This window comes from Cellulosimicrobium composti, from assembly GCF_010287905.1.
Lineage (GTDB): Bacteria > Actinomycetota > Actinomycetes > Actinomycetales > Cellulomonadaceae > Cellulosimicrobium > Cellulosimicrobium composti.
In genome coordinates, this window is record NZ_JAAFAN010000037.1 from 1 (window position 1) to 43,047 (window position 43,047).

Genomic DNA, 43,047 nt, shown 5'->3' on the forward strand with positions numbered 1-43,047 from the left:
CTACGCTAAGCAGCAGGGCCACGAAGCCCTGATCGGAACCAAATGACCAGAGCCTCCATCAGACCCAGGGCGATTCATGTCGGCTCTCCGGTTCAGGTCACGAATGGGTCGAGCGTCCACGCGGTAGCGGAGCCCCCGCGCATGCGCGGCTCGCCGGAGCGCCAGTTCTGGCGCGGTGTCTCGTCGCCGATTCGCTTGCATGCGGCGACGCGCGGCCAGCGACGATGCGGTCGAGCCTGCCTTCTCGACGGCACTGGTCTCCTCCGCAGGATTACGAGTTGTCGTAGGCCACCTGGATTCTGACCGTGCCCTGCGCGGTGTGAAGCAAGGCGTCACCGCGCCCCGCAAGGGACTCGGCCCCGGTCTCGTCGAGGACGATCCGGCTGTCTGTCGCCGTCTTGACCCGCAGCGCGAGCTGCGCCGGGAAGTTGGACCTGATCGTCGTGGAGATGACATCCGCACTCGGGCGCTGGGTTGCCGCGATCACGTGGATGCCTGCCGCACGGGCCTTCTGGGTCAGCCGGCGGAGCAGGTCCTCGATCGCACGCTTGTCGTCGGGATCGCTGGTCAGATCGGCGTACTCATCGAGGACGATGACGATCCACGGCTTCCTCTCTCCGGCGTCAACGCGCGAGTTGTACTCGACCAGCTTGCGTGCCCGGACTGCCTTCATCGCACGGTAGCGGTCCTCCATCTCTTGAACAGCGGCCTCGAGGATCTCGATGGCGTCGTCCGCGTCCATTCCGATCGAGCCGTCGACGTGCGGGTCGTCCTCGAAGTCAACGAGCTCAGTGCCCTTCGGGTCTACGAGCCGGAGCCTCACGGAGCTGGCGTCGTAGCGGAGCAGACCCTTCAGGATGGTGTCGAGGGCGACGGACTTGCCGGAACCAGTCGTGCCGGCAACAAGCAGGTGAGGCGAGTCGGGTGAGGAGAAGTGGATCTCGACGGGCGTCCCGGCGATGTCGGCGCCGACTGGCGCGATGAGGTCGCTCCCGTTGACGGGGCACATTTGCCACAGTGCCTTAGCGGGCACGCCATACTTCTCGCCCTCGACCTTCGGGATCTCGAAGACGACGGCACCGCGATCGCTGCGTGTGCGGATGCTGTACCCGGCGGGCAGTCCCAGCGCCAGGAAGATCTCCTCGCGACGGTTGACCACCTTGTCCACGGTGACACCTGGTCGCGGGACGAACCGCAGTACGTAGAAACCTGGTCCCTCCTGCCAGGCGTCCCCGGCCTCCGGCGGTCCAACTTGGACGTTGTGGAGCGAAAAGACGCTGAGAACCTCGTTGTACCGGTGCCGGAGCTCATCGCTGCCGAGCCCTTCTTGGGACGACGACAGTTCCCCTGACTCATCTTCGACGCGAGGCGCACTGTTACCACCCTCGTCGGGTCGCTCGCCAGGGACGTTGACCTCACGAGCGGAGGGCAGGGTGCCCTCCGTGTCGAGCTGGGCGTCGATGGTGCTAGTCAACGCACGTGACTGGGGGACTTCGGTCTCGATGACGTCCGTGTCCGGTATGAGAGCGGGGTCGGTCTGAGCGCGGAGCAGCGCGATAACCCTCTGAAGCTCGGGGCGATTCAGACGTACAAGCGTGTGGCTGCCAAGAGCACGTGGACCGGGTGCCGGGTCTTCCTGACCTGCCGCGATTGCCACGGCCACACCCTTGACCGAGTTGAGCACCACGTTTCCGGAGCGAAGCTCCTCGATGACGCGTTCGACCAGGTCCGGGCGCACCGGACCGACATGCTTTCTGGACGGCAGTTCCGACCCGGGAAGCGCCTCCTGGCTGGTCTGCTCGATGGCCGACGCAAGCTCCTGGAGCCAGAACTTGTGATCGTCGGTCGCGTCCTCACCCGACGCGAACGCAACCCGACACAGGTCCGTGGTGCGGTTCAGTTGCTCCTCCGCAGATCCATGGTCGTATGCCTGTCGAAACTTCGACTCGGCAACAAGAATGTCGAGCTTCACGCTTCCGTCCTCGACGAGCGTGAGCGCAAACCGGCCAAGGTCTGCCCTCGTCTTCGCTCCACGACCGAACCAACGCTGCTGCTCGTCGAAACTGAGCCAGACTACGAGGCAGCTCTGATCATGTGGGACCGGTACATGCTGTGCGATGACATAGCGGGTCGCGACCAGGCCGACGATCTCGTTGATTGTCGTACCGATGCCAAGTGAGCGGAGTACCGCACCTGGGACGACATTCCGGCCAACGGAGTAGAACCTGGAGGCGGTCGCTTCGGCCTCGTCAGGCTCCACCACGCCGATGTCGATGAGCCTCCGCCGGAGGCGTCTCACGACCAGCTGGCGGCCCGTCTGGGAACTCACGATCAGCGTATAGGCCTCGTTCTTACCTACCCCCGGCTTCACCAGAATGACGTCTGGTCGGTCCCGCAAGTGGTCGATCTGGTCTCGCCCGATGAACGCGTCGAGCGTCACGACCCAGTGAGCGACTCGGTGAAGCGCCACGAAGAGGTCCTGATGCTGATCGAACTGGATCTGCATCTCGAAGTAGTCGGTGTTGCCTTCCGCCTCACGCGCGACCGCCGAGCGACGGTCGTAGCGGACGCACAGGGTCGACCACGTCTCGAGGACTTCGTCCGGCGAACTGGGCAGCAACTCACGAACGACGTTCTCGCTCGACTCGGCCAGGTTGTGCGCGGCAGGGTGGGTCCAGGGGTCGTAGCGTCCAGCCAGCGTTGCCGACGGGTCACGGGTGCTTGCGTTGAGGCTTGTTTGTGTGCCGAAGAGCGCTGGCGCGAGGGCGATGTCGATCGAGTCTTCAAGCCCTGAGAAGTCGACGTCCCTGTCGGAGTTCCACGGCTTGAGGACGAGTTGAACATCTGGGAGGAAGCGTTCTTCTGCCACATCGGAGTCGGCGAACTCGAAGTCGAACGCCTGGATGATCCCGTGGTGCGTCTCGCGCGGAGCAAGGACGACCAGGTCCAACCGGAGTTTGGGGTTCTTGGCGCGCATGCGCTTCGCGACCCTCACGGGCAGAACGGGGTCGCCGTTGCGATCCAAGAGCAGCACGGCGAGCCCGTCCATCTTGTGCGGGTAAGTCACCAGGTAGTCGGTAATGACGCGAACCATCTCTTCGATGGCCGTCTCATCGACTGCCGCGAGCCAGTCACGCGACTCATTGCCGCCCTGCCTGACGGGTGCGTACTCTTCATGCCCAGCGGACTCCCGCATCGGGATGGCCACGGTCTGGTTCGGCCCGACGATCATCGCCGGCGTCCCGTGGGGTGACACGCGCTCAAGGGTGTCGAAGAACAAGTCACTGTTCTCCGAGTTGAGTTTGAGGCATTCGTTCAGGGCTTTCGCGATCCACGCAGTCACCTCGGCGTAATGCCTGGCGAGCCAGCGCAGGCGGAGCGGGTGGCTCGCGAGCATCATCAGGCGGCCGTCCGAGAGCCGGATGACGTCGCTGAGAACGACATCGGCGAGATCGGGATCGGGAGCATTCGCGGGCACCAGGCTCGCTCGTGCGCGGTTGACGATTTGCTCCCACTCATCGAGGTACGCGCGGATCAGTTCAGCGTCGACACCCTCAGTGAACCGCTCGAAGTGCTTCCTTCTCAGGGTGAAAAGTTCTGCACCGAACTGTCCGTTTGGCTGCTCGGCGCCCCGTCTTTGCCAGTCCCGTGGGTCGCTGAAACGCTCCAGGAACCCATCGAAGCTGCCTTCGTGTACCTCTCCGGGCGAGGTCTCAAAGCCGCAGAGGAGGGCCGCGACTGCGATCTGGCCCGGCGTGGCGAACGGATCCCATCGGAAGCGTCGCTGAGCTCCTCCTTGCATCTCGACGACGACGCGGATGGGAGCCCACGCGTCCGAGGCGTCAAACGGCTCGTCATCATCAGGCAACTCTGGCGCATCGCAGGCGAGGAGGCTGGCTTCCACCTCAAGCCCGAGTCGGAGTCCCGCGGAGGCCTGGACTTGCTTGAGGGACCTCCCGTACAGGAAGGCAAACAGCCATCGGGTCCATGCCCCGTTCTCAAGCGTGCCCTCGACACGGACGTTGACCGTCCCTTCCTCTTCGTCATCGAAGTAGGTGAGTTCCCGTAGAAGCGCGCGGAGGGGGTCGAGAACGACCTGCGAGTCGGGGAACGCGATCTTCTCCACCCGTCGACGAAGAACCTTAGGCAACAGGTCGGCGAGGGTCTCGGCATCCGTGGGCGGCTCTGCGAACAAGAAGCGTTCGGCGGCCTCCTGATCACTGTGGTCCAACCCGTCTTCGACCAGGAGCGCGTCGAACTCCTCCAGTCGAGCAGGGGCGACTCGCTCAACAATGTCGCGGATCTGGCGCCCGAGGCCGACCTTGGTCGTACGCTTCTCGAAAATCTCGAGCCAGAGCGGAAGGTCCAGCGCTCGGCGAGCGTCCTCGGACCTCTCGCCTACCTCCATCACGAGGTTTCGCATGTGTGTCTTCGCGCTGTCGCTCGAGAGCGCGACGCGTTCGAGCGACACCGCGGTCAGCTCCGCTGCATCGATGCGTGCAAGCAGGTCTTCCTCAGCAAGTAGTGCACCGTTCGGCTGCTTGAGCCCCGCGACGCGCACGTTCTTCTTGATGCGCGCCTCCACCGCGCTTTCGGATGCGAAGAGGCCGCTGTCGGGGAACAGGCCGAGGCTGGGCAAGGCGCTCGACGCGGCCTCTTGAATCACCTCGTCGGTGTGGACGGTGGAGGCTGCCACCTTCCCTGCGGACTCCACGAGATATCGAGCCAGTCGTCGGAGCGAACGGCTCTCCTCCTCCGAGTCCGACACCGCGCGCCAGATGTGCCGTTGGTACGCCACGAGAGCGGGAGGAACTCTGCCCTCGCCCCCCGCGGCGAGCCACGCCTCAAGGGCGAGCAGGCCGAATCGGGCCTCCTCATCCTGCCCGGTGAGAAGCACGGCGCCGTCGAGGCGGTTGACCGCCGAGAGTCCTTGAGCGTCCGGTGGCTGCCCCCAGTCGAAGAGCAGGACCGACGCTCCCGACCCGGGGACGTTCCGCCAAGCTGTGAGTTGCTCGCCTTCGGCCAGCAGGAAGTCGGGGGGCACTCCATCGATAGCAGTGGTCGTACCAACCTTCACGATCACGTCTGTTGCTGACCCATCAGTGAGTCTCTGTGCGACCTCGCGCAGCGCGGACTCCACGATCGGCTTCTCAAAGGCTGCCACCCGCAGCGCTGCGCGAGTTCCGTCCGAGCCTCGAGTCACGGAGTCCAATGCCACGCGGGCGACCACGCGCCCGAGGGTCGAGTCTGCTCTGTCAGTCACCGGGGTTCTCCTCGCACAATGCTCGTGGCGTCCGAGTACTGGGTGAGCAGCCCCGTTGCCGCCAGACGCGAGCGGAAGGCGTCCAGGTTCCGGGCAAGGATCGACGCGTCGACGTCCACGGTCAGGTCGTGCTCTCCAGCCGTTCGGTCATCGACGATGACGCGGTAGTCGTCGAAGAGTCGGGAGCAGAAGGCGTACAGCTCCTCCTCCTGCCCCGGTGCGAGAGATGCGCAGACCATTGCCTCCAGCATCGGGGGCTTCATCGTGAAATGCCGCCGCCCGGTCGTCGCGTTGAGCGCGCCGACAGCTGCTAGTGACTCGGAGAAGAACGCCACGGGGGATCCCGTCCCCCCTTTGCTCTGGGTCATGTGCCGGACGTACCGTCGTGCCAACTCGTCGTTGCCGCTCGCCACCGCGTTGCTGTGAAGAGTGGTTGCGCGGGCGATGATCGCGTTCACGATGTTCTTCCGGAACCCATCGAGACCGTCCTGCGACAGTCGCCGCAACGGCGAGGCTTCCTTCAGCATGTCGACGAAGACCGTCTCAGATGACATGGCCAGGGACGTACGCGCGAGATGGAGTTGATGGCGGGCGAGACAGTAGGGAGTCCAGTGCATCAGGCTCTCGATCCGCTTCGCCCTCGGGACCTGGGTGCGCGAAACGATGGAGTTCACGCCACGCCTCAGGTATTCGGGCCACGGGCTCAGGTCACCGAAGGCGTTGATCTCCGCCTCTGCCTTGTCCGGGAAGGCCTCATCCTCGGTGTCCTCGTCGTGGGCCCGCAGCGCGCGCGCGATCTCACCCAGGGACGTCTCGCCGTCGCGGACTAGCTGAAGCAGACCTTCACGCGTGCCGGCACGTCGTGCTCCGTCCGGGTCAGTGCGGAGTACGCGGTACGCCCACCCACCACCGCCACGCAGGACGTAGCGCTCGATGTGCGGCACCTTCGTCCCACGCGGCAGCCCTGCCTTCCGCCTCTCGACGGCGTCGTAATGGATGAGTTCGCCGACGAAGGGGTACAGATGCGAGTTGTACCAGCTCGGAGACTTCCGGCGCCCGGGGACCTGCACCAGCAGAGATGAGGTGAGTGCCTGAAGAGTCGCGAGCGTCTCTTCGTCGTCGTCGACGGCGGCATGAAGGGTGTCGGGGTCAATCGCAGCGCCAGCGGCGACTCGGCGCGCGAAGTCATGAGATGACCGCCGGTATGAGACGACATCGACCCCTGGATCTAGGAGCTCCCACCGAGCCTCTTCGTAGACACCTCGAGCGATCGCGAGGAGCTCAAGCGACACGTAGAACCCACGTCCCTGCTGCTCGATGTTCACCCCGAACAGGTCGAGGACGACCTCGGCTTTCGACCTGTCCGCCATCAGGCTCGAACCGATCTGATCTGGTCACCAACGTCGATCGTGAGCTTTCGCGGCACACCGCCGACCAACACCTGAATGACCTCCCGTTCGCTCGCTGCTTCCGCAAGCGCTGCCAGAGTGCTGGTTAGCCCACGGATTTCCGCCTCGTGCTGAGTGCCGCTCCGCAGGCCCGCCGCCCACCGGTTGAGCAGCTCGAACCGCAGGAGATCGACTTCCACGGCGATCGGCGCGCGGCCCAGGGGGGCCGGAATCCGCACGAAGATCGCCCGGTTGAGCCACTCGACCGCCTCGTGCAGCACCGGACCTGACGCTCCCGGATCGGTTTCGCTGCGCCAGTGGCTCACCTGGTCGACGATCTGGACGTTCCGGTTGGTGACGGTCCGCGACACGACGGCGGCGCGAGTGCGGTGGGAGAAGAACGCGGGATCGAGCACAAGGAAGTCGGGGTTGTTGCCCGTTCGATGGATGCCCTGAACGGCCTCGAGCCCTTTCAGGACGACATCGCGAACGGCAGTCTTGCTGGACTCGGAGGCGCTTCCCGTGATCTTGACGAACTCGTCACCAGCACTGAGCCCAAGTCGGGCGAACCGATCCGACGCATCGCCGCTGAAGAAGTCCGCCCTCCGCAGGAAGGTGTACAGGTCACGCAGCGCGCTCGCCTCCCGCTGCGCATCTTGAGCCGTCCGCACAGGCCGCCCGCTGGAGCCCGGCATCGGAGGGCGGAATGCGACCTTGGCTCCCTCAGGTTCGAGCATGTCGTCGACCTGGCGACGTGAGACCTTCCCCGGATCCAGGCGTCGGAGTGCCGCGATCGCGGGTACCTGTTGACGTTGCTGCGGGGAGAGTCGGTCTCCGAAGAGTGCCTGGTGATACTGGTAGGGGTACTGCCAGGAGTCGTCCGTGCGCGCGTTGCGGTATCGACGGTGGACGTCCTGGCATGTGAGCCCGCCGGTGATCGCGAAGGCGAGTACCGATAGCGCCTGACGCGCCGTGACAATCGCGCCGGTTCGCTCTGCGGCGCTGAACACGTCACGGACCGCGCGACGCCGCAGCGGGCCGCTGGCGCCATCGGCAAGCGCGTCGTGGTTCGCGAAGATTGGGCAGACATCTCGCGCGTCGCAGCGCTTGCAGATCTGCCACGAGCGCTTGTCGGCCGACCAGCTCCGCATTGCCCAGTCGACGAGGCCGTCGTTCCGGGCGTCGGACGCCACCGACTGGTAGTTCAGGTTGATGACGACGACCGATCCATCGCTGTTCGCGACTGTCCCGAGCGCGATGCCCGAACCAAGGGTGTCGACCACCACCTGTGCGCGGCCAGTTCTGTCGTCGGAGACGCAGTTCCGGAGCTGGCCCTCGTTCGCACAGATGATCGCGACGCCGTTGTCCGGCGGATTCAGAAGATCGATGAGTCGCTGAGCCCCGACGCTCGCGGAGAAGTCGCTGAGATCCTTGAGCATGTAGATGGGGCGTCCAGCGGCCGTCGTACCGACCGGCTCGAGACCGTGCTTGCCGGCTCGCTCGATCTGCCGCGCGGCATCTTCCTTGCTCGCGCCGAGATCCTCAAGGAGGCTGGCACAGAGACTGGTCTTGCCGTGCCCTGCGTCGCCGGTCAGGACGATAGTGCGCGTTCCAGGTAGCTCCACCACGGACAGCAGGTAGTCACGAGTCACGACGCGAAAGGTCGGCTGGCTGTGGTCAGTCTGTCGCTCGAACACGAGGTCGGCGCTGTCCGCGTCGAAGGGCTGGTACCGGTGCAAGCGCCCAACGTGGCCGTTCACCTCAAGCGCCATGAGCGAGTCTTCCTTCGCGTCGAACGTCGTCGTCGCGATCGTATAGCCGCACGTGGGCCTCACCGTCGACGCTGTGCCGATCCTGGCGATTTGTCACCCGCTGCGGCGCAAGTGTCCGGTTGTCGGCGGCGGCGGGAACGATCGGCTACGCGTCGGATGAGGTCTCTTCGCCCGGTGCTGCCTTAGCACAGGTCGTGGCGCATCTCGAGTAGGCTAGCCGTTCGAACGGACCAAGCACGGAGCCTGCGGAAGGGCATGGATGGCCAGCAAGCACCCCCTTCGCAGTCGACGTCGACCTGCGTTCGAGCAGGGCGACCAAGACTTGGTCGTCGTAGACCTCTTCGCGGGGTGCGGAGGTCTGACACTTGGGGCGGCTCAGGCGGCGCAGGACCGTGGTCTTGCCCTCAAGGTGCCTCTGGCCGTGGACTTCGAGCCGGCCCCAGTGACGGTCTTCAAGGAGAACTTCCCGAAGGCGAACGTTCAGGTCGCATCGGTTGAGAGCTACTTCGACGGCGCCCTTGCTGCCCCGCTCACGATCGCGGAAACGAAGACGCGCGAGCAGGTCGGGGACGTCGACCTGCTCATCGGAGGCCCGCCATGTCAGGGACACTCGAACCTCAACAACCACACACGCAGGGACGACCCGAAGAACCGGCTGTATCTGCGAATGGCACGGGCGGCAGAAGTCCTGCGGCCTCGGGTGTTGGTGGTCGAGAACGTACCCGCGGTCGTGCACGACAGCCAGCAGGTGGTCGAGCGAACGCGAACCCATTTGGAGGCGTTGGGCTACCACGTCGCCGCTATTCGGGTCGAACTGGTACGACTCGGAATCCCGCAGACACGCCGGCGCCACATCCTGCTTGCGGTGCGGTCCGATGCCATGGCCGCCGGCCTGTCGGTCGCCGATCTCCTGGAGTTCACACCCCAGCCGGCGCGCGACCTCCGATGGGCTATTGGTGACCTGGAGAATGTGCGCTCGGAGCGATGGTTCGACACGTCATCGAAGATGAGCCCAGAGAACCAGGCGCGGATCCAGTGGCTCATCGACCATAACGAAGTGAACCTGCCGAACGACCGGCGCCCCAACTGCCACCGCGGTGACCACTCGTACGTGTCGATGTACGGCCGCCTTACCTGGACTCAGCCCGCGCAGACCATCACGAGTGGCTTCGGAAGTATGGGGCAGGGCCGTTACGGGCATCCCTCGCAGCCGCGAACGTTGACGCCCCACGAGGCGGCCCGCATCCAAGGGTTCCCCGACTACTTCCAGTTCGACGCGACCATTACGCGAACACAACTCTCCGTGATCATCGGTAACGCCGTGCCTCCGGCACTCTCGCGTGTGCTGACAACGCGCCTGCTGGAGGCCGGGATCCTCGGCCACGGCGCGGACGTCGAAGCCAGGGCCTCCGCGTAGTCGCGGCAGTTCAACGAGCCGTCGGCGCCGTGCCGGTCGACAAGTGGTGCGGCTAACGCACGTGCCACGACGTTCTCCGGGTCACGGACGCGGGGCGGCCTGTGTCTTTTCACGACGCCGTGCGTACGCGCGCTCTTCACGGGGAACGGCGGCGTGACGAGCGGGTGCGCCGAGTGCCCGATAACGACGGGGGCACATCGGTAGGCCGGCGGTCGGAAGTGGGACCGTGTGCTTCTGGGACAAGCGCGCTCTCGCGCTCAGCGCTGGGGGGCGCTTCTGTGTCAGCCCGGACCTAGTGTTCGTCCTTCATCGTGCACCCAGAGCGTCCAATAGGTCGCGCAGCACGATCGTTAGCTCGTTGTAAGCGTGGATGTGGAAGGCGTCGGCCATGTCGTCGGGTCGGACGTCGTCGAACGCGGCGAGCAGCCGGCGAGCCTCCTCGATCGCGTCCGGCAGCGTCACCGACGCGTCTGGCTCCGCGACGACCATATGAGCACCGGTGGGCCGGCCGAGGCGTGTGATCGGGACTTGTCCGCCGTGGACCCTCAGCTCGTGGACGGCTTCCTGAGCAACGTGGCCGAGGTTGGCGATCTCGACGTAGCTGGTCATGGCTTCTCCGTGCGTGTGCGCTTGGTGAGGTGGCGGCGTTCACGGGCGAGAAGACCTCCACGGGTGCTGACTTGCCAGCCGGGTTCGACACGCTCGTGGGCGAGTGCGTCGATGAGGCAGTCGGCTGTGACCGGGCATGCGGCGCAGACCCGGCGCTGGTGGGCGATGGTGGCGGCCGTGACGGCGTCGCGGTCGTAGAAGCGTTCGTCGCCGACGCACGCGGCGTCGTCCTTCCAGCCCGGCAGCGGAGCGCGCCGCCGGCCGAGGAGCTCCTCGGCGCTTGTGCGCACGGCTGACGCGTCCGTGTACCGGGAGCCGCCCACCGCTATCGGAGCTTGGCCGTTCACGCGGCACCTCCCCCGGACCGAGACCGCATTAGGGCGAGGAGAGCCGCGGCCGCAGGTGGGCGCAGCGACGCCGCGAACTGCCGGTATGCGACGCGCACCAGACGGGGTGGCGGTGTTGCCCACGCCGGGCTCGAGGACGACAGCCCTCCGGCGTGCACGCACCACAGGTAGGTGACCGCATACGGATGGGAGGTCGCGCGGGTGCCGGGGCGCTGCTCGTCGGCCCACCTCTCGAACCAGGCGTCGCTTCCTGTCAGGGCTCGAACTTGCTGCTCCCGCTCCCGGTAGCTGCCTGTCAGGCTCGCGCGGATCATGTCGACTGCCGTGGCCAGGTGTCGCGGGTCGGGGCGGCTGCGGGCGCTGACGCTGCGAGCGGTTCTGGTGCCGAGGTCGCCGTCGAGACCGAGAAGCTCGGCAGCGTCGGCCCAGGTCGCCGCACCGGTCTGGCGGGCCAGGCACATGGAGAGGAACAGTCGGTTCGTCTCGCCCTTGTCGGTGGTGAACAGGTGCGTGGCGTGGCGGCGGTAGAGCGGTTCGGGGACGACCTGCGGGATCCGAGCCGGGTCGCCCGACGTGTTCGTCCTGCGTAGGTGGGTGCTGATGCGCTGGTGCGGGGCGAGCGCGGCCATGGTCAGGCGGGTCAGGGCCGGGGTCATGGTGGTGCGGTCGGCGAGCCATGCCAGCCGTGACTCGGTGCCGGTGGGTGCGGTCTCGATCCATGGGGCCAGGAGGTCCGCAGCCTCGTGCACGGTCGGCGCGGTGAGGATGTGGTCGGCGGTGGTCAGCACACCGGATCGCACCAGTGGGTCGGTCGGTGGTGACAGGTGCCAGCGCGCCCGCCCGGTCTCCCGGGCTTCCTTCCGGATCGGGTCCACCCAGGAGGCGAGACGGTTGTCGTGGGACTGAGTTGCCAGGTGCAGGAGCAGGACGGCCAGGTGGCGGACGTCGGCCAGGTACTCCTTGGCGGGCGAGAGCTCGCCCAGCGTGAGGACCGCCGTCCCGGTGCAGGCGAGGTCGTGCCGCTCCTGGCGTGTGACGTCGTCGGCATCGGCCGTCGTCGTGCCGAGTGTTGCGACGTCGACGTCGCACACCGCGCGTTCACCGATGGGGTTGAGGCATCGGGTCCCGGCCCCGTGCCGCAGCGGCTCATGGGGATGATCGGCGAACCGTCGTCCACAGCCTGGGCAGGGCTCGAGCAGGTAGCAGGAGTGCTCGATACAGACGGTCACGGTGGGCAGCCGCCACGCGGTGCGCCAGAGACCGGTCGCGGCGAGGCAGGCGGGGCATGCTGCCGTGCCGCGTAGCCGGAACCAGCCGCGGCCGGCGACAGTCCGCCAGGATGACCAACGTCGCGGGTCGAGCCCGTCCAGGTCGACGGCTGTGCCGTCGAACCGTGAAAGCGTCCCCGCGGTGACCTTGGCCTGAGGGGCGCCGGTCAGGTTGGTGATCGTTGTGACGGTTCGTGGGTCGGGTTTCACGGCGAGGAAGCGCGTGGTGCCGCCGTCTCGCCGGAGTGCGGACTCGAGCTGGGTGGTAAGCAGGCCGTTGTCTTCCGCGACGTGTTCGAGCCAGTCCGTGACGCACTGGTCCGCGGCCGGCTGCGACCGCACCGGGAGCCCGCTCATGCGCCGACCTCCCAGGAGGCGGCGTCGACGTCGCCGGCGCCGTCTCTGCGGTCGGCGACGAGCGGATCGGGCCGGGTGACCGCCTTGAGGTACTCCCCCACAGCCTGGTGAAGCATGAGCCGCCGTTCGGGGTCGAGCCGCCGATCAAGTTCGAGTGCGGGTTCCAGGAGGAAGCCCTCTGCTGGTGGGCTGTGTGTCATCGCGACCCACAGCCACGTCTCGACGGCCTCCAGCGGAACCGAGGCTTCCGGGTTCCACGACTGGAAGAGGCTTCGCAGGCGGCGAGCCAGACGCGGCGCTTCTGCGAGGTGACGACGCCGCTCGGCGTAGTCGACGAGACCGTCCTCGACGAGCACCCCGACGAGCTGCCGGATCTCGTTCGCGGCCTGGGCGGCGACGCCGCGCCCGTACGCGAGGCGGCGTGTCGTCCAGCCCGACCCGGTCACGCCGAGTGCGATGCGGGACCGGCGCTCGGTGTCCTCGTTGTGCACCGGCCCGGCCAGGAGCATGTGCGTGGTGACGGCAACCTCGACGCGCTGCGCCCGGTCCACCTCGGAAGGGGCAAACATCTCGCCTCGCCGCAGGTCCCAAGCCGGAACGTGGTCGGCGCGCAGCCCCGTCCGTTCCTGCACGTCCTCGAGCTCGTGCGCCAGGTCCCGGTACCGGCGCCACGCATCGACGTCCCACACGGGGATGCCGCTGCTCGGGCCATCGGCGTCGATGTCGGGCAGCAGGCCGTTCCAGTCGAACCGCTGCGCATACCTGGCCAGCGCCGGGTCGCCACTCAGGCGCTCCCACCCCTCCTGCACCAGCCGGCGCCGCGGCTGACGGTCCTCCAGCGCGCGCGAGCACTCCAGGACCAACACAGCGGCGTGTGCGGGCTGACCAGGAGGCTCCTGGGTCCAGTCGCGGTATCGGTCCGTCAGCGCTTCACGCACCTCGGCCTCCCACCCCAGCAACAGAGGCCACTCGTCATCGGCCGTAAACGCGACCAGCGTGATGAGCGTGTACAGCCGCCGGAGCTTCTGTGCGTGCCACGGGCGCGTGCGCGACATGGCCAAGGTCTCGGCGATGCGGCGCTGGGTAGCCACCGCCCGCCGGTCGGGTGGGAACGCGTCGGCCCATGGGTCGTCGGGCCGTTCGAGGAGCGACGGGCAGGTGACGCAGAGAGGATGCAGCGCGAGCTGCCAGTCCCGCAGGTAGATGCCCGTTCTCGGGGTGCACCGTGGGCAGGTCCACCGCACGCTCGGCAGCCGCCAGCTCCTGGGCTGTGGTTTCCCCGGTCGCCCCACTACGGCTCGCGGGTAGACCTCAATCGTCATCGCCTTCGCGGCCGCGCGGCTCAGACCGCTCGCGGCGGCGAGGCGGTCGATCACTTCCGGCTTCACGGAGCGGCGGACGACGGTGTTGGGGGTGAGGCCGAGGGTGGCGGGATGCAGGCCGTTCATCAACGCGATGCGCTCCGCTAGCGAGTAGAGGTCCTCTCCACGTGCCGGTTCGGGGCGAACGGGCAGGAGGCGGCCGGTCATGCCAGGGCTCCAGCGGTGGTGTCTGCCGGGGCGGGCATGCGTAGCCCCTGGAAGTGGGTCTCGGCCAGGGTGGCCCGCGCCGACAGGCGGGGCGCGTCGAGGTGCGCTGCGGAGATCGTCCACGAGCCGTCGACCGCTGCCCGGTTCGCTGCCCGCTTGAGGAGCTTCGCTGTGTCACTGATGAAGCCTTGGGTGCGGCGCCAGATCCGGGGCGCGTGCTTTCCCGCAAGGAGGCCTGGTGCAGCGGCGGGCAGGTAGGGCAGAAGCAGGCGCTCGGCGCCGTGCAGGAACGCCTGCCAGTCCGCGACCTGCGCGGGGGTGTCCACAGCGAACGTGTTGAGTTCGACGACCTGCAGCCGACCGGCGAGCTGGGGGTCGGTGAACACCAGACTCCTGCGGTCCTCGTCCTTGTCTCTCGCGCCGACGAAGACGAGGGACCCACCCTGCTGCCCGAGGACTGTGTTGATGTGCTTGAGGTGGTCAAGCACCTGACGTGCGTCGCGCTGGTCGACCTTCAGCAGGTGGATGTCGTCAACGATCAAGAGGCGCACCTGATGGTTCGCGACGACGTGCGAGAACCGGACCGTCAGATCCGGGATGTGCCCGACCGTCGGGTACCCGAAGTAGTCGAGGATCTGCATGGTCAGGGCGCGCTGCTTGCTCCCTGATCCGAGGTCGATCCACGCGACCGGCGCATGGAGTGCCTCGACACCCGGCCTCGGGTTCCAGGTGGGCTGGACTGGGTCATGGATCGCGGGGCCGAGCAGTTGGCGGTAGTAGGTGTTTGCCCAGGCGCGCACGAGGGTCGACTTCCGGCCGTGAACGGGGCCGTGATCGCTACTACTTCCTTCGCGCCGGGCGGGCCGTACTTGTTCTCCTCGATCACGTCCGTGATCGTCGCGATCGCCTCCGCGCCGGCAGCCCACGGGAACACCAGCCCCTTGATCCACTGGTCGCGATCGGCGATGTACCGGGTCAGGGCCCGGTCCGACATGGCCCTCAGGTCCCGGACGGTGTGCACTGGTGGTGGTGTCGGCGGTACCGCTCGTGCGTCGCGGTGCCACGTCGCAGCGTTCAGCACGCTCTCGGTCTCGACCGGTCGGCGCGCGCTCATGCGCCGTCTCCGCGGTCAGGCTCCGGCGGGGTGAAGGGCCAGGAGTCCGCCCAGATAGAGAACGTGTCGCCGCCGTGCGGTGCGGGCGCGGGCGCGGGTTCGGTCTTGCGCTGTTCGGCGACGATCTCCGCGACAGTCATCGCGACCTCGGCCTCGGTGTGGTCGCGTCGTGAAGTGTCGTACCGCTGCCGGGCAGCGGAGATCCGCTTGCGCCAGTCCTTCGGGATGATGCCGTCCAGGAGATTGCCGAGCTCGGCAATAATCTCGTCCTCAGCGACCGTCACCGGCAGGCGTGGCCCTCGCTGCCGGCGCCGGACCTCGCCGCGCACGTGCTGCAGGAGGGACTCCGTCAGGGGCGCCTTGGTCAGGTGGGCCTTGCGCCAAGGGACCTGCACGATCGCAGAGGTCGCGGGGTGCCGGAACCAGATCCTGGTGACGTCGTGCGGGTCGTACAGGAACGGCATCGCAGCGTCCTGCGCCCGGAACGTTCCCACGGGCACCGCGCGCAGCCCGTCGAACTCAGGGCTGTCGTACGTCAGGCCCGACAGCTCGACACCGGTCGAGCCGACGGTGCCCCACCGCACCGGCAAGAAGTCGTAGATCAGGTCCGGCCGCTGCGGCACATGAAGCCGACCTGAGATCGAGAGCAGCGCGTCGAACATGTCGATCGGTCGCAGGTCGACCGGTTCACCGGTGGACAGGTGCAACCCATCGTGCGGAGAGCGGTGGTAGTCCAACGCGATCCAGCGGCGCAGGAAGCGCTCGAGCTCGGGTGCGGTGAGCAGCGCCCCGTCGCGTTTGGACCCGTCCCGGCCCACGGTGCGGCCACACTCTGAGGTGTCGCGGCCCTTGTAGCCCGGCAGCTGCTGCAAGCCCCGCTGGAGTGTCTCGTGGTACCGCTCGAGGATGCCGTTGTCGATCGGCCTGCGCGTTCGCGACAACGGCAGATCGGTCCCGAACCGCGCCAGCAGCTCGCGGAACACCTGCGAGACGAAGATCGACCCGTGGTCGGCGCGCACGGCCGACGGGCGCACGCCCGGGATCGTGTGCTCACCCTGCAGCCCGGGCGCGGTGCGCACCCTCCGGCATGAGCGCGGGCAGACCACCTCGACGCCGGAACAATCGGGATCGGCGTCCGCGGTGTCGGAGTAGAACTCGATCTCCTGCGGCACGCCCGCCCACGCCCAGTCCGAGACCGTCGTGCCCTCGACCAGCTGGGAGAAGGGGCGCATCACGTCGTACATGAGCAGGGCTGCGTCGCGAGCGTCCGCACTGAGCGGCACAACCCTGAGCGCCAGGATCATGCGCGACGCCACGTCCATCGCCGAAATGATCTCGACCGAGCACGCCCCACCACGCACCGGGCACCACACCAAGACATCGGACCTCGTGACGTCAATCGCGACGACTTGTCCAGGGACCAGCGCCGCGTAGGACTCCCTCCCCGCGACCTGACGGGCCTTGTTCGACTTCTGCGCCCGTGTCGTGGTCCCACGACTTCTCATCAGGTGGGCCACGAATCGGCCCGCCGCCCGCTGCGGAACGCTCCCCGTGAACCCGTCGTCCTTCAGGCGCACCTTGATACGCCGCTGGATCTCGCGCAGGTTGACCGTCGAGACGTCGCCGTCGAACGCGGCCACCTCCTTGTGAGCGGCCTGCCGGAACTTGAGCGGCAGCGTGGCGAACAGCTCGAACCGCTTCGCGCGACGCCCATCGACAAGGCCCAGGAGGCCGTCCTTCGTCCACCGCTCGACCCACAGTTGCACGGTGCGGGTCGAGTACGGGCCACGGCTCGTCCCGCTGCGCGAGGTCGCAGCCTCATGACTCAGACGCTCAGCCATCCGCCTCGCCCGCTCCGCCAACGACGGTTCTAGCGCCGGGTCGAACAGCGGGCTCGGCTCCCCCGGTAGGGCCAGCTCGGGATGCCCGAACCGGAACGCGGTGAGCGTCTCGTTGACAATCCCTAACCGGAACATCGCCTCCGCAGCGGTCTCCGCGTTGAACCGGTTCCACTCCTCGGCGAAGCTGCGCAACGCCGCCACACCAGCTGGTGCACCTCCCTCGATCGGCGCAAGCCTGCCCAGGTCGGGCCACTCGACAAACGACACCCGGTGCCGAGAGTCGCGCAGCTCAACCCCGGCACGATCAACGTGCAACACGACCGCGTAGCCGTCTTCGGTCATGAGCGCGCCACCAGCCACGACGTCGACCTTGTTCTCATACACGGCGGCCCTACCGGCGGCTCACCACGGTTCCGGGCCGGATCGGCTCGTCCAGGTTGACGACGAGCTCGCCTGACCACAGCAGGTGCCACATCACCGCGATGAGGTGCCCGTCGCCCTCATCGAGCGCGAGAAGGTCGTCCACCGTGGCCGTCGGTGCGACGTGTGCCAGCAGTCGGGCCACCGCCGCCGTGTGCGGCCACTCCGGGCGGTGCCGGTAGGTGGCCAACCACAGCAGGTTGAGCCGCCGCGCCGTGACCGCGGCGTCGTACAGCGCGTAGTGCCAACCCACCTGCGCGCACGCCGCCGCCGTCAGCCCCGTGATCCGCACGAAGTCCTCGTCCCGCCGCTCCATGGGCCGTGCGTCCCAGACCGTGACACACCCATCCGAGTGCTCGGACAACAGGTCGGGGACGTGGCGGGACCCGTCAGCGAACACGAGCAGGGCCGGTTGCGTTCCGATCCACACGACGTCCGGGTCTCGGTCGAGCTCGCGCGCGAGCTCGTACTCCAGGCCGGACTCGAGCACGATGTACGTGCCCGTGGTCTGACAAGACATGTGGACCGGTGCATGACGCGACATTGCGTCCGCGGCAGGACGGCGAGCAGGAATCAGGCTACGAACCGGTGGGCCGCCGGCCTGCCAGTCCCACTCGACCTCCAACCCCGCACCGACACGGAAGCGCCACATCGCGCCGCTCGCTCCGCCGCCGGGAGAGGACGCCGTCGCACCTTTGGGCTGGGGGGAGCCGTCGCGGTTGACGTGTCCAGTTCCGGAAGAGCAATCTGAATGTGCTGAAGACACAGAAGTACCCCAAACGTGAGCGGTGGTATTCTTCCAGCGGAGGCCAACGTCCGCTGTGGCGAGGCGATCGGGTCCGGGAGCTCCAACTCCCGGACCCATTTCGCGTTCTCGGCGCCCTGCGCCGACCGCATCAGCCCATCGCGGCCTCGTCCTCACGCCCGATCGCGCTGGCCAGAAGATCCACGAGCACAGCTGTGACCGGCCGGCCTGACTCATAGGCGGCGTCGTACAGGTGCTCGGCGAGATACGCCGGAATCCGCGCATCGATACGAACGACATCGTCAGCATCGAGGACACGGTCACGCGTCGACGGCCGGCCCGTCCGGGCAGACCGGATCACCACACGGCCCCGCCTGCGCTCGACCATCCTGACCTCGCCTGAATCCCGACTCCGACATGCATGGATCCGAAGATCCGTCCTATGTCGGGTCGGTCAGCCCGAGCCACGAGCGGGTTGGTCAGTTCGCCGCTCGTGAGCCACACGGCCGAAGCCGAGGAACTGTGGCCAGGCACCCGCAACCGGGTCATGGGGTGCACCTGCGAGTATGGCACCGCTCCAGGCGCACACCAAGAGGTCCGCTGCACCCGGTAGGGCCGACCGGCGGCCGACCACTGTCGGGCAGCCTCGGCCCACCACAGCGCCACCTTGCGCCGACCTATCCCGGCAGCGCTAACCCAAGTGTCTGCCATGCGACGATAAAGCCGCGGTCATGTAACATAGGTGGAGAGGCGTGCAATCTAGGCTGCACGTCGACAGACGCCGACTACATCTGCATGTCGGCGAACCGCTGGTAGTGGCCCTGGAACGCCACGGTGATCGTGTCCGTCGGGCCGTTGCGGTGCTTGGCCACGATCAGGTCGGCCTCGCCGGCGCGGGGCGACTCCTTCTCGTAGGCGTCCTCGCGGTGCAGCAGGATGACGACGTCAGCGTCTTGCTCGATCGAGCCACTTTCACGCAGATCGCTCATCTGGGGCTTCTTGTCGCCACGCTGCTCCGGACCACGGTTGAGCTGCGAGATCGCGATGACCGGCACCTCGAGCTCCTTCGCGAGCAGCTTGAGCGCACGCGAGAACTCGGAGACCTCCTGCTGGCGCGACTCGACGCGCTTGCCGGAGCTCATGAGCTGGAGATAGTCGATCACGACGAGCTTGAGGTCGTGCCGCTGCTTGAGACGCCGGCACTTGGCCCGGATCTCCATGAGCGACATGTTCGGGGAGTCGTCGATGAACAGCGGCGCCTCGGCGACCTTGCCCATGGTGGCCGCGAGCTTCTGCCAGTCCTGGTCGTCCATCTTCCCGGAGCGCATCCGGGTGAGCGGCACCTTGGCCTCCGCGGCGAGAAGACGCATGGTGATCTCGTTGCGGCTCATCTCCAGGGAGAAGATGACGGACGCCATCTGGTGGTGCACCGCGGCGTGCGTCGCGACGTTGATGCCGAGCACGGAGTTGTGCGTCGGCACCATCGATCGTCCTGCCAGGTACAGGTGCGAGGGATGGTCGACCTCGACGCAGCGCACCGGCACCGACTCGACCCGGCGGACGTCGACGACGAACCGTGACGTGAGCCGCGCGGTGCCCGGACGGCGACGCTCCTTGTGGGCGAGGCGCTTGCGCTCCAGCCAGAAGACGTCGTCCTCGGTCGTGAAGGTGATCGTGTACGCCGTCGACGACGCCGCGGTCCGCCCCTTCACGGTCTTCGTCGACCAACCCGTGCGGTACCCGAGCGACAGGATGAGTTCACGCGTCCCGCGCGCGAGACGCTCGTTCGTCAGACTGATCTGGACGCTGCCCTGCGGCATGACGGTGCCGTCCGTGTCGAGCAACCCCGCCAGGAGGTCCCGGCGCTGGGACTCGCTCGCACGGAGGTACGCAGCCGGGATGTGCTTGTTCGACAGCACCCCGAGTGTCCGCAGCCGACCCTCCATCGTGCCGTTCTCGGGCAGAAGCATGGTGTACGCCCGCGCGCGGCCCTCCGCACTGCCCTTCGCCCGTGCGACGTACCCAAGACCTTCGATTCGCATCGCGATCTCGGGGTCGGCCGAGGTGAACTCGGCACGTCGGGAGCTGCCGTCGCCCAGCCACACCCCGAGTGCGTACGGGTGGATCGGGAGGTCCGCGTCGGGCAGGTCGAGCGGCGCCGCGGTGACGATGGAGTGGTTCGTGCGCTGGTCGGCCGTCGCCGTCCGGAGCGTGGCGGCGAGCTCCTCGGTCGTCCGCACGGACGACTCCGGCATCACGCCGGATCGCACCGCGCGCCGCTGGGCGCGGGTCGAGGTGACCCACTGGTGCTGGGCGTCCGCGACGATCACCGTGCCGTCGTCGAGCTCGACCTCGTAGCACGGGCGGTCGACCATGACCTCCGTCGCGGCGACGACGCGCGTGGGCGTCCCGTCCGCGGAGAGGAGCAGGTCACCGACGGCGACGTCACCCATCGTCGTCCAGCCCGACGGCGTCGGGAGCGGCGTGTCCAGCGCGAGCGCCTTGCCGATAGCGGGTCGCGCAGCGACGACGATCATCTGGCCGGGGTGGAGCCCGTTGGTGAGCCGGTCGAAGTCGGAGTAGCCGGTGGGGACGCCGGTCATGCCCTCGCCGCGGCCCTGGGCGGCCTCGATCTCGTCGAACGTGGGCCCGAGGATCTCGGCGAGCGGCAGGTAGTCCTCGGTCGTGCGGCGCTCGGTCACGGCGTAGACCTCGGCCTGGGCGTTGTTGACGATCTCGTCGACGTCGCCGCCGTCGGTCGCGTAGCCGAGCTGCACGATGCGCGTGCCGGCCTCGACGAGGCGCCGCAGGACGGCGCGCTCGCGCACGATGCGGGCGTAGTACCCGGCGTTCGCGGCGGTGGGGACGCCGGCCATGAGGTCGTGGATGTAGGGGGCGCCGCCGATGCGCTGGAGCTCGCCGCGCTTGGTGAGCTCTGCGACGACGGTGATCGCGTCGGCCGGCTCGCCGCGGCCGTAGAGGTCGATGATCGCCTCGTACACGATCTCGTGCGCGGGGCGGTAGAAGTCGGAGCCGCGGATCTGCTCGATGACGTCGGCGATCGCGTCCTTCGACAGGAGCATGCCGCCGAGCACGCTCATCTCCGCCGCGACGTCCTGGGGCGGCGTCCGGTCGAACCCGGACGGACCCGGCCCTCCGTAGCTTTCCTCGAGCTCCTCGATCGACATGCGCCCCTCGCTCCCCCGAGTCCGCGACGACCCTCGTGGGCCGCGCGGTCGGGACCACCCTTCGTCGTACACGTGTTCTACAGCGGGCCACCCACACGACTGTCCCGGTGGCCGCACCTCCCGCCTCCGACAGGCACGACCCCGCGACACTAGATCGCGCTCGGACACCCTGCAAACGACCCTGTGCACGCCCGGTGGACAGGGACCCCCGATCCTGTGGACACAGTCCTCCACGCTGTGCACACCCGGTGGAAAACGGTGTGGACAAACTCACGATCTCCCTGTGTACATCACCGTGAGCGGCCGCTGACCAGGTGCATCACTACCCTCAGGGGTGTGGAAGAAAGAAAGTCCGACGACACGCCGACGACACGCCGGGAGCCGTCCGGCGACCCGGGTCGGCACGGGGACGTCGTCGCCCCCGCGTCGTCGTCCACAGGTCGGCGGGGGCGGTCGCGCCTCGACCGCGAGATCCTCGCGCTCGCCGTCCCCGCGCTCGGCGCGCTCGTCGCCGAGCCGCTCTTCGTCCTCGTCGACAGCGCCGTCGTCGGCCACCTCGGCACCGCGCAGCTCGCCGGGCTCTCCCTCGCCTCGACCCTCCTCGTCACACTCGTCGGCCTGTGCGTGTTCCTCGCCTACGCGACCACGGCCGCCGTCGCGCGCCGCATCGGTGCCGGGCACGTGCGCGAGGCCCTGCAGTCGGGCATCGACGGCCTGTGGCTCGCCCTCGGGCTGGGCGTCGCCCTCGCCGCCGCCCTGTGGACGACCGCGCCGTGGGCCGTCGGCGCGATGGGCGGCGCGGGAGCGGTCGCCGAGCACGCCGTGGTCTACGTGCGCTGGTCGGCGCTCGGCCTGCCGGGCATGCTCCTCGTCCTCGCGTCCACGGGCGTGCTCCGCGGCATGCAGGACACGCGCACCCCCCTGTGGGTCGCCGCCGGCGGAGCCTCGTTCAACGCCGTCCTCAACGTCGTCCTCGTCTACGGGGCCGGGCTGGGCATCGCCGGGTCCGGCATCGGCACGGCGGTCGCGCAGCTCACGATGGGCGCGGTCCTCGTCGTCGTGGTGGTGCGCGGGGCGCGCCGGCACGGTGCGTCCCTGCGGCCCGCGGCGGGCGGCATCTGGGCCAACGCACGCGCGGGCGTTCCGCTCTTCGTCCGCACGCTGTCCCTGCGCCTCGCCATCCTGCTGACGGTCTTCGTCGCGACCGGGCTCGGGGAGGTCACGCTCGCCGGGTACCAGGTCGTCACGTCCGTCTGGGGCCTGGCCGCGTTCGCGCTCGACGCCCTCGCAATCGCCGCCCAGGCGCTCGTCGGCCACGGCCTGGGGGCCGACGACGTCCCGCGCGTCCGCGCCGTCCTGCGCCGCACCCTGCAGTGGGGCGTCGCCGCGGGGGCCGCGATCGGCGTCGTCATGGCCGCGGGCGGCTGGTGGTTCGCGCTCCTGTTCACGTCCGACCCGGACGTGCGCGCCGCCGTCGCCGTGGGGATGGCCGTGTGCGGGGTGCTCATGCCGATGGCCGGGTGGGTGTTCGTGCTCGACGGCGTCCTCATCGGCGCCGGCGACGGGCGGTTCCTCGCGTGGGCCGGGATGCTCACGCTCGTCGTCTACGCCCCCGCCGCCCTCGCCGTGCGGCACTGGGCGCCCGACGGCGCGGCGGGTCTCGCGTGGCTGTGGCTCGCCTTCGCGGGGGTCTTCATGGCGGCGCGCGCCGTCACGACCGGGCTGCGCGCCCGTGGCACCGCGTGGATGGTCACCGGGACGGCGTGACCCGGGACGCACGAAGGCCCGGCCCCTCCGAGGAGGGACCGGGCCTTCGGACTGCTCAGCAGCAGATCAGGCAGCGACGACCTTCACCGCGAGGGTCGCGGAGACCTCCGGGTGGAGGCGGACGGAGACCGTGTAGTCCCCCGTCGCCTTGATCGGCTGGCCGATCTCGATCTTGCGCTTGTCGATCGACGGGCCCTCGGCGGCGGCGACCGCGGACGCGATGTCCGCCGTCGTCACGGCGCCGAAGAGACGACCGGCGTTGCCGGCCTTCGCGGGCACGACGACCGGCTTCGACTGCAGCGAGTCGCGGATCGCCTTCGCGTCGTCGAGCGACGCGATCTCGCGGGCCTTGCGCGCCTTGCGGATCGCAGTCACCTGCGACTCGGCGCCCTTGGACCACGGCGTGGCGAGCTTGCGCGGGACGAGGTAGTTACGGGCGTACCCGTCCTTCACCTCGACGACGTCGCCGGGCTCACCGAGACCGGTGACCTCGTGGGTCAGGATCAGCTTGGCCATGAGTTCTTCCCCTCCCCGCTCAGCGTGCCGTCGACGTGTACGGCAGCAGCGCCATCTCGCGCGCGTTCTTCACCGCACGGGCGATCTGACGCTGCTCCTGGACGGAGACGCCGGTCACGCGACGCGCGCGGATCTTGCCGCGGTCGGAGATGAACTTGCGCAGCAGCGCCGTGTCCTTGTAGTCGACCGACTCGATCTTGGCCGACTTCAGCGGGTTGGACTTCTTCTTGGGCTTGCGCACCACAGGCTTCGCCATGGTGTTGCTCCTCTACAAGGTGCGATCCCCGCGCGCGGTCCGCACCGTCGGGCGGTGCGGCACCCGCGGGGACGGGTGTGTGTTCTGGGAGTGGCGGACGATCAGAACGGGGGCTCGTCGGAGAACGAGCCACCGGACGACGCGGGACCAGCCGTGGCCCACGGGTCGTCGCTCTGCTGCTGACCGCCGCCGGAGCTGAATCCGCCGCCGGAGGCGCCACCGGAGTTGGCGCCACCTCCGTAGCCGCCACCGCCGCCGAAGCCGCCGCCACCGCCACCGCCACCCGAGCGCTGGGCGCGGGTGACCTTCGCGGAGGCGTAGCGCAGGGACGGACCGATCTCGTCCACCTGCAGCTCGACGACGGTGCGCTTCTCCCCCTCGCGGGTCTCGTACGAGCGCTGGACGAGGCGGCCCTGCACGATGACGCGCATGCCCTTCGTCAGCGACTCCGCGACGTTCTCCGCGGCCTCGCGCCAGATCGAGCAGCGCATGAACAGGGTGTCCCCGTCCTTCCACTCGTTCGCCTGGCGGTCGAAGGTCCGCGGCGTCGACGCCACCGTGAAGTTGGCCACCGCCGCACCCGAGGGGGTGAAACGCAGCTCCGGGTCTCCCGTGAGGTTCCCGATCACCGTGATGACGGTGTCACCTGCCATGGCCAGCTCCTTCGTGTGTGTCGTCTACGTCGTCGCGTTCGTGCTCGTACGCCTCTCGCGTCGGCTCATCCCATCACGCGGCGCCCACACGCGCTACGGCGTGCGGTGTCCGGTGGAGGACGGGTCGAACGGGGGAAGCGGGAGGATCAGCGAGCGTCCGTGCGCAGGATCTTCGTCCGCAGGACGGCCTCGTTCAGGCCGAGCTGGCGGTCGAGCTCCTTGGCGGTGTCGGAGGTCGACGTGAAGTCGACGACCGCGTAGATGCCCTCGGACTTCTTCTTGATGTCGTACGCCAGGCGGCGACGACCCCAGATGTCCACCTTGTCGACGGTGCCGCCGTCGGTCTTGATGACCGACAGGTACTTGTCGAGCGACGGGGCGACGGTGCGCTCCTCGATCTCGGGGTCGAGGATGATCATCAGTTCGTACTGACGCATGCGGATAACCCACCTCCTCTGGTCTTCGCGGTCACGGTCTCTCCGTGACAGGAGGGTTCATGCATTCGTGCTGCTGCCGCCCGACGCGCGGACGGCAGCTCCCCAGGGTACCCGCTCGGCGCGGGCCCCCGGAAATCTGCGGCACTGCCGGGGTCAGCCGCCCGATCCCGGGCCGCCGCCGCCACCGGGACCGCCGCCACCGCCCGGACCACCGCCACCCGGGCCGCCGTTCCCGTCACCGGGATCGGTCGGGTCGCCCGTCGGCGGGTCCGTCGGGTCCGGGTCCTCGGGCTGCTGCCCCGGGTCCGGTCCCTTCGAGACGACGAGCGCGATCGTCGAGCCCGGCGGCACCTCCGCTCCCGCAGAGCCCGCCTTGATGACGATGCCGCGCGGCTCCTCCGAGAACTCCTCGGTGACCGCCCACTTGAGACCGAGGGCCCTGAGCGCTGCCTTGGCGTCGTCGACGGTCCGCCCCTGGAGGTCGGCGGGCACCGTGACGTTCTCCGGCTGCTCCGGCTGCTCCGGCTCGTCCGGCGTCTCCTCCTCCGTCGGCTCCTCGGTCGGCTCCTGCGTCGGGGTCTCCTCGGGCAGCTGCGGCTTCGGCGGCGTGTACGTCGGGAACTCGCCGACGGGCAGGTTCGCCGCCGCGGTCTGCATGTACGACGTCCACGCCTCGACCGGCCACGAACCACCCGTGATCTCGTCGCCGACCCACCTGCCGAACGGCGTGATGTCCTCCTGCTCGCCCTCCGGGCCCGACTGGTACAGGCCGACGACGGTCGCGAGGCCCGGGGTGAACCCGGCGAACCAGGCCGACTTGTTGGCGGTCGACGTACCGGTCTTCCCCGCCGCCGGGCGGCCGATGGCCTGCGCGGGCTTGCCCGAACCCTCCTCGACGACCTGGGACAGCGCGTACGTCGTGGCCGCCATCACGTCCGCGTCGAACACGGGGGTGCGCTTGTCCGCGCCCGGTGCCTGGTAGACGAGGTTGCCACGGGCGTCGACGACGTTCGCGATGATGTGCGGTGTCGACCGCATCCCCTGCGCCGCGAGGGTCGCGTAGGCGTTCGTGAGCTCGAGCGGCGTGACGGTCGCGTCACCGAGCACGTTCGCGGCGTTGCTGCCGACCTTGCCGTCGGTGATGCCGAGGCGCGTCGCGACGTCCGCCGTCTTCTCCGGCCCGACCTCGATGTTCAGCTCGGCGTAGGCGGTGTTCACCGACTGCGCGGTCGCCTTGACCAGGTCGATGTTCCCCCAGTCGGCGTCTCCGAAGTTGCGGACCTTCCAGTCCCCTCCGTCGTTCGCGCCGGGGAAGGTCTTGGGCGAGTTCCCGTCGAAGCGCTCGTCGAGCGTGTGCCCGTCCTCGAGCGCGGCGACGAGCGTGAAGGGCTTGAACGTCGATCCACCCTGGGCCGCGCCCCTGGTCGCGTTGTTGTACTGGTTCTCCAGGAAGTTCGCGCCACCGTAGAGCGCGCGGATCGAACCGTCGTTCGGGTCGATCGACACGAGCGCGGCGCGCAGGTTCGGGGACACCGGGTTCTCGTCGCCGCGGCTCTCCTGGGGGAGCGTGTCGATCGTCTCCACCGCGGCCTTCTGCATCGCCGGGTCGATCGTCGTGGTGATCTTGTAGCCCTTGCTCGTCAGGTCGTCCTCGGAGATGTCGATGCTCTCGCTCGCGAGCTCCTCCTCGACCATCGCGAGGAGGTAGCCGGTCGGGCCGGCGTACTTGTCCGACTTCACGTACTCGATCGCCATGGGGAACCCGCCGGCGATCGCCTCGTCGTACTGGGCCTTGTCGATGTGGCCGTCCTCGAGCATGTTGTCGAGCGAGCGCTTCCAGCGGTGCTCGGCCTGCTCCGGGTTGTTGGCGGGGTCCCAGTTCGTGGGGCTCGGGATGATGCCCGAGATCATGGCCGCCTGCGACACCGTGAGGTCGGCGGCGTTGACGCCGTAGTACTTCTGCGCGGCCGCCTGGATGCCGTACGCGCCGCGGCCGAAGTAGATGGTGTTGAGGTAGTTGCCGAGGATCTCGGACTTGTCCTGCTGCTGCGTGATCTTCAGCGCGAGGATCGCCTCGCGGGCCTTGCCCGCGTAGTCCGTGACGGTGCTCGTGTAGTACCGCTCGACGTACTGCTGCGTCAGCGTCGAGGCGCCCTGGCGCCCGCCGCCCTTGATGTTGTTGTAGAAGGCGCGCGCGATGCCGCGGACGTCCACGCCCGAGTTCGTCCAGAACGTGCGGTCCTCGGACGCGACGACCGCGTTGCCCACGTAGTCGGGCAGGGTCTCGAAGTCGACGATCTCGCGGTTCTCGACGGCGTACGTGCCCATCTCGGTCGTGCCGTCGCCCCAGTAGACCGTCGAGGTCTGCGCGCCGACGCTCGGGAGCTTCGTCGGGACGTCGGTCGTGAACCACGCGGCGACGGCCACGCCCGCCACGAGCGCCACGCCGGTGAGCATGGTCCCGACGACGACGCGCCACGACGGCAGCCAGCGGCGGAAGCCCTTGACGCGCGAGCGCGGGTAGTCGAAGAACCGACGGCGCCCGCGCGGGGTCGTCCGTCCCTTCGTCCTCGTGGATCGCGCCACGGTCTACCTTCCTCTGGGGGGCGTCGGAGAGCGAGGGCCGCGGTCGCGGTGCCCGCTCGCGGCCCGCCGTGGCGACCGCCCTCCCGCGGCGAGGTCCCCGCCTCGGGTGCGGGGGCCGCCGTCGGGCACAGGGGTCGGCACACGCCGGACCACCCTGAACAATAGGGCGTCGTCCTGCGCCCACAAGGGCTCACGCCCCCCGCCGGGCGAATCGTGCGCCATTGATTCGCCGCGGCGTCCCGCCCCCTCCGCGGGTCCTTCACATCTGTGGCGCGGCGCGCCACCGTCCCGCAGGATTGCACGACGCATCGAGACGACCTAACCTGTCGATGTATCGACTCGATACATCGAGTCACATCACGTCACAGCGAGTCCCGCCGGGGCACGCCGAACGAGCGTCGGGGAGGTGGGATCGTGCGCAGCAGGACGCCCGTGCTCGAGACCGCGATCCTCGGCCTCCTCAAGGAGTCGCCCCTGCACGGGTACGAGCTGCGCAAGCGGCTCAACCTCATGCTCGGGTCGTTCCGCGTGCTCTCGTACGGCTCGCTGTACCCCGCCCTCAAGTCGTTGGTGGCCCGCGGGCTCATCACCGGCACCGAGCAGTCCGCCGCGCAGTCGACGCTCGCGCCCGCCCTCTCGGGCAAGCGCGCGCGGATCGTCTACGAGCTGACGGCCGAGGGCAAGGAGCACCTCCAGAGCGTGCTGGCCTCCTCCGGGCCGGCCGCGTGGGAGGACGAGAGCTTCGACGTCCGGTTCGCGTTCTTCGCGCAGACGGACGCCGAGACCCGCATCCGCATCCTCGAGGGCCGGCGCACCCGGCTCACCGAGAGGCTGGAGGCGGTCAGGGAGTCCGCGGCTCGCACCCGCGAGCGGCTCGACGAGTACACGCTCGAGCTGCAACGTCACGGACTCGAGCAGGTCGAGCGCGAGGTGCGCTGGCTCGACGGTCTCATCACCACCGAGCGCGACCGGAGCTCCGGGCACTCCCGGGGCACCACGCGCGCACGGACCAGCAGCACCCCGCATCCTGCGGAACCATCCGAGCAGGAGCCCGACGGCGCGAGGCGTCCCGAGGACCCTGGAACAACGAACACCAAGGAGCGAGGATGACCTCCATCCGCGTCGCCATCGTCGGCGTAGGCAACTGCGCATCGTCCCTCGTCCAGGGCGTGCACTTCTACCGTGACGCCGACCCGAGCAGCACCGTGCCGGGTCTGATGCACGTGCAGTTCGGCGACTACCACGTGTCGAGCCTCGAGTTCGTGGCGGCGTTCGACGTCGACGCGAAGAAGGTCGGCTTCGACCTCTCGGAGGCGATCAACGCCTCGGAGAACAACACGATCAAGATCGCGGACGTCCCGCCGCTCGGCGTGACCGTCCAGCGCGGCCCGACCCTCGACGGCGTCGGCAAGTACTACGCGCAGACGATCGAGGAGTCGGACGCGGAGCCGGTCGACGTCGTCGCCGCGCTGCGCGAGGCGCAGGTCGACGTGCTCGTCTGCTACCTGCCCGTGGGCTCCGAGGAGGCCGCGAAGTTCTACGCGCAGGCCGCGATCGACGCGGGCGTCGCGTTCGTCAACGCCCTCCCCGTCTTCATCGCGTCCGACCCGGAGTGGGCCGCGAAGTTCGAGCAGGCCGGCGTCCCGATCGTCGGCGACGACATCAAGTCGCAGGTCGGCGCGACGATCACGCACCGCGTGCTCGCCAAGCTCTTCGAGGACCGCGGCGTCGTGCTGGACCGCACCTACCAGCTCAACGTCGGCGGCAACATGGACTTCAAGAACATGCTCGAGCGCGAGCGCCTGGAGTCCAAGAAGATCTCCAAGACGCAGGCCGTGACCTCGAACCTCGAGGGCCCGCTCGGCGGCAAGAAGGAGGACCGCAACGTCCACATCGGCCCGTCGGACTACGTCGCGTGGCTCGACGACCGCAAGTGGGCGTACGTGCGCCTCGAGGGCCGCGCGTTCGGCGAGGTCCCGCTGAACCTGGAGTACAAGCTCGAGGTCTGGGACTCCCCCAACTCCGCCGGCATCATCATCGACGCCGTCCGTGCCGCGAAGATCGCGAAGGACCGCGGCGTCGGCGGCCCGATCCTCTCGGCCTCGACGTACTTCATGAAGTCCCCGCCGGTCCAGATGGAGGACACGAAGGGCCGCGCGCAGCTCGAGGCCTTCATCGCCGGTGAGGTCGAGCGCTGACCTGGAGCGACGTGCAGGGTGAGGGCCGAGGGACGAGGCACTCGCCCGGAGCGGAGCGCAAGGACAGCGCGACCGGGATGGTCGAGCGCTGACCTGAGGTGTCTGCGGCGCCCGGTCCGCTGATCCGACCGCCGACCACCGCGGAGAGAGCCCTGGCGCCCACGACGGGTGCCAGGGCTCTCCCGCGCACAGGCCTCCCGGCGGACCGGTCCACGGGCCGCCCACCGCCCGAGGTGACGTGCCGCGGGAGGGCGGGGAGGCGCGCCGCGTCGTGGTGGGTCTGGCGGGAGCCGCGAGGGACGAGCGGCGGATGGAAGACGCGGCGCGCCTCCCCGCCCGACCTCCAAGGCGACCGACCGACGTCGGTCGCCCGACCCCAGGGCGGCGACGGACCGATACCGGGCGACGGACCGCCGTCGGACACCCCGCCCGGTGCGGGGGACCACCGCATGTCCGGCCGCACGACGACGAACGTAGGGTGAACGCGTGGGTGTGATCTCCGAGCTGCGGGCGCTGCTGCGCCTGAGCGGCTTCCGCAGGCTGTTCGCGGTCCGGCTCGTGTCGCAGGCCGGCGACGGCATGTTCCAGGTCGGCCTGGCGTCGCTGCTGTTCTTCTCCCCCGAGTCGCAGGGGACGGCCGCGGCGATCGCGGGTGCGTTCGCGGTGATGCTCGCGCCGTTCACGATCGTCGGTCCGTTCGCGGGCGTCTTCCTCGACCGCTGGCAGCGGCGGCAGGTGCTCGCGTGGGGCAACGCGGTGCGGGTGGTGATCACGCTGGGCATGGCGGCGCTCATGCTCACGGGCGGGGTGAGCGCGTGGATCTACGCGCTCGGTCTGGCGGCGCTGTCGGTCAACCGGTTCCTCCTGGCGGGGCTGTCCGCGGGTCTGCCGCGCGTGGTGGACGGCCCGCTGCTCCTCACGGCGAACGCCCTGACGCCGACGCTCGGGGCGGGCGCGGCGTTCGTGGGCGGCGGCGTCGGCGTGGTGCTCGGGCTCGCGTTCGACCCGGGTCGGGTCAAGGACTCGTCCGCGCTGGTGTGCGCGGCGGTGGTGTTCGGCGTGGCGTCGTTGCTCGCGCTGCGGCTGGGGCGCACGCAGCTCGGGCCGGAGCGGCCGGCGGAGTCGGCGATCCGCTCGGAGATCGCCCGGGTCGCGCGCGGTCTGGTCGACGGCGCCCGGTACCTCGTGGCGCGACGCACCCCGGGGCAGGCGCTGCTCGCGATGGCGACGCACCGGTTCCTCTACGGCGTGGTGTTCATCGCGTCGATCCTCATGTCGCGCAACCTCCTCAACCCGGGCGACCAGGACGCGGGCTTCGTGACGTTCGGGCTCGTCGTCGGGCTCACGGGCGTCGGGGGCGCGGGGGCCGCTGTGCTGACGCCTGTCCTGTCGCGCTACACGGGTCCGCAGGCGTGGATCGCGATCATGCTGCTGCTCGCGGCGGCGAGCCAGCTGCTGCTCGTGACGACGCCGGAGCGGGCCGTGGTCTACACGGCGGCGGCGCTGCTGGGCCTGGCGGCGCAGGGCACGAAGATCGCGGTGGACACGATCGTGCAGCGCGACACGGGCGACGCGTTCCGGGGTCGTGCGTTCGCGTTCTACGACGTCCTGTACAACGCGGCCTTCGTCGGCGCGGCGGCGCTCGCCGCGTTCACGCTCCCGGACACGGGCTGGTCGCGGCCGGTGTTCGTCGCCCTCGCGGTCGCGTACGTCGCGACGGCGGCGGTGCTGTGGCTGCGCGGGGCCCGCACCCCGGCGGAGGTCGAGGGGGACGCCGTGCCCGACGCCGCGCCGACCCCGGGCACGACCGTCGCCTGACGCTCCGCCCGGCGTCCGTCGCGCCGGATTCCGCCCGCCGCGGAACCGATGACTTCCACCCGGAAAAGGGGTCGTCAGAGGGGCCGGGAATAACGCAGGATGTCGAGTGGTCGTACAGGGTACGGATCGTCGTGGCCGACGCCGCACGCACCGTCCCCGGGCCCGCCGACTCCTGCGGCCCGTCGACCGAGAACAGACACCGTCGTCGCGTGCAGCGCACGCGACCCCGTGCTGCCCCCGCGCAGCCCACCTTGCCCCCGACCGGGTCCGACACGGGCCCGGGCCGCCACCGACGCGAGCGGAGACCCCGTGACAGCCCCCTCCACCCACGACACCTCGACGCCGGTCGACCGGCTCCCCCGTGCCGACTTCCTCGTCATCGCCCTGCTCCTGGGCTCCGCGTTCGTCGTCATCCTCAACGAGACGACGATGAGCGTCGCGCTCGCGCCGCTCATGGCGGACCTCGGCATCACGGCGAGCACGGGCCAGTGGCTCACGACGGCGTTCATGCTCACCATGGCGGTCGTCATCCCGGCGACCGGCTTCCTGCTGCAGCGCCTCGGGACGCGCGGCGCCTACCTGCTCGCGATGTCGCTGTTCAGCGCGGGCACGCTCCTCGCCGCGGTGTCACCCGGCTTCGCGTGGCTGCTCGTCGGCCGCGTGGTGCAGGCGTCGGGCACGGCGGTCATGATGCCGCTGCTCATGACGACGATCATGACGCTCGTGCCGCCGTCGATCCGCGGCAAGATCATGGGCAACATCTCGATCGTCATGGCGGCCGCCCCGGCCCTCGGCCCGTCGCTGTCGGGGCTCATCCTCAACTCGCTGAGCTGGCGCTGGGTGTTCGGAATCGTGCTGCCGATCGCGCTCGTCGCGCTGCTGCTCGGCTTCCTGTACATCCGGGACGTCGCCGACCGTACACACTCCCGCCTGGACCCGTTCTCGCTCGTCCTGGCCGCGTTCGCATTCGGCGGCCTCGTGTACGGCCTGTCGAGCATCGGCGAGGCGGCGCGGCACACGCCGGTCGTCCCGCCGGCGGTCCCGATCGCGTTCGGCGCGCTCGCGCTCGGCGCGTTCGTCTGGCGCCAGCTCGTGCTCCAGCGCGAGAACCGGGCGCTGCTCGACCTGCGGGTCTTCACGCAGCGCGGGTTCAGCGTGCCGCTCGGCATCATGGCCGTCGGCATGGTCGCGATGTTCGGCTCGCTGATCCTCCTGCCGCTGTTCCTGCAGGACGCGATGGGTCTGGAGCCGCTCGCGACCGGGCTCATCGTGCTGCCCGGCGGGCTGCTCATGGGTCTGCTCGGCCCGACGGTCGGGCGGCTCTACGACCGCGTGGGCCCGCGCCCGCTCGTCATCCCGGGCGTGAGCGTCGTCGCGGTCGCGCTCGCCGCGTTCACGACGATCCACGCGACGTCTTCGCCGTGGTTCGTCCTGGCGCTCCACGTCACGCTGAGCCTGGGCCTCGCGTTCATGTTCACGCCGCTGTTCACGTCCGCCCTGTCGGCGCTGGCTCCGCACCAGTACTCGCACGGCTCGGCGTCGATCGGCACCGTGCAGCAGCTCGCGGGCGCCGCGGGCACGGCGATGTTCGTCGCCGTCATGACGACGCGCTCCCTCGCGTACGCCGACGCCGGCGCGTCCCCGCGGGTCGCGCTCGCCGAGGGCGTCGGCGACGCGTTCGTGTGGGGCACGGCGGTCATGCTCGTGGCCGTCGGCCTGTCGTTCCTGCTGCGCCGCTCCCCGGCCCAGCCGCACGGCCCGGGCCACGGCCCGGCAGAGGCCACCACCGCGGACGTCCCGGCCGACTCGGCCCCGGTCGAGGCCGCCGTCGCGACCGACGACGCCTGACCCGAGCCCGCCGCATCGCACGGGTGCCGTGATCACCGGATCACGGCACCCGTGCCGTTCCCTGTCCAGGGAACGCCTCGTCGCTCCACGCGCGGGACGCCCCGGGGGACGGACGGGACGACGGCGAGTCGGGAGCCGACGCGGGACGGGCTCAGGACGCCGACGACTCCGGCTGCTCCCCCCACCACCGCAGCAGGTCCGCTCGCGCCGTCTCCTCGTCGACGGGGCCCCGGTCGAGGCGCAGCTCGAGCAGGTGCTTGTACGCGCGCCCGACGACCGGGCCGGGCCGGATCCCGAGGATCGCCATGATCTGCTGCCCGTCGAGGTCGGGGCGGACGGCGTCGAGCTCCTCCTTGGCCTGGAGGTCGGCGATGCGGCGCTCGAGGTCGTCGTAGGACTCCCGCAGGCGCTGGGCCTTGCGCCGGTTGCGCGTCGTGCAGTCGGCCCGCGTGAGGCGGTGCAGGCGCTCGAGGAGCGGGCCGGCGTCGGTCACGTACCGGCGCACGGCGGAGTCGGTCCACGCGCCGTCGCCGTAGCCGTGGAACCGCAGGTGGAGCTCGACGAGGCGCGCGACGTCCTTGACGACCTGCTTGTCGTACCGCAGCGCCTTGAGCCGCTTGGCGACCATCTTGGCGCCGACGACCTCGTGGTGGTGGAAGCTGACGCCGCCGCCGTCCTCGAACCGGCGCGTGGGCGGCTTGCCGACGTCGTGCAGGAGCGCGGCGAGGCGGAGCACGAGGTCGGGGGAGGGGACGGCGCCGTCGGGCCCGGTCTCCTGGGCGATGGCCTGGTCGAGCACGGTGAGGGAGTGCTCGTAGACGTCCTTGTGCCGGTGGTGCTCGTCGATCTCGAGCTTGAGCGCGGGGAGCTCGGGCAGCACGTGGTCGGCGAGGCCGGTGTCGACGAGCACCTCGAGGCCGCGGCGCGGCGACGCCGCGAGCAGGAGCTTGGAGAGCTCGTCGCGCACGCGCTCGGCGGACACGATCTCGATGCGCTCGGTCATGAGGACGAGCGCTGCGAGGGTGCCGCCGTCGACGTCGAACCCGAGCTGGGCGGCGAACCGCGCGGCGCGCATCATGCGCAGCGGGTCGTCGTCGAACGAGCGCTCGGGGGCGATCGGGGTGCGCAGCACGCGCCGGGCGAGGTCGCCGAGCCCGTCGAACGGGTCGACGAACGTCATGTCGGGGACGCGCACGGCCATCGCGTTGACGGTGAAGTCGCGGCGCGACAGGTCGCCCTTGAGCGTGTCGCCGAACGCGACGACGGGCTTGCGCGACGCGGGGTCGTACTCGTCGCTGCGGTACGTCGTGACCTCGACGACGAGCTCGTCGCCCGGCCCGCTGCGGCCGAACCGCTTGGCGCCGATGGTGCCGAACTCCTTGCCGATGTCCCAGTGCGCGTCGCCCCAGCGCGCGAGGATCGCCTCGCTCTCGTCGGGGGACGCGGACGTCGCGAAGTCGAGGTCGTTGCTGGCCCGGCCGAGGAACGCGTCGCGGACCGGTCCGCCGACGAGCGCGAGCTCGTGGCCTGCGGAGCGGAACGCCTCGCCGAGCTCGATCGCCGCGGGCGCCATCTCGGTGAGCACGGCGAGGGCCCGGCGCTGCAGCTCGAGCGCTGCAGGGGTCGGCTGGGGGGACGAAGGGTGGGGCACGGCAACCAAGCCTGCCAGATGCGCCGCCCCCGCCCGGGACGGGCTCCCGGGAGGGTGCGCCCGCACTCGGTAAAGTTGGGACATGTCCACCCCTGCGCGCGCCGACGACCCCCGGAGGGATCCGGTGGGCGGGAGCGGCAGCGGGCCCGGGCACTCCCCGCCGGTGCCGGCCCCGCCGGGCGGTCACGCCCTGCGCATCGACCCGCGCTCCCGACCGGCCCCCGCGCCGGCGCCGCTGCCGGTGGTGGACGAGGTCTCGGCGGGCGGGCTCGTCATCACCGTGCTGGGCGGCGAGCCGTGCGCGGCGGTCATCGCGCGGCGGAACCGCGGCGGTCGTCTCGAGTGGTGCCTGCCGAAGGGGCACCTCGAGGGCGAGGAGACGCCGGAGGAGGCGGCGGTCCGCGAGATCGCGGAGGAGACGGGCATCCGGGGCGCGGTGCAGGAGCCGCTCGGGGTCATCGACTACTGGTTCACGGGGGACGACCGCCGTGTGCACAAGGTCGTCCACCACTTCCTCCTGCGCGCGACGGGCGGCTACCTCACGGTCGAGGGCGACCCGGACGGCGAGGCGGAGGACGTGGCGTGGGTCCCGGTCGTGGATCTCCCGGACCGGCTCGCGTACCCCAACGAGCGGCGGATCGCGGCCGTCGCGCACAGCGTGCTCGAGGGCCGGCGGACGCGGTTCCACGGGGTGGTCGAGAGTAGGGTGACCCGGACGATCGTCCGCTCGCCCGGCCGTCCGCACGACGGCCGCGGCGGCCCGGCCCCGCCCGCCCCACGGAGCTCGACCGACCACTCATGACGCCCTCCCCCAGCAGCGGCGCGCGCCCTCGCGGCGCCGCGCCGGCCCCGCTCCTCGCCCCGCCCGCGCGACTCCTCGTCGTCCTGGTCGTGCTGCTGGTCGTGGTGGGCGGAGCGGTCCTCGGCGGCGTCGCGGCGGCGCCGGCCACGGCCGCCGTCCCGCGGGCCACGGAGGAGGCGGACGACGCGGTGACGGTCGAGGTGACCTCGCTGCAGCCGACCCGGCTCGTCCCGGGCGACACCCTGACCCTGGCGGCGCGCGTCACCAACGGGACGGCCGAGACGCTCGCGGCGCCCACCGTCGCGCTCGGCATCGACGGGCGCGCGCTCGCGACCCGCTCGGCGCTCGAGAGCTGGGCGACGACGGGGGTCGACGGGCGCGTGGGCATCGGTGTCACGAGCGAGGACCTGGGCGGGCCGCTCGCCCCCGGCGCGAGCGCCGACGTCACGCTCTCCGTGCCGGTCGCGGAGCTCAACCTCAACGCGGGGAGCTCGTGGGGCCCGCGCGGCGTGTCGGTCACGGTGTCCGACGCCGGCGCGCGCCTCGCGGTCCAGCGCACGTTCGTCCTGTGGGCGCCGTCGGGCGACGTGACGACCGTCCGGCTCAGCGTGGTCGCGGCGATGACGGGCCCGCCCGTCGACCCCGACCCGACGGCGTACGACGACGCGCTCGCTGCGGCGACCGGCGCCGAGGGCCGGCTCGGGCGCCTGCTCGCGGCGACCGCGGAGGCGACCGAGGTCGGATGGGTCGCGGACCCCGCGCTGCTCGCCGCCGCGGCGGGCGCCGAGGACCCCGCGGTGACCGCGTGGGCCGACGACGTCCGGGCCGCGTCCGCGGGACGCTCGACGTTCGCCCTGCGTGCCTACGACCCCGACGTCTCCGCGTTCGCGCACGCCGGCCTGCCCCTGCCCGAGGGGACGCCGCTCCCTGCGCCGCCGTCGGACCCCGGCTCGTCCGGGTCGGACCCCGCGTCCACGGACGCCGAGGACGGGTCCGCGGACACCGAGGACGGGTCCACGACAGGCTCCGGGGACGGCTCGGGCGAGGATGTCGGCGGCGACTCCGCGGGCGGGTCCGGCGAGGAGTCGGAGGACGCGTCCGCGGGGGACGCGGGCAGCGGGGACGCGGATGCCGGGACGGACGGGTCCGCGACGGGCACGGGCGACACCACGGGCTCCGCGGTTCCCGGCGACCTGACGGCCGGGTGGCGCACCGACCTCGCCTGGCCCGGCGACGCGGTGCCGGACCTCGCGACGACGACCCTCGCCGCGGCGTCGGGCGCGACCTCGACGATCGTCGGCCCGGGCGGGCTCGTCCCCGACGAGTCGCTGACCTACACCCCCTCGGGCGTCGCGCAGGTGACCACGGACGCGGGGCCGGTCACGGCCCTCGTCGCCGACCCGGTGCTCACGGCGCTGCTCTCGGCCGGCGACGGCTCGGGCGTGAGCGCGACGCAGCGCGTCCTCGCCGAGACCGCGGTGATCGCGCGCGAGCGCCCCGCCGAGCAGCGCCACGTCCTCGTCGCTCTGCCGCGCACGTGGGACCCCGAGCCCTCCCTCTTCTCCGCGCGCCTCGACGCGCTGCGGTCGGCCCCCTGGGTCGAGCTCGCCCCCGTCGACGAGCTCCTCGCCTCCGTGCCGCCCGACGTCGAGCGGACGCCCCTGCCGCGGGACGTGCCGGGCGCGGGCGAGATCACCGAGGCGCAGCTGCGCGCGCTCGACCGCTCGCGGGCGGACCTGGCGGCGTTCGCGACGGTCGTGGCCGACCCCGCGACGGTCACGAGCCCGCTCGAGCCCGGTTTCGTCACGCCCACGGCCGTCGCGTTCCGCGCGGCCGAGCCCTTGCGCGTGCTCGCCGTCCAGCACGCCGAGCAGCGGTCGGGCGCGGTCCGGCAGAGCCTGTCGGTGCAGACGCGTGCCCCGTTCCTCTTCGTCGCGGAGCAGGAGGACCTCCCGGTCCGCGTGCGCAGCACCCTGGAGCAGGACGCGACGGTGCAGGTCGTGCTGCGCCCCGACGACCCCCGGCTGCGAGCGCCCGAGCGGCGGACCGTGACCATCCCCGCGGCGACGCGCGACGACGACGGCGACCTCGTGGCCACGGAGACGAGCGTCGGCGTCCCGGTCGAGGGGTTCGGGAGCGGCAACGTCACCGTCGAGGTCGAGCTCGTGAGCGCGGCGCAGCCGCAGGTGCGTGTCGCGGAGCCGCAGGAGTTCGTGGTGCGCGTCCGCGCCGACTGGGAGTCCGTGGGGACGGTCGTGGTGGCCGTGCTCCTCGGGATCGCCCTCGTCGCCGGGATCTGGCGCACCGTGCGGCGCGGACGGTCGCCGCGCCGTCTGGCAGGTGCCACGGTGGACCAGCCCGCCGCGCCCGGGCAGGGTGCGACGTCCGCGACGCCCGGAGAGGCCGGCACGCCCGGGCAGGCTGCCGCGACGTCGCCCGAGCCCGGGCGGATGGCGACGGCCACCGCCCCCGACGGGCCCGCGCGTCGTGACGAGGGGCGCCGCGAGTGAGCCCGGACCAGCCGCGGCACGTGCGTCCGACCGGCGCGGGGCGCGGGCCCCGACCCGGGACCGCGCGCGACACGACCGTGCCCGCCGGCGCCTTCCCGGGCGACCCGGCCGCACCCGGGACGCCCGACGAGACCGCGGAGGCGGGCGCGACCGACGCCCCGGCGCCGCGCAAGGGCGGGCTCGGCCGGTCGTCCGCGCTCATGGCGTCCGGCACGTTCGTCTCGCGCGGCCTCGGCCTCGTCCGCAACGTCCTGCTCGTCGCCGCGATCGGGACGACCGGCCTGGTCGCCGACGCGTTCGACGTCGCGAACAAGATCCCCAACGTCCTCTTCGCGATCCTCGCGGGCGGCGTCCTCAACGCGGTGCTCGTGCCGCAGATCGTCCGCGCGTACCGCGCCCACAACACGCAGGAGCGGCTCGACAAGCTGCTCACGCTGTCCGGCGTCATCCTCCTCGCGCTCTCGGCGCTGCTCACGGCGGGGTCGAGCATCCTCGTCGCGCTGTACACCGGGCCGGGGTGGACGGGACCCCAGACGTCGCTCGCCGTCGCGTTCGCGTTCTGGTGCACGCCGCAGCTGTTCTTCTACGGGCTCTACACGCTGCTCGGCCAGGTGCTCAACGCGCGCGGGCAGTTCGGGCCGTTCATGTGGGCGCCGGTCCTCAACAACGTCGTGTCGATCGTCGGGTTCGGCGCGTTCATCGCGCTCTACGGCCCGGCGGCGGTGGGGAACGTCGACGACCTCACGCAGTGGGACGCCACGAAGATCGCCCTCCTCGCCGGGACCGCGACGCTCGGCGTCGCCGCGCAGGCGCTCATCCTCGTCCTGCCGCTGTGGCGGGCCGGGTTCCGCTGGCACGTGCGGTTCGGCCTGCGCGGCATCGGCCTGCGCTCCGCGGGCCAGGTCGCCCTGTGGACGTTCGCCGCGGTCCTCCTCGAGCAGGTCGGCGTCCTGTTCACCACGCGCTTCGCGAGCGAGGCGCCGCGCGCCGCGCTCGCCCGCACGTTCGGCCCCTACCGGGACGACCCCGGGACGCTCGGCGCCGTCACGGGCCTCGTCACCGGCGCGCCCGACGCGTTCTCCGGCTCCCTGGCCGTCGCCGGCAACGCGGCGTACACGCAGGCGCTGATGATCTACCTGCTGCCGCACTCCCTCGTCACCGTGTCGATCGCGACCGCGCTCTTCACCGGCATGAGCGCCGCGGCCCACGCGGGCGACCTCGCCCGCGTGCGCCACGACCTCTCGCGCGGCGTGCGGACCGTCGGCGTGTTCACGGTGTTCGCGACGGCGGTGCTCGTGGTCCTCGCGCTGCCCGTCACCAAGCTGCTCGTCCCGTCGGTGGACGCCGCGTCGGGCGAGGCCGTGTCCATGGTGCTGCGCGCCATGGCGCTCGGCCTCGTGCCGCTGGGCGGCATGGTGCTCATGAAGTGGGTCTACTACGCGTTCGAGGACGGCAAGACCGTCTTCTGGATCCAGGTCCCGGGCACGATCGTGCTCGTCGGCGTGTCGTGGCTCGCGACGCAGGTGCTCACGCCCCCCTTCTGGGTCGTGGGCATCGGCCTCGCGATGAGCCTGTCCAACGTCGTGGCCGTCGCCCTGCGGACCGTCGGCCTGCGCCGGACGCTCCAGGGGCTCGACGGCGCCCGCATCCTGCGCCTGCACGTCAAGGCCGTGCTCGCGGCCGGGGTGAGCGCGGTCGCCGGGTGGGGCGTGCTCCGTGCGTTCGTGGTCGTGACGGGCGACGCCACCGACGGCATCTACGGGCTCTCCTGGTGGGAGTCGGTCGTGCTCGTGGGTGTCGCCGGCGTCGTCATGACCCTCGTGTACGCGGGCGGCCTCAAGCTCATGCGCGTGCGCGAGCTCGACCAGCTCGCCGGCCCGGTCGTGCGCCGCGTCCGGCGACTCGTGCGCCGGTGAGCCCTCCCACGGGCCGCGCGGCGGCGCCCGGAGCAGATCGGGTGATACGAGGGCAATCAGGGCCCGCGTACCATGGTGTGTCGACCACGAGTCCCACGGAGGAGGTCCGGTGAACGGCGTGGCCCCAGGAACACTGCTCGTCGCGCGGTACCGGCTCGACGAGCAGCTCGCGTCAGACCTGTCCGACGTGACCGCGTGGTCGGCGCACGACCAGATCCTCGACCGGCCCGTCCGGGTCTCGCTCGTCAGCGGCGCGCACGTCGCCGAGGCGCTGGACTCCGCACGGCGCGCCGCTCTCGTCGTCGACCCGCGCCTCACGCGCGTCCTCGACGTCGGGTCGGAGGACGACGTCGCCTACGTCGTGACCGAGCGGTACACGGGCATCACGCTGAGCGAGGTCGTCGCGGGCGGCATCGTGGACCCGCAGCAGGCGCGCGCGATCGTCGGCGAGGCCGCCGCCGCCCTGGAGGTCGCCCGCCGCCGCGGGGTGCACCACCTGGCGCTGCGGCCCGACGCCGTCCGGGTCGACGGGAGCCGCGTCCTCGTCACGGGGCTCGGGCTCGACGCGGGCGTGGCCGGGCACGACCAGCACGACGCCGACCGCACGTCGCGCGCCGACGCCGTCGGGCTCGTCGCGCTCCTCTACTACGCCATGACGGCCCGCTGGCCCGGGCCCTCGCTCGACGTCCCGTGGATCGCGCAGGACGCCATCCACCCGCTCCCCGCGCAGCGCGCCGGGGACGACGTGCTCCCCCTCTCGGCCGTGCGCCCCGACGTCCCGGCGGAGCTCGACGCGCTCTGCACCGCGACGTTCTCGGGCGCGCGAGGCACCGCGGACGAGTGGACCGCAGCCGCACCGGGCGACGGCCCGGCGTCGCCCGCCGACGTCGTCGCGGCCGTCGAGCCGTGGGGCGAGGTCTCCGTCGTCGCGGCGCTCCCCGCGTTCGTCCAGCCCGCCGCGGCCGGCGTGAGCCGCCAGTCCGTGCGCAGCGCGTTCGACGGCGCGACGAGCGCCCCTCCCGGGACGCCGCCGCCCGCCCCGCCCGTCCGCCGTCCCACGACCGGACGCATCCACCGCGTGGGCGCGGTCCCCGGCTCGGCGGGGCCTGCGGCCTACACCGGCGCGACCCAGGCCGTCCCGCCGCCCGCGATCCCGCCGCCGACGCCCGTCGCCGCACCGGGCAGCCACGCCGTGCCCCCGCCCCCGACGGGGTACGACGCCGGGACCGCGCCGCTCGCCTACGCGACGGGCGAGCCGACCCCGGCCGAAGCCCCGCAGGCGTGGAGCGAACCCGCTCCCCGGCGCCGCGGTCCGCGACGCTTCAACGCCACGCCGATCGTCCTCCTGCTCGTCCTCGGCCTCGTGGTGTGGGGCGTCGTGTGGGCCGTCAACACCGCGTTCGACGGGTTCGGCCCCGCCCTGCAGGCGGGCGAGGAGCAGACCGGTGAGGAACCGGGCGAGCCGTCCGCGGGCGAGGGCGGCGAAGGAACCGACGCCGGGCAGGAGGCTCCCCCCGTGACGGAGGTCCGGCCCGTCATCGCGTCCGGGGAGGCGCTCGACCCCGAGGGCGACGCCGGCGGCAACAACGACGGCGAGCACCCCGAGCTCGCCCCGCTCGCCTACGACCAGCAGCCCGACACGACCTGGATCTCGCGCCGGTACAACGCCGCGAACTTCGCCGGCCTGCGCACCGGCATCGGGTTCGCGGTCACGCTCGAGGAGAAGGCACCCGTCTCCACCGTCGTGCTCGACACCGCCGTGACCGGCGGGAACGTCGAGATCCGCGCGACGAGCCCCGACGCCCCGACCGACGGCGAGGTGCTCGCGTCCGGGCCCCTCGCGCCGGGCGTCGAGTTCTCGTTCGACCAGCCCGTCGAGGCGGAGTCCATCGTGCTGTGGTTCACCGAGCTGCCCCAGAACCCGTCCGGCGAGTACCGCGCGGAGATCAACGAGATCCTCGTCTCCTGAGCCCGGTCCCGGGTCGCGCGGGGTCTGATTCCGGGTCTGATTCCGGGTCTGAGTCCGGACCCGGGTCTGATTCCGGGTCTGATTCCGGACCCGGGTCTGATTCCGGGTCTGATTCCGGGTCTGATTCCGGGTCTGATTCCGGGTCTGATTCCGGGTCTGAGTCTAGGTCCGGTCTGAGTCTGGACCCGGGTCCGGGTCCGGGTCCGGGTCCACGTCCGAGCTCCCGGTCTGGTCCGGGTCTGGGTCTCTGACGGGCTCTCCGTGTGCGGGTTCGCGTCGCGAGCGGGCCCGGACACGCTGAGCCACGCGTCGTCGTGCCGCGGAGTGGCGCGTGCGGGTGGTCGGCAGACGCCGTCGCTCGAGAAAGACGCCCGCCGTGGGACTCGGCGAGAAAGACGCCCGCCGTGGGACTCGGCGAGGAGTGCGTCCGTCTCGGAGCTCACGGCGAGCCCGGCGAGGTCGGCACCGTCACGGGAGCCCACGGCGGTGAGCCGGCGGGAAGCGCCGTCTCGCGAGCCCTGACGTGTGAGCCGTTGCAGAAGCCCGACCGGGGGACCCGACGAGCACGCGGGACGGACTGGCCCGTCGCACCCGGTGGACGACGTACACGCCGGCCGCCCGGTGCCCGTAGCGTGACCGACACCCGTACCGTGGAACAGAAGCCGCCCCGGCGGCGTTCACACTCTCGCGTGGTCGGCCGCCACGCACCGAGCATCGAGGAGCAGCACGTGACCGAGCAGTCAGCCGTTCAGAACCTGATCGTCGTCGGGTCCGGTCCCGCGGGATACACCGCGGCGATCTACGCGGCGCGCGCGGGCCTGGCCCCGCTCGTGCTCGCGGGCTCCGTGACCGCCGGCGGTGC

General features: G+C 70.7%; 28 protein-coding genes and 1 pseudogene. 11 read left to right on the forward strand and 18 right to left on the reverse strand.

Going from position 1 to position 43,047, the window contains the following annotated elements:
* Window positions 1–271: 271 nt before the first annotated feature.
* Genes GYH36_RS20345 through GYH36_RS11770 form a run of 3 tightly spaced genes read right to left on the reverse strand, consistent with a single transcriptional unit; the run spans window position 272 to window position 8,423 of the window.
* Window positions 272–5,263, reverse strand: coding sequence for an FtsK/SpoIIIE domain-containing protein (locus GYH36_RS20345; RefSeq protein WP_162289926.1), 4,992 nt, complete (start codon window positions 5,261–5,263; stop codon window positions 272–274).
* A complete protein-coding gene (locus GYH36_RS11765) occupies window positions 5,260–6,633 on the reverse strand; it encodes a hypothetical protein (RefSeq protein ID WP_162289927.1) in 1,374 nt (457 codons plus the stop codon). Before GYH36_RS11765 ends, GYH36_RS20345 begins: the two co-directional genes overlap by 4 nt.
* The gene (locus tag GYH36_RS11770; RefSeq protein WP_162289928.1) at window positions 6,633–8,423 is read right to left on the reverse strand and encodes a hypothetical protein; all 1,791 of its coding nucleotides are present in this window, start codon (window positions 8,421–8,423) and stop codon (window positions 6,633–6,635) included. The genes GYH36_RS11765 and GYH36_RS11770 overlap by 1 nt, the downstream gene beginning before the upstream one ends.
* A gap of 259 nt (window positions 8,424–8,682) precedes the next feature.
* On the opposite strand from GYH36_RS11770, the gene GYH36_RS11775 reads away from it, so the two are divergent.
* On the forward strand, window positions 8,683–9,840 hold the full coding sequence (locus GYH36_RS11775; protein ID WP_162289929.1) for a DNA cytosine methyltransferase: 1,158 nt from the start codon (window positions 8,683–8,685) through the stop codon (window positions 9,838–9,840).
* Between the two features lie 306 nt (window positions 9,841–10,146).
* On the opposite strand, the gene GYH36_RS11780 is transcribed toward GYH36_RS11775, so the two are convergent.
* The 9 genes from GYH36_RS11780 to dnaB all read right to left on the reverse strand — a co-directional run bounded on the left by GYH36_RS11780 (window position 10,147) and on the right by dnaB (window position 21,258).
* A complete protein-coding gene (locus tag GYH36_RS11780) occupies window positions 10,147–10,449 on the reverse strand; it encodes a hypothetical protein (protein WP_162289930.1) in 303 nt (100 codons plus the stop codon).
* Window positions 10,446–10,739: a WhiB family transcriptional regulator gene (locus GYH36_RS11785; protein WP_162289931.1), complete on the reverse strand. Its 294-nt coding sequence runs from the start codon at window positions 10,737–10,739 to the stop codon at window positions 10,446–10,448. The genes GYH36_RS11780 and GYH36_RS11785 overlap by 4 nt, the downstream gene beginning before the upstream one ends.
* Window positions 10,740–10,792: 53 nt before the next feature.
* Window positions 10,793–12,421 carry a TniQ family protein gene (locus tag GYH36_RS11790; RefSeq protein WP_162289932.1) on the reverse strand — a complete coding sequence of 543 codons (1,629 nt, stop codon included), beginning with the start codon at window positions 12,419–12,421 and terminating at the stop codon, window positions 10,793–10,795.
* Window positions 12,418–13,950 carry a TniQ family protein gene (locus GYH36_RS11795; protein ID WP_162289933.1) on the reverse strand — a complete coding sequence of 511 codons (1,533 nt, stop codon included), beginning with the start codon at window positions 13,948–13,950 and terminating at the stop codon, window positions 12,418–12,420. Before GYH36_RS11795 ends, GYH36_RS11790 begins: the two co-directional genes overlap by 4 nt.
* A complete protein-coding gene (locus GYH36_RS11800) occupies window positions 13,947–14,750 on the reverse strand; it encodes a TniB family NTP-binding protein (protein WP_162289934.1) in 804 nt (267 codons plus the stop codon). The genes GYH36_RS11795 and GYH36_RS11800 overlap by 4 nt, the downstream gene beginning before the upstream one ends.
* A gap of 310 nt (window positions 14,751–15,060) precedes the next feature.
* On the reverse strand, window positions 15,061–17,289 hold the full coding sequence (locus GYH36_RS11805) for a DDE-type integrase/transposase/recombinase (protein ID WP_162289935.1): 2,229 nt from the start codon (window positions 17,287–17,289) through the stop codon (window positions 15,061–15,063).
* 7 nt (window positions 17,290–17,296) lie between these two features.
* On the reverse strand, window positions 17,297–18,307 hold the full coding sequence (locus GYH36_RS11810) for a TnsA-like heteromeric transposase endonuclease subunit (RefSeq protein ID WP_312028612.1): 1,011 nt from the start codon (window positions 18,305–18,307) through the stop codon (window positions 17,297–17,299).
* A complete protein-coding gene (locus GYH36_RS11815) occupies window positions 18,222–18,458 on the reverse strand; it encodes a mechanosensitive ion channel protein MscS (protein ID WP_162289937.1) in 237 nt (78 codons plus the stop codon). The genes GYH36_RS11810 and GYH36_RS11815 overlap by 86 nt, the downstream gene beginning before the upstream one ends.
* Window positions 18,459–18,855: 397 nt before the next feature.
* Window positions 18,856–21,258 (reverse strand): replicative DNA helicase, encoded by a 2,403-nt coding sequence (dnaB, locus tag GYH36_RS11820; RefSeq protein WP_162289938.1) that lies wholly within the window; start codon window positions 21,256–21,258, stop codon window positions 18,856–18,858.
* A gap of 471 nt (window positions 21,259–21,729) precedes the next feature.
* Here dnaB and GYH36_RS11825 point away from each other — a divergent pair, with 471 nt between their 5' ends.
* Complete coding sequence (locus GYH36_RS11825; protein ID WP_312028613.1) at window positions 21,730–23,025, forward strand: MATE family efflux transporter; 1,296 nt, start codon at window positions 21,730–21,732, stop codon at window positions 23,023–23,025.
* A gap of 66 nt (window positions 23,026–23,091) precedes the next feature.
* On the opposite strand, the gene rplI is transcribed toward GYH36_RS11825, so the two are convergent.
* From rplI to GYH36_RS11850, 5 genes are all read right to left on the reverse strand, one after another.
* Entirely contained in the window at window positions 23,092–23,541 is a 450-nt protein-coding gene (gene rplI, locus GYH36_RS11830; protein ID WP_024842223.1) for a 50S ribosomal protein L9, read from the reverse strand.
* A gap of 19 nt (window positions 23,542–23,560) precedes the next feature.
* Window positions 23,561–23,797 (reverse strand): 30S ribosomal protein S18, encoded by a 237-nt coding sequence (gene rpsR / locus GYH36_RS11835; protein ID WP_021481584.1) that lies wholly within the window; start codon window positions 23,795–23,797, stop codon window positions 23,561–23,563.
* Between the two features lie 101 nt (window positions 23,798–23,898).
* The gene (locus GYH36_RS11840) at window positions 23,899–24,450 is read right to left on the reverse strand and encodes a single-stranded DNA-binding protein (RefSeq protein ID WP_162289940.1); all 552 of its coding nucleotides are present in this window, start codon (window positions 24,448–24,450) and stop codon (window positions 23,899–23,901) included.
* Window positions 24,451–24,596: 146 nt separating this feature from the next.
* Window positions 24,597–24,887 (reverse strand): 30S ribosomal protein S6, encoded by a 291-nt coding sequence (gene rpsF / locus GYH36_RS11845; protein ID WP_024842225.1) that lies wholly within the window; start codon window positions 24,885–24,887, stop codon window positions 24,597–24,599.
* Window positions 24,888–25,040: 153 nt separating this feature from the next.
* Entirely contained in the window at window positions 25,041–27,473 is a 2,433-nt protein-coding gene (locus GYH36_RS11850; protein ID WP_024842226.1) for a transglycosylase domain-containing protein, read from the reverse strand.
* 414 nt (window positions 27,474–27,887) lie between these two features.
* On the opposite strand from GYH36_RS11850, the gene GYH36_RS11855 reads away from it, so the two are divergent.
* The 4 genes from GYH36_RS11855 to GYH36_RS11870 all read left to right on the forward strand — a co-directional run bounded on the left by GYH36_RS11855 (window position 27,888) and on the right by GYH36_RS11870 (window position 33,337).
* Entirely contained in the window at window positions 27,888–28,583 is a 696-nt protein-coding gene (locus GYH36_RS11855; RefSeq protein WP_115941517.1) for a PadR family transcriptional regulator, read from the forward strand.
* Complete coding sequence (locus GYH36_RS11860; protein WP_024842228.1) at window positions 28,580–29,671, forward strand: inositol-3-phosphate synthase; 1,092 nt, start codon at window positions 28,580–28,582, stop codon at window positions 29,669–29,671. The genes GYH36_RS11855 and GYH36_RS11860 overlap by 4 nt, the downstream gene beginning before the upstream one ends.
* Window positions 29,672–30,157: 486 nt before the next feature.
* Complete coding sequence (locus tag GYH36_RS11865) at window positions 30,158–31,489, forward strand: MFS transporter (RefSeq protein WP_024842229.1); 1,332 nt, start codon at window positions 30,158–30,160, stop codon at window positions 31,487–31,489.
* A gap of 309 nt (window positions 31,490–31,798) precedes the next feature.
* A complete protein-coding gene (locus tag GYH36_RS11870; RefSeq protein WP_024842230.1) occupies window positions 31,799–33,337 on the forward strand; it encodes an MDR family MFS transporter in 1,539 nt (512 codons plus the stop codon).
* A 151-nt stretch (window positions 33,338–33,488) separates the two neighbouring features.
* On the opposite strand, the gene GYH36_RS11875 is transcribed toward GYH36_RS11870, so the two are convergent.
* On the reverse strand, window positions 33,489–35,072 hold the full coding sequence (locus GYH36_RS11875; protein WP_162289941.1) for a CCA tRNA nucleotidyltransferase: 1,584 nt from the start codon (window positions 35,070–35,072) through the stop codon (window positions 33,489–33,491).
* Between GYH36_RS11875 and GYH36_RS11880 the strand changes: the two are divergent.
* The 5 genes and pseudogenes from GYH36_RS11880 to GYH36_RS19730 all read left to right on the forward strand — a co-directional run.
* Window positions 35,071–35,658: pseudogene (locus GYH36_RS11880) on the forward strand (NUDIX hydrolase); the annotation flags it as partial. The gene GYH36_RS11875 and the pseudogene GYH36_RS11880 sit on opposite strands and share 2 nt — an antisense overlap.
* Window positions 35,659–35,786: 128 nt before the next feature.
* A complete protein-coding gene (locus tag GYH36_RS11885) occupies window positions 35,787–38,300 on the forward strand; it encodes a DUF6049 family protein (RefSeq protein WP_162289942.1) in 2,514 nt (837 codons plus the stop codon).
* Complete coding sequence (murJ, locus tag GYH36_RS11890; protein ID WP_024842234.1) at window positions 38,297–40,216, forward strand: murein biosynthesis integral membrane protein MurJ; 1,920 nt, start codon at window positions 38,297–38,299, stop codon at window positions 40,214–40,216. Before GYH36_RS11885 ends, murJ begins: the two co-directional genes overlap by 4 nt.
* Before the next feature lie 118 nt (window positions 40,217–40,334).
* Window positions 40,335–42,185, forward strand: a complete 1,851-nt coding sequence (locus tag GYH36_RS11895) for a protein kinase family protein (protein WP_312028611.1) — start codon at window positions 40,335–40,337, stop codon at window positions 42,183–42,185.
* A gap of 728 nt (window positions 42,186–42,913) precedes the next feature.
* Window positions 42,914–43,047, forward strand: a 134-nt coding sequence (locus GYH36_RS19730; RefSeq protein WP_162289944.1) for an FAD-binding protein, incomplete at its 3' end; no start/stop codon positions are given.

What these genes read in the sequence shown, in the direction of transcription:
- GYH36_RS11765 (WP_162289927.1), bottom strand. Translation starts at nt 6,633, where the DNA reads ATGGCGGACAGGTCGAAAGCCGAGGTCGTCCTCGACCTGTTCGGGGTG.
- GYH36_RS11770 (WP_162289928.1), bottom strand. Translation starts at nt 8,423, where the DNA reads ATGGCGCTTGAGGTGAACGGCCACGTTGGGCGCTTGCACCGGTACCAG.
- GYH36_RS11775 (WP_162289929.1), top strand. Translation starts at nt 8,683, where the DNA reads ATGGCCAGCAAGCACCCCCTTCGCAGTCGACGTCGACCTGCGTTCGAG.
- GYH36_RS11780 (WP_162289930.1), bottom strand. Translation starts at nt 10,449, where the DNA reads ATGACCAGCTACGTCGAGATCGCCAACCTCGGCCACGTTGCTCAGGAA.
- GYH36_RS11790 (WP_162289932.1), bottom strand. Translation starts at nt 12,421, where the DNA reads ATGAGCGGGCTCCCGGTGCGGTCGCAGCCGGCCGCGGACCAGTGCGTC.
- GYH36_RS11795 (WP_162289933.1), bottom strand. Translation starts at nt 13,950, where the DNA reads ATGACCGGCCGCCTCCTGCCCGTTCGCCCCGAACCGGCACGTGGAGAG.
- GYH36_RS11810 (WP_312028612.1), bottom strand. Translation starts at nt 18,307, where the DNA reads ATGAGTCAGGCCGGCCGGTCACAGCTGTGCTCGTGGATCTTCTGGCCA.
- GYH36_RS11815 (WP_162289937.1), bottom strand. Translation starts at nt 18,458, where the DNA reads ATGGTCGAGCGCAGGCGGGGCCGTGTGGTGATCCGGTCTGCCCGGACG.
- dnaB (WP_162289938.1), bottom strand. Translation starts at nt 21,258, where the DNA reads ATGTCGATCGAGGAGCTCGAGGAAAGCTACGGAGGGCCGGGTCCGTCC.
- rplI (WP_024842223.1), bottom strand. Translation starts at nt 23,541, where the DNA reads ATGGCCAAGCTGATCCTGACCCACGAGGTCACCGGTCTCGGTGAGCCC.
- rpsR (WP_021481584.1), bottom strand. Translation starts at nt 23,797, where the DNA reads ATGGCGAAGCCTGTGGTGCGCAAGCCCAAGAAGAAGTCCAACCCGCTG.
- GYH36_RS11840 (WP_162289940.1), bottom strand. Translation starts at nt 24,450, where the DNA reads ATGGCAGGTGACACCGTCATCACGGTGATCGGGAACCTCACGGGAGAC.
- rpsF (WP_024842225.1), bottom strand. Translation starts at nt 24,887, where the DNA reads ATGCGTCAGTACGAACTGATGATCATCCTCGACCCCGAGATCGAGGAG.
- GYH36_RS11860 (WP_024842228.1), top strand. Translation starts at nt 28,580, where the DNA reads ATGACCTCCATCCGCGTCGCCATCGTCGGCGTAGGCAACTGCGCATCG.
- GYH36_RS11875 (WP_162289941.1), bottom strand. Translation starts at nt 35,072, where the DNA reads ATGTCCCAACTTTACCGAGTGCGGGCGCACCCTCCCGGGAGCCCGTCC.
- GYH36_RS11885 (WP_162289942.1), top strand. Translation starts at nt 35,787, where the DNA reads ATGACGCCCTCCCCCAGCAGCGGCGCGCGCCCTCGCGGCGCCGCGCCG.